General features: G+C 71.7%; 51 protein-coding genes, 1 pseudogene and 1 riboswitch (2 of these 53 only partly in view). Of the genes and pseudogenes, 41 read left to right on the top strand and 11 right to left on the bottom strand.

The features are described from left to right. The 18 genes from proS to ACTWP8_RS06365 form a co-directional block, all read left to right on the top strand. On the top strand, positions 1-1,378 hold the 3' portion of the coding sequence (gene proS, locus ACTWP8_RS06280) for a proline--tRNA ligase (RefSeq protein WP_443321129.1). The gene continues 38 nt to the left of window position 1, outside the view; 1,378 of the gene's 1,416 nt are visible here — the last part of the coding sequence; its start codon lies beyond the left edge, outside the window; its stop codon occupies positions 1,376-1,378. Positions 1,379-1,622: 244 nt separating this feature from the next. Continuing rightward, positions 1,623-2,213 carry a hypothetical protein gene (locus ACTWP8_RS06285; RefSeq protein WP_443317952.1) on the top strand — a complete coding sequence of 197 codons (591 nt, stop codon included), beginning with the start codon at positions 1,623-1,625 and terminating at the stop codon, positions 2,211-2,213. Between the two features lie 214 nt (positions 2,214-2,427). Then, the gene (rpsP, locus tag ACTWP8_RS06290) at positions 2,428-2,871 is read left to right on the top strand and encodes a 30S ribosomal protein S16 (protein WP_443317953.1); all 444 of its coding nucleotides are present in this window, start codon (positions 2,428-2,430) and stop codon (positions 2,869-2,871) included. A gap of 2 nt (positions 2,872-2,873) precedes the next feature. Further along, positions 2,874-3,113, top strand: coding sequence for an RNA-binding protein (locus ACTWP8_RS06295; protein ID WP_003973401.1), 240 nt, complete (start codon positions 2,874-2,876; stop codon positions 3,111-3,113). A 146-nt stretch (positions 3,114-3,259) separates the two neighbouring features. After that, positions 3,260-3,781, top strand: coding sequence for a ribosome maturation factor RimM (gene rimM / locus ACTWP8_RS06300; protein ID WP_443321130.1), 522 nt, complete (start codon positions 3,260-3,262; stop codon positions 3,779-3,781). Next, complete coding sequence (trmD, locus tag ACTWP8_RS06305) at positions 3,778-4,680, top strand: tRNA (guanosine(37)-N1)-methyltransferase TrmD (RefSeq protein WP_443321131.1); 903 nt, start codon at positions 3,778-3,780, stop codon at positions 4,678-4,680. The genes rimM and trmD overlap by 4 nt, the downstream gene beginning before the upstream one ends. Positions 4,681-4,811: 131 nt before the next feature. Further along, the gene (gene rplS / locus ACTWP8_RS06310; protein WP_443321132.1) at positions 4,812-5,162 is read left to right on the top strand and encodes a 50S ribosomal protein L19; all 351 of its coding nucleotides are present in this window, start codon (positions 4,812-4,814) and stop codon (positions 5,160-5,162) included. A gap of 45 nt (positions 5,163-5,207) precedes the next feature. After that, a complete protein-coding gene (lepB, locus tag ACTWP8_RS06315) occupies positions 5,208-6,041 on the top strand; it encodes a signal peptidase I (RefSeq protein ID WP_443321133.1) in 834 nt (277 codons plus the stop codon). Beyond that, positions 6,034-7,107 carry a signal peptidase I gene (gene lepB, locus ACTWP8_RS06320; protein WP_443321134.1) on the top strand — a complete coding sequence of 358 codons (1,074 nt, stop codon included), beginning with the start codon at positions 6,034-6,036 and terminating at the stop codon, positions 7,105-7,107. The genes lepB (ACTWP8_RS06315) and lepB (ACTWP8_RS06320) overlap by 8 nt, the downstream gene beginning before the upstream one ends. Beyond that, a complete protein-coding gene (lepB, locus tag ACTWP8_RS06325; protein WP_443321210.1) occupies positions 7,043-7,999 on the top strand; it encodes a signal peptidase I in 957 nt (318 codons plus the stop codon). Before lepB (ACTWP8_RS06320) ends, lepB (ACTWP8_RS06325) begins: the two co-directional genes overlap by 65 nt. 37 nt (positions 8,000-8,036) lie before the next feature. Next, on the top strand, positions 8,037-8,792 hold the full coding sequence (gene lepB / locus ACTWP8_RS06330) for a signal peptidase I (RefSeq protein ID WP_443321135.1): 756 nt from the start codon (positions 8,037-8,039) through the stop codon (positions 8,790-8,792). A 55-nt stretch (positions 8,793-8,847) separates the two neighbouring features. Next, positions 8,848-9,342, top strand: coding sequence for an NUDIX hydrolase (locus ACTWP8_RS06335; protein WP_443321136.1), 495 nt, complete (start codon positions 8,848-8,850; stop codon positions 9,340-9,342). A gap of 54 nt (positions 9,343-9,396) precedes the next feature. Next, on the top strand, positions 9,397-9,723 hold the full coding sequence (locus tag ACTWP8_RS06340) for a DUF2469 domain-containing protein (RefSeq protein ID WP_360846720.1): 327 nt from the start codon (positions 9,397-9,399) through the stop codon (positions 9,721-9,723). Between the two features lie 109 nt (positions 9,724-9,832). Next, positions 9,833-10,207, top strand: a complete 375-nt coding sequence (locus tag ACTWP8_RS06345; RefSeq protein ID WP_443321137.1) for a YraN family protein — start codon at positions 9,833-9,835, stop codon at positions 10,205-10,207. Next, a complete protein-coding gene (locus ACTWP8_RS06350) occupies positions 10,208-11,827 on the top strand; it encodes a YifB family Mg chelatase-like AAA ATPase (RefSeq protein ID WP_443321138.1) in 1,620 nt (539 codons plus the stop codon). Beyond that, complete coding sequence (dprA, locus tag ACTWP8_RS06355) at positions 11,824-13,185, top strand: DNA-processing protein DprA (protein ID WP_443321139.1); 1,362 nt, start codon at positions 11,824-11,826, stop codon at positions 13,183-13,185. The genes ACTWP8_RS06350 and dprA overlap by 4 nt, the downstream gene beginning before the upstream one ends. Positions 13,186-13,427: 242 nt before the next feature. After that, the gene (whiG, locus tag ACTWP8_RS06360; protein ID WP_443321140.1) at positions 13,428-14,264 is read left to right on the top strand and encodes an RNA polymerase sigma factor WhiG; all 837 of its coding nucleotides are present in this window, start codon (positions 13,428-13,430) and stop codon (positions 14,262-14,264) included. A gap of 159 nt (positions 14,265-14,423) precedes the next feature. Next, positions 14,424-14,963, top strand: a complete 540-nt coding sequence (locus tag ACTWP8_RS06365; protein ID WP_443321211.1) for a TetR/AcrR family transcriptional regulator — start codon at positions 14,424-14,426, stop codon at positions 14,961-14,963. 165 nt (positions 14,964-15,128) lie between these two features. Here the strand turns inward: ACTWP8_RS06365 and ACTWP8_RS06370 are convergent. After that, positions 15,129-15,671, bottom strand: a pseudogene (locus ACTWP8_RS06370) (peptidoglycan DD-metalloendopeptidase family protein); the annotation flags it as partial. 415 nt (positions 15,672-16,086) lie between these two features. On the opposite strand from ACTWP8_RS06370, the gene rpsB reads away from it, so the two are divergent. The 9 genes from rpsB to ACTWP8_RS06415 all read left to right on the top strand — a co-directional run bounded on the left by rpsB (position 16,087) and on the right by ACTWP8_RS06415 (position 25,987). Further along, positions 16,087-17,007: a 30S ribosomal protein S2 gene (gene rpsB, locus ACTWP8_RS06375; RefSeq protein WP_443321141.1), complete on the top strand. Its 921-nt coding sequence runs from the start codon at positions 16,087-16,089 to the stop codon at positions 17,005-17,007. 107 nt (positions 17,008-17,114) lie between these two features. Further along, positions 17,115-17,951, top strand: a complete 837-nt coding sequence (gene tsf, locus ACTWP8_RS06380; protein ID WP_443321142.1) for a translation elongation factor Ts — start codon at positions 17,115-17,117, stop codon at positions 17,949-17,951. A 180-nt stretch (positions 17,952-18,131) separates the two neighbouring features. Continuing rightward, the gene (pyrH, locus tag ACTWP8_RS06385; protein WP_443321143.1) at positions 18,132-18,926 is read left to right on the top strand and encodes a UMP kinase; all 795 of its coding nucleotides are present in this window, start codon (positions 18,132-18,134) and stop codon (positions 18,924-18,926) included. A 150-nt stretch (positions 18,927-19,076) separates the two neighbouring features. Then, entirely contained in the window at positions 19,077-19,634 is a 558-nt protein-coding gene (frr, locus tag ACTWP8_RS06390; RefSeq protein ID WP_443321144.1) for a ribosome recycling factor, read from the top strand. Further along, entirely contained in the window at positions 19,634-20,764 is a 1,131-nt protein-coding gene (locus tag ACTWP8_RS06395) for a phosphatidate cytidylyltransferase (RefSeq protein ID WP_443321145.1), read from the top strand. Before frr ends, ACTWP8_RS06395 begins: the two co-directional genes overlap by 1 nt. A 123-nt stretch (positions 20,765-20,887) precedes the next feature. Next, a complete protein-coding gene (rlmN, locus tag ACTWP8_RS06400; protein ID WP_443321146.1) occupies positions 20,888-22,057 on the top strand; it encodes a 23S rRNA (adenine(2503)-C(2))-methyltransferase RlmN in 1,170 nt (389 codons plus the stop codon). Positions 22,058-22,100: 43 nt separating this feature from the next. Continuing rightward, positions 22,101-22,210: riboswitch (TPP riboswitch) on the top strand. After that, positions 22,206-23,282, top strand: coding sequence for a thiamine ABC transporter substrate-binding protein (locus tag ACTWP8_RS06405; RefSeq protein WP_443321147.1), 1,077 nt, complete (start codon positions 22,206-22,208; stop codon positions 23,280-23,282). (Overlaps the previous riboswitch by 5 nt.) A 71-nt stretch (positions 23,283-23,353) precedes the next feature. Continuing rightward, positions 23,354-24,967, top strand: coding sequence for an ABC transporter permease (locus ACTWP8_RS06410; protein WP_443321212.1), 1,614 nt, complete (start codon positions 23,354-23,356; stop codon positions 24,965-24,967). Next, on the top strand, positions 24,968-25,987 hold the full coding sequence (locus ACTWP8_RS06415) for an ABC transporter ATP-binding protein (protein WP_443321148.1): 1,020 nt from the start codon (positions 24,968-24,970) through the stop codon (positions 25,985-25,987). A gap of 66 nt (positions 25,988-26,053) precedes the next feature. Here ACTWP8_RS06415 and ACTWP8_RS06420 read toward each other — a convergent pair whose 3' ends face one another. The 4 genes from ACTWP8_RS06420 to ACTWP8_RS06435 form a co-directional block, all read right to left on the bottom strand. Then, a complete protein-coding gene (locus ACTWP8_RS06420) occupies positions 26,054-27,265 on the bottom strand; it encodes a hypothetical protein (RefSeq protein WP_443321149.1) in 1,212 nt (403 codons plus the stop codon). Beyond that, complete coding sequence (locus ACTWP8_RS06425) at positions 27,247-27,975, bottom strand: ABC transporter ATP-binding protein (RefSeq protein WP_443317975.1); 729 nt, start codon at positions 27,973-27,975, stop codon at positions 27,247-27,249. The genes ACTWP8_RS06420 and ACTWP8_RS06425 overlap by 19 nt, the downstream gene beginning before the upstream one ends. 252 nt (positions 27,976-28,227) lie before the next feature. Beyond that, complete coding sequence (locus ACTWP8_RS06430) at positions 28,228-29,859, bottom strand: thiamine pyrophosphate-binding protein (protein WP_443321150.1); 1,632 nt, start codon at positions 29,857-29,859, stop codon at positions 28,228-28,230. Between the two features lie 252 nt (positions 29,860-30,111). Continuing rightward, on the bottom strand, positions 30,112-31,593 hold the full coding sequence (locus tag ACTWP8_RS06435) for a sodium:solute symporter (protein WP_443321151.1): 1,482 nt from the start codon (positions 31,591-31,593) through the stop codon (positions 30,112-30,114). Between the two features lie 158 nt (positions 31,594-31,751). Between ACTWP8_RS06435 and ACTWP8_RS06440 the strand changes: the two genes are divergently transcribed. Continuing rightward, positions 31,752-33,416: a PucR family transcriptional regulator gene (locus ACTWP8_RS06440; protein WP_443321152.1), complete on the top strand. Its 1,665-nt coding sequence runs from the start codon at positions 31,752-31,754 to the stop codon at positions 33,414-33,416. A 62-nt stretch (positions 33,417-33,478) separates the two neighbouring features. Here the strand turns inward: ACTWP8_RS06440 and ACTWP8_RS06445 are convergent, their stop codons facing one another. Next, a complete protein-coding gene (locus ACTWP8_RS06445) occupies positions 33,479-34,858 on the bottom strand; it encodes an aspartate aminotransferase family protein (protein WP_443319980.1) in 1,380 nt (459 codons plus the stop codon). A gap of 2 nt (positions 34,859-34,860) precedes the next feature. Further along, a complete protein-coding gene (locus ACTWP8_RS06450) occupies positions 34,861-35,334 on the bottom strand; it encodes an Lrp/AsnC family transcriptional regulator (protein WP_443319981.1) in 474 nt (157 codons plus the stop codon). Positions 35,335-35,513: 179 nt separating this feature from the next. Here ACTWP8_RS06450 and ACTWP8_RS06455 point away from each other — a divergent pair, with 179 nt between their 5' ends. Further along, the gene (locus tag ACTWP8_RS06455; RefSeq protein ID WP_443321153.1) at positions 35,514-36,953 is read left to right on the top strand and encodes a gamma-aminobutyraldehyde dehydrogenase; all 1,440 of its coding nucleotides are present in this window, start codon (positions 35,514-35,516) and stop codon (positions 36,951-36,953) included. Positions 36,954-37,117: 164 nt separating this feature from the next. Next, positions 37,118-37,714: a Uma2 family endonuclease gene (locus ACTWP8_RS06460; protein WP_443321154.1), complete on the top strand. Its 597-nt coding sequence runs from the start codon at positions 37,118-37,120 to the stop codon at positions 37,712-37,714. 2 nt (positions 37,715-37,716) lie between these two features. Here ACTWP8_RS06460 and ACTWP8_RS06465 read toward each other — a convergent pair whose 3' ends face one another. Both ACTWP8_RS06465 and ACTWP8_RS06470 read right to left on the bottom strand, forming a co-directional pair. Further along, positions 37,717-38,427 (bottom strand): glycerophosphodiester phosphodiesterase, encoded by a 711-nt coding sequence (locus tag ACTWP8_RS06465; RefSeq protein WP_443319984.1) that lies wholly within the window; start codon positions 38,425-38,427, stop codon positions 37,717-37,719. After that, the gene (locus tag ACTWP8_RS06470) at positions 38,415-39,437 is read right to left on the bottom strand and encodes an adenosine deaminase (protein ID WP_443321155.1); all 1,023 of its coding nucleotides are present in this window, start codon (positions 39,435-39,437) and stop codon (positions 38,415-38,417) included. The genes ACTWP8_RS06465 and ACTWP8_RS06470 overlap by 13 nt, the downstream gene beginning before the upstream one ends. A 203-nt stretch (positions 39,438-39,640) precedes the next feature. Between ACTWP8_RS06470 and ACTWP8_RS06475 the strand changes: the two genes are divergently transcribed. The 7 genes from ACTWP8_RS06475 (at position 39,641) to ACTWP8_RS06505 (ending at position 47,855) form a co-directional block, all read left to right on the top strand. After that, entirely contained in the window at positions 39,641-40,324 is a 684-nt protein-coding gene (locus ACTWP8_RS06475) for a DUF4190 domain-containing protein (RefSeq protein WP_443321156.1), read from the top strand. 280 nt (positions 40,325-40,604) lie between these two features. Then, the gene (locus tag ACTWP8_RS06480) at positions 40,605-42,119 is read left to right on the top strand and encodes a gamma-aminobutyraldehyde dehydrogenase (RefSeq protein ID WP_443321157.1); all 1,515 of its coding nucleotides are present in this window, start codon (positions 40,605-40,607) and stop codon (positions 42,117-42,119) included. Positions 42,120-42,207: 88 nt separating this feature from the next. Continuing rightward, entirely contained in the window at positions 42,208-43,455 is a 1,248-nt protein-coding gene (locus ACTWP8_RS06485; protein WP_443321158.1) for a polyamine ABC transporter substrate-binding protein, read from the top strand. A gap of 44 nt (positions 43,456-43,499) precedes the next feature. Next, entirely contained in the window at positions 43,500-44,663 is a 1,164-nt protein-coding gene (locus ACTWP8_RS06490) for an ABC transporter ATP-binding protein (protein ID WP_443321159.1), read from the top strand. Beyond that, positions 44,660-45,595, top strand: coding sequence for an ABC transporter permease (locus tag ACTWP8_RS06495; RefSeq protein ID WP_443321160.1), 936 nt, complete (start codon positions 44,660-44,662; stop codon positions 45,593-45,595). Before ACTWP8_RS06490 ends, ACTWP8_RS06495 begins: the two co-directional genes overlap by 4 nt. Continuing rightward, entirely contained in the window at positions 45,592-46,407 is an 816-nt protein-coding gene (locus ACTWP8_RS06500) for an ABC transporter permease (protein WP_443321161.1), read from the top strand. The genes ACTWP8_RS06495 and ACTWP8_RS06500 overlap by 4 nt, the downstream gene beginning before the upstream one ends. A 5-nt stretch (positions 46,408-46,412) precedes the next feature. Beyond that, entirely contained in the window at positions 46,413-47,855 is a 1,443-nt protein-coding gene (locus ACTWP8_RS06505) for an NAD(P)/FAD-dependent oxidoreductase (RefSeq protein ID WP_443321162.1), read from the top strand. Here the strand turns inward: ACTWP8_RS06505 and ACTWP8_RS06510 are convergent. Together ACTWP8_RS06510 and gabT are read right to left on the bottom strand one after the other, a co-directional pair. After that, the gene (locus ACTWP8_RS06510; RefSeq protein ID WP_443321163.1) at positions 47,815-48,501 is read right to left on the bottom strand and encodes a phosphatase PAP2 family protein; all 687 of its coding nucleotides are present in this window, start codon (positions 48,499-48,501) and stop codon (positions 47,815-47,817) included. The two genes, ACTWP8_RS06505 and ACTWP8_RS06510, sit on opposite strands and share 41 nt — an antisense overlap. Before the next feature lie 351 nt (positions 48,502-48,852). Beyond that, on the bottom strand, positions 48,853-50,217 hold the full coding sequence (gene gabT, locus ACTWP8_RS06515; protein WP_443319464.1) for a 4-aminobutyrate--2-oxoglutarate transaminase: 1,365 nt from the start codon (positions 50,215-50,217) through the stop codon (positions 48,853-48,855). A 262-nt stretch (positions 50,218-50,479) separates the two neighbouring features. On the opposite strand from gabT, the gene ACTWP8_RS06520 reads away from it, so the two are divergent. The 4 genes from ACTWP8_RS06520 to ACTWP8_RS06535 form a co-directional block, all read left to right on the top strand. Then, the gene (locus ACTWP8_RS06520; protein ID WP_443321164.1) at positions 50,480-52,807 is read left to right on the top strand and encodes an ATP/GTP-binding protein; all 2,328 of its coding nucleotides are present in this window, start codon (positions 50,480-50,482) and stop codon (positions 52,805-52,807) included. 88 nt (positions 52,808-52,895) lie between these two features. Further along, a complete protein-coding gene (locus tag ACTWP8_RS06525; protein ID WP_443321165.1) occupies positions 52,896-54,521 on the top strand; it encodes a PucR family transcriptional regulator in 1,626 nt (541 codons plus the stop codon). Positions 54,522-54,801: 280 nt separating this feature from the next. Continuing rightward, positions 54,802-56,247, top strand: coding sequence for an aldehyde dehydrogenase family protein (locus ACTWP8_RS06530; protein ID WP_443321166.1), 1,446 nt, complete (start codon positions 54,802-54,804; stop codon positions 56,245-56,247). A gap of 230 nt (positions 56,248-56,477) precedes the next feature. Next, on the top strand, positions 56,478-56,877 hold the beginning of the coding sequence (locus ACTWP8_RS06535) for an acyl-CoA dehydrogenase family protein (RefSeq protein WP_443321167.1). 1,538 nt of this gene lie beyond the right edge of the window; only the first 400 of its 1,938 coding nucleotides appear in the window; it begins with the start codon at positions 56,478-56,480; the stop codon falls past the right edge of the window.

The following is a 56,877-nucleotide window of genomic DNA, read 5'->3' on the forward strand; positions in this document are numbered from 1 at the left end:
CTTCCCGCGCTGGTACCAGGACTTGATCAACAAAGCCGAGCTGGCCGACAACGGCCCGGTGCGCGGCACCATGGTCATCCGACCGTACGGCTACGGCCTGTGGGAGCGGATGCAGCAGGAGATGGACGCGCGGATCAAGGCCGCGGGGGCCTCCAACGCCTACTTCCCCCTCTTCATCCCGCAGTCGTACCTGACCAAGGAGGCCGAGCACGTCGAGGGCTTCGCCCCCGAGCTCGCGGTGGTCACGCACGGCGGCGGCAAGGAGCTCGAGGAGCCGGTCGTCGTCCGGCCCACCTCCGAGACGATCATCAACGAATACTTCTCGAAGTGGGTGCAGAGCTACCGCGACCTGCCCCTGCTGATCAACCAGTGGGCGAACGTCGTCCGCTGGGAGATGCGGCCCCGGGTCTTCCTGCGCACCACCGAGTTCCTCTGGCAGGAGGGCCACACCGCCCACGCCACGTACGAGGACGCCCGCGACTACGCCGCGTACATCCACAAGGAGGTCTACGCGGACTTCATGGTGGACGTCCTCGGCATCGACGTGGTGCTGGGGCGCAAGACCCCCAAGGAACGGTTCGCCGGCGCGATCAACACCCTGACCCTCGAGGGCATGATGGGCGACGGCAAGGCGCTCCAGATGGGCACGAGCCATGAGCTCGGCCAGAACTTCGCCAAGGCCTTCAACACCCAGTACCTGTCCAGGGACGGCAAGCAGGAGCTGGTCTGGCAGACCTCCTGGGGCTCCTCGACGCGCATGGTCGGTGGCCTGATCATGTCTCACGGCGACGACAACGGCCTGCGCGTGCCGCCGCGCCTCGCACCCGTCCAGGCCGTGGTCCTGGCGATCAAGGGTGACGACGCGGTGATCGCCAAGGTCCGCGAGATCGGCGACCGGCTGGCTGCCGCAGGCGTCCGCGTCCACGTCGACGACCGCACCGACACGCCCTTCGGCCGCCGCGCCGTCGACTGGGAGCTCAAGGGCGTCCCGGTCCGGATCGAGGTCGGGCCCCGGGACATGGAGAACGGCACGGCGATGGTGGCCCGCCGTATCCCCGGGGGCAAGGAAGCGGTGCAGATCGAGGCCCTGGATGCGCTGCTCCCCAAGATCCTCGAGGACGACCAGGCGCTGCTGCTCCGGCAGTCGCGCGAGCGCCGCGAGTCCCGTACCTCCGACGTGACCACGGTCGGGGAGGCCGCGGAGGTCGCGGTTGCGGGCGGGTGGGCCCGGATCCCGTGGTCCGTGCTGGGCGAGGAGGGCGAGGCCAGGCTCGCCGAGCAGGCGGTCACGGTGCGCTGTCTCGTCGGCGAGGACGGGGCCGTCCCGGAGTCCGACGACGCCCCCGGTACCCTCGCGGTGGTCGCGCGCGCCTACTGAGCGCTGTGCCCGGGGCGGCCCTGCTGAAGGCTTCCTGGCTGATTCGCCCCGGCGTGCGGAGGTTCTCTACGCGCCGGGGCGTACGCGCGGGTACGTACCAACTTGGCGCGAGCTGCCCAGCTCCTCCGCAGATCTGCGCACCCGCCCTCGTCAGGACGCATGAGCGAAAACTGACTGGTACGTGCAAATTATTTGGGATGGCCCGGAATCGGAACACCAGGGCACTCAGAATCGTTCTTACGACGTGAGCACGACACCACCTGTTCTCGCCGCGGAACTGGCGCAGGCGTGGGCCGATATTCAACGGCACCACCCCGAGCTGCCGGATCTCGCCGCGCCCGAATCACTGATCGGAGAATCCTCGTCCGCCTGCGGCGCCGAGCTCTCCTTCGAACGGCTGCTCCACGAAGCCGTCCACGGCATTGCCGCAGCCCGCGGCATCCGCGACACCTCGCGGGCCGGCCGCTATCACAACCGCAGATTCCTCGCGATCGCCGAAGAGCTCGGTCTCGACCACTCCGACGAGCCGCATCCCAGCAGCGGCTTCTCCCTGGTCGTCCTCAGCCCCGAGGCGAAGAAGCGGTACCGGCCCACCATCGAGCGGCTGCAGCGCGCCCTGAAGGCGCACACGGCGGCCACGGCGGCGGACACCGCACGCAGCTTCCGGGGCCCGGCCGCCCGGCACGGCTCCTCCGGCGGTGGAGTGCGCGTCAAGGCCGTGTGCGACTGCGGGCGGAATGTGCGGGTCGTCCCGTCCGTGCTGGCCCAGGCGCCGATCGTCTGCGGCGGGTGCGGCAAGCCCTTCCGGATCCCCGAGACGGTCGCCGCCGCCTGACCGAGTGCCGTACGGCCCCGATGTGACATCGCGTCGTCACCGGGGGCGTACGGTGGTGCGCCCGCGGTGTGGCAGAATGGACCGCTGAGTACTCGGCAGCCGGTCCGGACCCCTCTCTCCCTCGGCTGACGCGTCCACCGAGCGCTCGGATCCCACCACCCCACGTGGAAGCCGTTGCGCTCAAACACGTCGTAGAGCAGGAGACACCACACCCGTGGCAGTCAAGATCAAGCTGAAGCGCCTGGGCAAGATCCGGTCGCCGCACTACCGCATCATCGTCGCCGACTCCCGCACCCGCCGTGACGGCCGGGCCATCGAGGAGATCGGTCTGTACCACCCGGTGCAGAACCCCTCGCGCATCGAGGTCGACACCGAGCGTGTCCAGTACTGGCTGGGTGTCGGCGCGCAGCCGACCGAGCCCGTTCTGGCCATCCTCAAGGTCACCGGCGACTGGCAGAAGTTCAAGGGCCTGCCGGCTCCGGAGCCGATGAAGGTCGCCGAGCCGAAGGCCGACAAGCGCGCCCTCTTCGAGGCCGCCGCCAAGGAGTCGGGCGAGGAGCCGAAGGGTGAGGCGATCACCCCGAAGGCGAAGAAGTCCGAGAAGAAGGCGGACGAGGCGGCTGCGACCGCTGAGTCCACCGAGTCGACCGAGGCCTGAGGATGCTCGAGGAAGCCCTCGAGCACCTGGTGAAGGGCATCGTCGACAATCCCGACGACGTGCAGGTCGCTTCGCGCAACCTGCGCCGGGGGCGCGTGCTGGAGGTCCGGGTCCACCCGGACGACCTCGGCAAGGTGATCGGCCGCAACGGCCGCACCGCGCGCGCTCTGCGGACCGTCGTCGGCGCCATCGGCGGCCGTGGCGTCCGGGTCGACCTCGTCGACGTGGACCACGTCCGCTGAAGCCAGCACAGCAGACCGGCACGGGCCGGGGAGGGGCTACGCCCTCCCCGGCCTTTTGCCGACGGCAGCCATCAATTGAGAAGCTCGACGGCGAGAACAACATCCGCGAGAGCGGCGGCGGTTCGGCCGCAAAGGGGAGCGCAACAGTGCAGCTGGTAGTCGCGCGGATCGGCCGCGCCCACGGCATCAAGGGCGAGGTCACGGTGGAGGTGCGCACCGACGAGCCGGAGCTGCGGCTCGCACCGGGTGCCGTCCTGGCCACGGACCCCGCATCGGCGGGTCCGCTGACCATCGAGACCGGCCGCGTCCACAGCGGCCGCCTGCTGCTGCGCTTCGAGGGCGTCCAGGACCGTACGGCTGCGGAGGCGCTGCGGAATACCCTGCTCATCGCGGATGTGGACCCGGAGGAGAGCCCCGAGGACCCCGAGGAGTTCTACGACCACCAGCTGATCGACCTCGACGTGGTGACCGCGGACGGCACCGAGGTCGGCCGGATCGCCGAGATCAGCCACCTCCCGTACCACGACCTGCTGGTCGTCGAGCGCCCGGACGGCAGCGAGGTCATGGTGCCGTTCGTCAGCGAGATCGTGCCGGAGATCGACCTGGAGGAGCAGCGGGCGGTCATCGACCCGCCGCCGGGCCTGCTCGACGAGGGTGAAACCGTATGAGGCTCGACGTCGTCACGATCTTCCCGGAGTACCTGGAACCGCTGAACGTCTCGCTGGTCGGCAAGGCGCGGCAGCGCGGGCAGCTCGACGTACACGTCCATGACCTGCGGAAGTGGACCCACGACCGGCACAACACGGTGGACGACACCCCGTACGGCGGCGGGCCCGGCATGGTCATGAAGCCCGAGCCGTGGGGCGAGGCGCTGGACTGGATCATCGAGTCCGGCTCCGGGACCGCGGCGGACGACGGCTCCGCCGCCGCGCGGCCCACCCTCGTCGTCCCCACCCCGAGCGGCCGCCCCTTCACCCAGGCCCTCGCCGTCGAGCTCTCCGAGCGCCCCTGGCTGATCTTCGCGCCCGCCCGCTACGAGGGCATCGACCGCCGGGTCCTCGACGAATACGGCGAGCGGCTCGAGGTCCACGAGGTCTCCATCGGCGACTACGTGCTGGCCGGCGGCGAGGCCGCGGTCCTTGTCATCACCGAGGCGGTCGCCCGGCTGCTGCCCGGCGTGCTCGGCAACGCCGCATCGCACGAGGACGACTCCTTCGCGCCGGGCCGGATGGAGAACCTCCTGGAGGGCCCCGTCTACACCAAGCCCCCGGAGTGGCGCGGCCGGGGCATTCCCGAGGTCCTGCTGAGCGGCCACCACGGCCGGATCGCGCGCTGGCGTCGCGACGAGGCGTTCCGCCGTACGGTCCTGAACCGCCCCGATCTGATCGAGCGGGCCGACCCCGCCGCGTTCGACAAGCACGACCGCAAGATCCTCGCTGAGCTGGGCTGGGACGTGAGCGAGTCGAAGCCCGTCGACAGCGGGCCAAAGCGCCGGGAGGCGAGCGAGCGGGACGGGGCGGGGCCGGACGGCAGATTTGGGCGGTCGGCCCAGGTCGTGGAAGAATAAGCCGCTGCTGTGTGCGTCCGGCGCGCGTCCCCTGCCACAGGGGGAACGACGCCCGCCCGACGGTGCGGCACCCGAACTCATCCCGACATACCGCTGATGACCTGTGGCATCAGCGAGGAAAGCAGACGATCATGTCTCACCTTCTCGACACCGTCGACGCCGCGTCGCTGCGCACCGACGTCCCCGCCTTCCGCCCCGGCGACACCGTGAACGTCCACGTGCGTGTCATCGAGGGCAACCGCTCCCGCATCCAGCAGTTCAAGGGCGTGGTCATCCGCCGCCAGGGCGCCGGTGTGCGCGAGACCTTCACGGTCCGCAAGGTGAGCTTCAGCGTCGGCGTCGAGCGCACCTTCCCGGTGCACAGCCCGATCTTCGAGAAGATCGAGCTCGTCACTCGCGGTGACGTGCGCCGTGCCAAGCTCTACTACCTGCGCGGGCTGCGCGGCAAGGCCGCGAAGATCAAGGAGAAGCGCGAGAGCTGAGCTCCTGCCGGGCGTCCGGGTCCGGCCGGATAGGCTCTGGACCCGATGGACACCGACGCACAGCTTTCGGAGCGCGACCGCTCTTCCGGCCCCGGCGAGGGGCGTGAACAGAGGTCGCGCTCCCTGCGTATTCCGGGGAGGGGATCGCGGGGGAAGGAAGCTCCAAAGGAAGCTCCGGGGAAGGAACTTCCGGCAAAGGAGGAGGAACGGCCGTCCTGGCTCCGGCGGCGCGGGCCATGGCGGCGCGCGGCTCTGCTGGCGGGGCTCTGCGCGGTTTTCCTCGGGCTGCTCAGCGCCTGTGTCGTCCAGCCCTTCCTGATCCCCAGCGGATCGATGGAGCCGACGCTGAGGGCCGGGGACCGGGTGCTGGTGAACAAGCTGGCGTACCGTTTCGGTGATGAGCCGCGGCGGGGCGATGTGGTGGTCTTCGACGGCACCGGGTCGTTCGACCGCGGCGGACCGACCGGGAACCCGGTGACAGGACTGCTGCGGAAGGGGGCTGCCGCAGTGGGACTGGCCGAGCCGGACGAGACCGAGTACGTCAAGCGCGTGGTCGGCATCGGCGGCGACCGGGTCACCTGCTGCGACGAGCGGGGGAGGATCACAGTGAACGGCCAGGCGGTCGACGAGGAGTATCTCTATCCGGGCGACGCTCCGTCCCAGGTGCCCTTCGACATCGTGGTGCCCGGAGGCAAGTTGTGGATGATGGGCGACCACCGCAGCGAGTCCCGGGACTCGCGCGACCATCTCGGGGAGCCGGGCGGGGGCATGGTCCCGGTGGAACGGGTCATCGGCCGAGCGGACTGGATCAGCTGGCCGTACGACCGCTGGGCCGAGCTGGAGCACAGTCGTACCCGACACGGGCACGGGCATGGGTAACCGCGGCCGGCCGCGGTACGGCGCGCACCGCCACGACACCCGGCTGCCCACGGGCACGCGCCCGACGACGGGGCGGGTGACGCCTGGGCGCGCCGAGCGACGCAAGGCCGCGAAGCGGATCAAGCGGCGCCGCCGCGGCAAAGCCGTGCGCGAGGTGCCGATCCTCATAGGTGTGGCGCTTTTCATAGCTCTGGTGCTCAAGACCTTTCTCGTCCAGGCCTTCGTCATTCCGTCCGGCTCGATGGAGCAGACGATCCGGATCGGCGACCGGGTGCTGGTGGACAAGCTCACTCCGTGGTTCGGGTCCGAGCCGCAGCGCGGGGATGTGGTGGTCTTCAAGGACCCGGGCGGCTGGCTGGAGAAGGAACAGACCACGACCACCGAGGACCCCGTGGTGGTCAAGCAGGTCAAGGAGTTCCTGACTTTCATCGGCCTGCTGCCGTCGGAGGACGAGCAGGACCTGATCAAGCGCGTCGTCGCGGTCGGCGGGGACACCGTCAAGTGCTGTGACACGGACGGGCGGGTCACCGTCAACGGCACACCGCTGAGCGAGCCGTATCTGCACCCGGGGAACGCCCCCTCCGAGATGAAGTTCAGCGTGAACGTGCCGCCCGGCCGGATCTTCGTCATGGGTGACCACCGGGACAACTCGGCCGACTCCCGCTTCCACTTGGACGAGCCGGGCAGTGGAACGGTCGCCGAGGACCTCGTGGTCGGCAGGGCCGTGGTGATCGCATGGCCGTTCGGCCACTGGCAGCGCCTCGAGGAACCCGGCACGTATGCCTCGGTGCCCGACGCGGGCGGTGCGACGACGGCCGCAGGCCCCGCTGCCTCTAGGCTGTCGTACGGGACCGGGGCCGACTGGTCCCGGCGATCCCCCGAAGTGCAAGTGACGACCTCTCTCCCGACCCCTGCGGAACTCCCGCTCGTTATGGGAGTGGTGGGCCTGCACCGTGCGTGGGGCAGGCGGCAGCGTGGAGTGAGGAGTGGATGTGGGGGATTTGGCGGTCGGCGCACGATCCGGTCACGAAGAGCCCGAAGGGCGGCCCGAAGAACAGCCCGATGAGCGGCCCGACGAGGGGTCAGGTGAGCGGCCGGACCAGCGGCCGGACGGGCTCGCTGAGTCACCCGCGGAGGAGGACAGGGGCCGCCGCGTGAAGCAGCAGAAGAAGCAACGCTCCTTCTGGAAGGAGCTGCCGATTCTCATCGGCATCGCGCTGCTGCTCGCCCTCCTGATCAAGACGTTCCTGGTGCAGGCGTTCTCGATCCCCTCGGACTCGATGCAGGACACGCTGCAGCGCGGCGACCGGGTGCTGGTGGACAAGCTGACCCCGTGGTTCGGCTCGAAGCCGGAGCGCGGCGAGGTCGTCGTCTTCCACGATCCGGGCGGCTGGCTGGGCGAGGCGCCGCAGTCCGACGCCGGGCCGGTGGCCGAGGCCATCCAGAACGTGCTGAGCTTCATCGGCCTCATGCCATCCTCCGAGGAGAAGGACCTGATCAAGCGGGTCATCGCGGTCGGCGGGGACACCGTCGAGTGCAAGGGCGGCAACCAGCCGGTGAAGGTCAACGGCAAGGCGCTGGACGAGCCGTACCTCCGCCCGGGGAGCTCGCCCTGCCTGGACAAGGCGTTCGGGCCCGTGAAGGTGCCCGAGGGCCGGATCTGGGTGATGGGCGACAACCGCCAGAACTCCCTGGACTCGCGCTACCACCAGAACCTGCCGGGCAAGGGCACGGTCTCGGAGGACGACGTGGTCGGGCGGGCGATCGTCGTGGCCTGGCCGCTGAGCCGCTGGTCCACGCTGCCCGTGCCGGGCACCTTCGAGCAGCCGGGTCTGGGCGAGCAGCTGGGGCTGAACGCGGCGGGTGCCGTGGCCCCCGGCGCTCTGGGTCTCGCCGGCGCGGTCCCGCTGGTGCTGTGGCGCCGGCGGCGGCTGACTGCCGGGGGTACCCCCGGGTAAGGTGCCGCCCAGACTCTGACGGACGCGAGGGGCTGGGATGGGCACTGCGGTACGTACCGGTGGTACGGGTGGCGGCAACGGCGGACTGGGCGGTGTGCTGTCCGGTCTCGCCGTCGCGGTCGGCTGCGTGCTCTTCCTCGGCGGCTTCGTCTGGGGCGCGATCCTCTATCAGCCCTACACCGTCCCGACCGACTCCATGGCGCCCACCGTGGACGCGGGGGACCGGGTGCTCGCGCAGCGCGTGGACGGCAGCGAGGTGCGGCGCGGGGACGTCGTGGTCTTCACGGACAAGGTCTGGGGCGATCTGCCGATGGTCAAGCGGGTCGTGGGTGTCGGCGGGGACGAGGTCGCCTGCTGCGACGAGCAGGGCCGGCTGACGGTGAACGGCAAGCCGGTCGAGGAGCCGTACGTGCGCGGCGGCGAGCCTGCTTCGCCGGACGGATTCGACAGCAGCGTGCCCAAGGGGAACCTGTTCCTGCTGGGGGACCACCGCAGCACCTCGCAGGACTCGCGGGTTCACCTGGCGGACAGCGACCACGGGTCCGTACCGCGAGGAGCCGTCAGCGGACGGGTGGAGGCGAAGGCGTGGCCCCTGGACGGGTTCGGGATGCTGGCGCAGCCCACGTCCTTCGGGGCCCTGCCTGGTGGCATCTCGGAGCCCGGCCCACTGCGGCTGATCTTTGTAGGAGTGGTGGCGGGAGCGGTGCTGATCCTCGGCGGGGCGGCGTACGGGCCGCTGGCGCGGCGCGCGGAGCAGCGGCGGAAAGAGCGGGCCCGTGTCCGGCACGCCTGATGCGCCTGACACATCCGATCTGTCTGGAACGCCTGATGCATCCGGAACGTCCTACGTGTTCGGCGAATCCGACGAGCGGAAGGTCGCGCGGGTCGTGCTGCTCGACCCCGCGGACCGGATCCTGCTGCTGCACGGCTTCGAGCCCGCGGACCCCACCTCGACCTGGTGGTTCACCCCGGGCGGCGGGGTCGAGGACGGGGAGACGCGTGAGCAGGCGGCGCACAGGGAGCTCGTGGAGGAGACGGGGATCACCGATGTCCGGCTGGGGCCCGTGCTGTGGCGGCGCAGTTGCTCGTTCCCGTTCGACGGGCGGCGCTGGGACCAGGACGAGTGGTACTACCTGGGCCGCACCGACCGGACGCGGACCGAGATGAGCGGGCAGACGGATCTGGAGCGGCGGAGCGTCACGGGCCTGCGGTGGTGGACGTACGAAGAGCTGTCCGCGACGCATGAGACGGTGTATCCGACCAGGCTCGCCGAGCTGCTGCGCAGGCTGCTCGACGAGGGTCCCCCGAGCACGCCTGTGGTCCTGGCGACAGAAGTCGTCTAGCGCCCACGCGTCTGACGCACAATAGGGGGACGCACGGCTGAAGGGGAACATGCCATGAGCGCCGAGGACCTCGAGAAGTACGAGACCGAGATGGAGCTGAAGCTCTACCGGGAGTACCGCGACGTCGTCGGCTTGTTCAAATATGTGATCGAGACGGAGCGGCGCTTCTACCTCACGAACGACTACGAGATGCAGGTGCACTCGGTCCAGGGTGAGGTGTTTTTCGAGGTCTCGATGGCCGACGCGTGGGTGTGGGACATGTACCGCCCGGCGCGCTTCGTCAAGCAGGTTCGCGTCCTCACATTCAAGGATGTGAACATCGAGGAGCTCAACAAGAATGACCTCGAGCTGCCATCCGGGGAGTCCGGCTTCAACGAATAACTCGATGGGGTGGCCGGGTTTTCCACAACCGACGAGTTATCCACTCTCGGCGGCCATGATCCACTGAGCGCCTCAGGATCCGTCACAGTCGGTGACGGAGGTGGGGCTCATGAACGCGCGGGGAGCGCTCGGCCGCTACGGGGAGGACCTGGCGGTCCGCAGGCTGGCCGAGGCCGGAATGAGAGTCCTGGAGCGCAATTGGCGCTGCCGGGCCGGTGAGATCGACATCGTCGCCCTGCACGGCGACGCGCTGGTGATGTGTGAGGTCAAGACCCGGAGGGCGGGGGCCTACGAGCATCCGATGGCGGCCGTCACACCGCGCAAGGCCGAGCGGCTGCGGCGGCTGGCCGAGCGCTGGCTCGCGGACCGCTGGCTGGAGCGGCACGGCGGGCCGCCGCCGGGCGGCGTGCGGATCGACCTCGTCGGGGTGCTGCTGCCCCATCGCGGGGCGCCGGTCGTGGAGCACGTGCGGGGGGTGGCGTGAATGGCGTTCGCCCGTACCTGCTCGGTCGCCCTGGTCGGCGTCGAGGGTGTGGTGGTCGAGGTCCAGGCGGACCTGGAGCCCGGTGTCGCGGCCTTCACGCTCGTCGGGCTCCCCGACAAGAGCCTGGTGGAGAGCCGGGACCGGGTCCGTGCCGCGGTGGTCAACTCGGGGGCGGGATGGCCCCAGAAGAAGCTCACGGTGGGGCTCAGCCCGGCGTCGGTGCCCAAGGGCGGCAGCGGTTTCGATCTCGCGGTGGCCTGTGCGGTGCTGGGGGCGGCCGAGCGGATCGATCCGCGGGAGATCGCGGACCTGATGATGATCGGCGAACTCGGCCTCGACGGGCGGGTGCGCCCCGTGCGGGGCGTGCTGCCCGCGGTGCTGGCGGCGGCCCAGGCGGGCTACCGCCAGGTCGTCGTTCCCGAGCGCACGGCAGCAGAGGCGTCGCTGGTCCCCGGGGTCTCGGTGCTCGGCGTCCGCAGCCTGCGCCAGTTGATCGCGGTCCTGTCCGACGAGCCCGTCCCCGAGGAGGACGAGCTCGCTGCGGACGGCAGACCCGATCCGATGCTTGCGGGGCTCACGGTGCCGGGAGCGGGGATGGGCACGGGCCTCCTCCCCGGTGGCGCGGAGAGCGGACAAGCGCCCGACATGGCGGACGTCGCGGGACAGCGCGCGGCGCGCCTGGCGTTGGAGGTCGCCGCGGCCGGAGGCCATCACGTCTACCTCAAGGGCCCGCCGGGGGCCGGAAAGACCATGCTGGCCGAACGGCTCCCCGGCATCCTGCCGCCGCTCTCCAGGGACGAGTCCCTGGAGGTCACCGCGGTGCACTCGGTGGCAGGGCTGCTCCCACCGGGCAAGCCCCTGGTGGAGTCGGTGCCCTACTGCGCCCCGCACCACTCGGCCACCATGCCGTCGCTCGTCGGCGGCGGGAACGGGCTGCCCCGGCCGGGGGCGGTGTCTCTGGCGCACCGCGGGGTGCTCTTCCTGGACGAGGCCCCGGAGTTCAGCGGCCGCGTCCTCGACGCGCTGCGCCAGCCGCTGGAGTCGGGCTACGTGGTGGTCGCCCGGAGCGCCGGGGTGGTGCGGCTGCCCGCTCGCTTCCTGCTGGTGCTCGCCGCGAACCCGTGTCCGTGTGGGCGGCACACGGTCCGTACGGGCTGCGAGTGTTCGCCGTCCCTGGTCCGCCGGTACCAGTCACGGCTCTCCGGGCCGCTGATGGACCGGGTGGATCTCCGGGTGGAGGTCGAGGCCGTGAGCCGGACGGAGCTGGTCGGCACGGCCGCGGGCGGCGAGACCACCGAGGCCGTGGCAGGGCGCGTACGGGCGGCTCGCGAGCGGGCGGCCGCGCGCCTGGCGGATACCCCCTGGCGGATCAACAGCGAGGTGCCCGGTCATGAACTGCGTACCCGATGGAGGCCGGCGCCGGGGGCGATGTGGGAGGCCGAGCACGACATGGAGCGCGGGCTGCTCACCGCCCGCGGGCTGGACCGCGTACTGCGCGTCGCGTGGACGGTCGCCGATCTCGCCGGGCGGAACCGCCCTGCGGCCGGGGATGTGACGCTCGCCCTTCAGCTGCGCACGGGCGTCAACCGCGGTGCGGTCACGGCGGGCGGTCCGCGATGAGCCGCCGCGACGGCGAGCCGCGGCTTGCCGGGACGGAGGCAGCGGTGGACGCCGGGGCCGCCGGGGACGAGCCTGCGATGGTCGCGGACGGGCCCGGGGTTGCCGGGGCGGAGCCCGGAGGGCCCGGAGTTGCGGGAGTCGAGCCCGGGGTAGCCGGGGACGGGCCCGGGGTGGCCGGGGACGAGCGCGGCGTGGCTGGGGACGAGCTCGGCGTGGACGAGGAGGAACGGCTGGCGCGGGCCGCGCTCTGCCGGGTCGTGGAGCCAGGAGACGTGGTGGCCGGTGGCTGGCTGCGGGAGCTCGGGGCCGTGGAGTTGATGCGGCTGTTCTGCGGGACGGGGAAGCCGCCGTCGAAGGTGAGCGTGGGGCGGATGGCCGGATACCGGATACGCGCGGCCCGGCTCGACCCCGCCGAGGACCTCGCCGCGGTCCAGGCCTTGGGCGGCCGGTTCGTGTGTCCCGGGGACGGCGCATGGCCGCGGCAGCTCGACGACCTCGGGGACGCCCGCCCGATCGGGCTCTGGGTGCGGGGGCGGCCCTCGTTGCGCAGGTGGGCGCTGCGCTCGGTCGCGGTCGTCGGTGCGCGGGCCTGCACGGACTACGGCGCCCACGTCGCCGCCACGCTCGGCGCCGGGCTCGCGGAGACCGGCTGGGTCGTGGTGTCCGGAGCCGCGTACGGGGTGGACGGCGCCGCCCATCGCGGGGCGCTCGCCGCGGAGGGCGCGACCATGGGCGTGCTCGCCTGCGGCGTGGACGTGGCCTATCCCCGCGGACACGCCGAGTTGATCGCCCGTATCGCGGAACGCGGGCTGCTGGTGGCGGAGTTGCCGCCAGGCGGGCATCCCACGCGCAGCCGGTTCGTGCTGCGCAACCGCGTCATCGCCGCGCTCACCCGGGGGACCGTGGTGGTCGAGGCGCAGTACCGCAGCGGCTCGCTCGTCACGGCGCGGCATGCGCAGAAGCTGGGCAGGGCCACCATGGGCGTGCCCGGCCCGGTCACCTCCGGCCTCTCGGCCGGTGTCCACGAGCTGCTCCGCGGCGAGGCCGTGCTCGTCACCGACGCGGCCGAAGTGAACGAACTCATCGGAAGCATCGGCGATCTGGCCCCCGAGCGGCGCGGACCGGTCGTCGCGAGGGACCTGTTGGATCCGGTCTCGGCGAAGGTGCTGGACGCGTTGCCCGCACGGGCCGTCAGGGACGCGCGGGGGCTGGCCCGGGACGCGGGCACCGGATATGAGGAGGCGTTGGCAAAACTGTACGAACTGCAGTCACTGGGGTTCGTCGAACGGCACGGCGAACGGTGGCAGTTGGCCCGGTATTCACGGGCCTTCGGTGGTGCCCCGCGAGGCGGTCCTTGACCTGCGGCGTTCGGGTGACAGGGTTGGGCCGATGACCGCAACAGCCGACTTTGTGTTCCGTTCACGGCCGAAACGCGTCTGCCGTGCCGTAACCCTGCGGTGCGGTATGCGGAACGTATCTGCCCCAGCGCGAACCCTCAGCCTTCGCACGTTGCGACAGGTCAGTCACGCTACGCTCACAAGCGTTCCGACCAAGACAGACGTCCTCACCCCGGTGACGGCAGAACGGCTCAAGGCGACGAATGCCCCAGCACACATCCGGGCCTGATCGCGCGGCAGTGCCACCCGCCGCCCGCGGCAGCGTGCGCCCCGCCGCACCCTCGTCGCTCGACGAACTGTGGCGGTCGTACAAGGCCACGGCTGACGGCCGACTGCGCGAGCAGCTGATCCTGCACTACTCGCCGCTGGTCAAGTACGTGGCGGGCCGGGTCAGCGTGGGCCTGCCGCCCAACGTCGAGCAGGCGGACTTCGTCTCCTCGGGAGTCTTCGGGCTCATCGACGCCATCGAGAAGTTCGATCCCGACCGTTCCATCAAATTCGAAACGTATGCGATCACCCGGATCCGCGGGGCGATGATCGACGAGTTGCGCGCGCTCGACTGGATCCCCCGCTCGGTCCGGCAGAAGGCCCGTGCGGTCGAGCGCGCCTACGCCACGCTGGAGGCGAAGCTGCGGCGCACCCCCACCGAGGCCGAAGTGGCCGAGGAGATGGACATCGGGCTCGATGAACTGCACAGCGTGTTCAGCCAGTTGTCGCTGGCCAACGTGGTCGCCCTGGAAGAGCTGCTGCACGTCGGCGGCGAGGGCGGCGACCGGCTCAGCCTCATGGACACGCTGGAGGACACGGCTGCCGACAACCCGGTGGAGGTCGCAGAGGACCGGGAGCTGCGGCGGTTGCTCGCCCGGGCCATCAACACCCTGCCGGAGCGCGAGAAGACCGTGGTCACCCTCTACTACTACGAAGGACTCACGCTCGCGGAGATCGGCCAGGTCCTGGGCGTCACCGAGAGCCGGGTCAGCCAGATCCACACGAAGTCCGTGCTCCAGCTCCGGGCGAAGCTGGCCGATGTCGGACGTTGAATGCGCCGATCCCGAAAATCCGCTGAATCGTCCCTTCGCCCTCACCGCCCTCGTCGCCCTGTCGTGATCTCGCCGTGCGCACTGCCACCGCAGGGCGGGCGTCCGTAGAGTGGTGGCGTGCCCAGGATTCGAGCGGCCTCCGTGGCCGAGCACCGGACCATGCAGCGCAACGCCCTGCTGGACGCTGCGCGCTCCCTGCTGTCCGAAGGCGGCACGGAGGCACTGACCTTCCCCGCCCTCGCCGAGCGCACCGGACTCGCGCGGTCCTCGGTCTATGAGTACTTCCGCTCGCGCGCTGCCGTCGTCGAGGAGCTGTGCGCCGTCGACTTCCCCGTCTGGGCCGCGGAAGTCGAGACCGCCATGGAGCGCGCCGGCACACCCGAGGACAAGATCGAGGCGTACGTGCGGCAGCAGCTGGCGCTCGTCGGGGACCGGCGGCACCGGGCCGTCGTCGCGATCTCGGCGGGCGAGCTGGACGCTGGAGCGCGCGAGAAGATCCGGGCCGCGCACGGCGGGCTCATCGCCATGATCGTCGAAGCCCTCGGTGCGCTCGGCCACGAGCAGCCGCGGCTCGCGGCGATGCTGCTGCAGGGTGTCGTGGACGCTGCGGTGCGTCGTATCGAGCTCGGTGCGGCCGAGGACCCGGAACAGATCACCGAGGCCGCGGTGGCGATGGCCCTGCGCGGCGTCCGGGGCTGACCGGCCGGCGGCCGAGGCCGGGCCCGCCCGAGGCGCCGGCACCCCGAAGACCGGGAGCAGGCGGGAAGGACCGCTGCGCAGCATCCACGCCGGAAGCAGTGACAGTGGATCGAGATAGCGGTTCCCGCGCAGCAGCCCCCAGTGCAGGCAGCCGGCCGGGCAGTGGAACGGGCCGTCGTCCAGCACACCGACCTGCTGTCCCGCCGCCACGCGGTCGCCCTTCCTGACGCTCGCCCGCACGGGCTCGTACGTGATGCGGAGCGGAGGCGCGCCTGTGCCGTCCAGTTCGATCGCCAGGACCCGGCGGCCCCCGACGCTCCCCGCGAAGGACACCCGGCCCGCGCCCGCGGCCCGTACGGCCCGGCCCGGCCGCGCCGCGAGATCCACCCCGCGATGCCCGGCGCCGTAGCGCGACGCGGGCGGCTCCCACCCCCGCGCCACCGCCGGGCGCAGCCCGCCCGGCGCACCTTCCACCGGCCACGCCCGCCCGCCCCGGGCGGAGGCCCCAGGCCGTCCGTCGTCCGCCGACGCGACAGGCATCACCCCGGTGGGCAAGGACAACAGCAGGAGCGAAAGAAGCGGCGAAAGAAGCAGCGAAAGAAGCGACGACAGAAGGGGAAGCAGAAGGAGAGAGCGGAGGGGCATGACGGCCCATGGCCGCGCACGGGCCCGCTCCACCCCCGCGCACACATCGTGATCGCGTCTCATGCCCCGACCATGACCTGTTCCGCCACCGCGCAGGGATCATGAGCGAAAGCTGTGGACTACCCGCCGGTTGTGGACAAGTGCGTCACCCGTGCGAGTGGGATCAGCGGTGGAGACGACCGGTCGCCCCAAGGCCCCTATGGGCCCGCCAGGAGGCCGCCGTGTGTCGCTCGGCGGCTCGGCGGTCCCGTACACTTCTGGTGGCGATCCGGGTCACCGGGTCGACTTCGCACGCCCCGCCGCCGGCGCTCCCGCGTCCCCTTGGGCACGTCCCATCGGGCCATCGGGCAGCTCCGCGGCCGCGTCCCTCGGTCCACGGCAGGCCTCGCAAGAGCGCCCTCCATGGCAGACGCGCCGGGGCGTCAGGCACGGCGGCCGCCCGGCCGGCGTGGAACCGAGCACCTCAAGGAGTACGGCCATGGCCGTCGTCACGATGCGGGAGCTGCTGGAGAGCGGCGTCCACTTCGGGCACCAGACCCGCCGTTGGAACCCGAAGATGAAGCGCTTCATCTTCACCGAGCGCAACGGCATCTACATCATCGACCTGCTCCAGTCGCTGTCGTACATCGACCGCGCCTACGAGTTCGTCAAGGAGACCGTCGCGCACGGCGGCTCCATCATGTTCGTCGGCACCAAGAAGCAGGCCCAGGAGGCCATCGCCGAGCAGGCGACCCGGGTCGGTATGCCGTACGTCAACCAGCGCTGGCTGGGCGGCATGCTCACCAACTTCTCGACCGTCTACAAGCGCCTGCAGCGCCTGAAGGAGCTCGAGCAGATCGACTTCGAGGACGTGGCCGCCTCCGGCCTCACCAAGAAGGAGCTCCTGGTCCTCTCCCGCGAGAAGGCCAAGCTGGAGAAGACCCTCGGCGGTATCCGCGAGATGCAGAAGGTGCCCAGCGCCGTCTGGATCGTGGACACCAAGAAGGAGCACATCGCCGTCGGTGAGGCGCGCAAGCTCAACATCCCGGTCGTCGCGATCCTCGACACCAACTGCGACCCGGACGAGGTCGACTACAAGATCCCGGGCAACGACGACGCGATCCGCTCCGTCACCCTGCTCACCCGCGTGATCGCCGACGCCGTCGCCGAGGGGCTCATCGCCCGCTCCGGCGCCGCCGAGGGCAAGGGCGAGAAGGCCGCGGGCGAGCCGCTCGCGGAGTGGGAGCGCGACCTGCTCGAGGGCGAGAAGAAGGCCGAGGAGCCGGCCGCCGCCGCGGCCGAGAAGCCCGCCGAGAAGCCTGCCGAGAAGCCGGCTGACCAGCCCGCCGAGAAGCCGGCCGAGGCCGCTGCCGACGCCCCGGCCGCGGACGCCCCGGCCGCGGACGCCGAGCAGGCCTGACGACACCGTCACGACCGACTCCGTCACGGCTGCCGACGGCGGGGGCCCGGTGCCCCCGCCGTCCACCCGTAGATCACATCGACTTTCCGAGAAGAGATTGACAGACCATGGCGAACTTCACCGCCGCTGACGTCAAGAAGCTCCGCGAGCTCACCGGCGCCGGCATGATGGACTGCAAGAAGGCGCTGGACGAGGCCGAGGGCAACGTCGACAAGGCCGTCGAGATTCTGCGCGTCAAGGGCCAGAAGGGCGTCGCCAAGCGCGAGGGCCGCAGCGCCGAGAACGGCGCCGTCGTCTCCCTCATCGCGGCCGACAAGACCTCCGGCGTGCTGGTCGAGCTGAAGTGCGAGACCGACTTCGTCGCCAAGGGCGACAAGTTCGTCTCCGTCGCCGAGGCCATCGCCGCCCACGTCGCCAAGACCTCCCCGGCCGACCTGGACGCCCTGCTCGCCTCCGAGATCGAGGCCGGCAAGACCGTCCAGGCGTACGTGGACGAGGCCAACGCGACCCTCGGCGAGAAGATCGTCCTCGACCGCTTCGCGCAGTTCTCCGGCGGCTTCGTCGCCTCCTACCTGCACCGCACCAGCCCTGACCTGCCCCCGCAGGTCGGCGTGCTGGTCGAGCTGGACAAGGAGAACGCGGACGTGGCCAAGGACGTCGCGCAGCACATCGCCGCGTTCGCGCCGAAGTTCCTCTCCCGCAAGGACATCCCGGCCGAGACCGTCGAGAACGAGCGCCGCGTCGCCGAGGCCACCGCTCGCGAGGAGGGTAAGCCCGAGGGCGCGCTTCCGAAGATCGTCGAGGGTCGGGTGAACGGCTTCTTCAAGGAGAACGTTCTCCTCGACCAGCCGTTCGCCAAGGACAACAAGAAGACCGTGCAGAAGATTCTGGACGAGTCCGGCGTTACGCTGAAGCGGTTCGTCCGCTTCCGTGTCGGCGTCTGAGTCCGTACAGCTCCGTACCGCTCCGTTCAGCGACGGAATACGCCCGACCCGCTAGGGTCGGGTGCAGTCGGCGGCCTGCGAGCCGGACGACCGCAGATGTGACGAGGAGGCCATTGCCGCAGAGGGCTCGACCAGATCCCACCGGCAATGGCCTTCTCGTATGTGCACGAGGAGATCTCCATGAATCAGGGCGCCGACCACGCTGATCACGCCGGCCCGGCCGGCAAGGCCGGCCACGGCCACTACGGGATGAAACGCCGCCGCTTCCTGCTGAAGCTGTCCGGTGAGGCATTCGCCGGCAACGGCGCGCTCGGCGTCGACCCCGACGTCGTGCACACCATGGCCAGGGAGATCGCCGCGGTCGTCCGGGACGGGTACGAGATCGCCGTCGTCATCGGCGGTGGCAACTTCTTCCGCGGCGCCGAGCTGCAGCAGCGCGGCATGGACCGGGCACGCTCCGACTACATGGGCATGCTCGGCACGGTCATGAACTGCCTCGCCCTCCAGGACTTCCTGGAGAAGGAGGGCATCGACTCCCGCGTCCAGACCGCCATCACCATGGGACAGGTCGCGGAGCCGTACATCCCGCTGCGGGCCGTACGGCACCTGGAGAAGGGGCGCGTCGTCATCTTCGGCGCAGGCATGGGCATGCCGTACTTCTCCACTGACACCACCGCCGCCCAGCGCGCCCTGGAGATCGACGCCGAGGCGCTGCTGATGGGCAAGAACGGCGTGGACGGGGTCTACGACTCCGATCCGAAGCGGAACCCCGACGCGGTGAAGTTCGACGCGCTGGAGTACGGCGAGGTGATCTCGCGCGGTCTGAAGGTCGCCGACGCCACCGCCATCACGCTGTGCATGGACAACAAGCTTCCGATCCTCGTCTTCGAGCTGCTCGCGGAGGGCAATATCGCGCGCGCGGTGAAGGGTGAGAAGATCGGCACGCTTGTCAGCGATCAGGGTACGCGGGCCTGACGACCGGCCCGTACGGCCGGGGAGACCCGGCAACTCCGGGCCGTACGAACAGCCCGGCACGGGGATGGACAACGGCCTGCCGGTCGGACACCGTGCAGGAGAAGCGCGCAGGGGCGAGGCTGTGCTCACTCACAAGACCAGGAGCAAGTGGTGATCGAAGAGACCCTCCTCGAAGCCGAGGAGAAGATGGAGAAGGCCGTCGTGGTCGCCAAGGAGGACTTCGCCGCGATTCGCACCGGGCGTGCGCACCCGGCGATGTTCAACAAGATCGTGGCGGACTACTACGGTGCGCTGACGCCGATCAACCAGCTGGCGTCGTTCTCGGTGCCCGAGCCGCGCATGGCGGTCGTGACACCGTTCGACAAGAGTGCGCTGCGCAACATCGAGCAGGCGATCCGCGACTCCGACCTGGGAGTCAACCCGACGAACGACGGCAACATCATCCGCGTGACGTTCCCGGAGCTGACCGAGGAGCGCCGCCGCGAGTACATCAAGGTCGCCAAGAGCAAGGGGGAGGACGCGAAGATCTCGATCCGCAGCGTCCGCCGCAAGGCCAAGGAGACCATCGACAAGTTCATCAAGGACGGCGAGGTCGGCGAGGACGAGGGGCGCCGCGCCGAGAAGGAGCTCGACGACACCACGGCGAAGTACGTGTCGCAGGTGGACGAGCTGCTCAAGCACAAGGAAGCCGAGCTGCTCGAGGTCTGATGAACGACTCTTCCTGGAGGGCCCGGCCCATGCCTCCGGCGGGTGGGGGCCCGGTTCCCCATGCCGATGGGGGCGCCCCCGGCGGAGCCCGGGGCGGCCGGGGGCCGGTCCCGCCGCCCACCGGCTTCTGGGGACCGCCCGACCAGGGGTCTGCCTCGGCGGGTCCCGCGCACGGGACGCCCGACCCGCAGCAGACTCGGCCCATGCCCACCGTGCCCGGCTCCGGCGGAAACCAGGACGACCGTGACCGGGGGGCCGCTCGGCACAGCGGCTCCCCGTCTCAGCCGTCGCAACCGCCGACACCGCCGCAGAAGAAGCGGGCCGGGCGCGATCTGCGGGCCGCGATAGGGGTCGGCCTCGGCCTCGGCGTGGTGATCATCGCGTCGCTCTTCATCGTGAAGGCCGTCTTCGTCGGGGTGATCGCCGCGGCGGTGGTCGTCGGGCTGTGGGAGCTGTCCTCCCGGCTGTCGGAGAAGAAGTACATCCGCATCCCGCTGGTGCCGCTCGCGGTCGGCGGCGCCGCCATGGTCGTCGCCGGGTATCTGCGCGGCGCGGAAGGCGCGTTCGTGACCATGGCCCTCACGGCGCTCGCCGCGCTCGTATGGCGCATGGCGGAGCCTCCCGAGGACTACCTGAGAGACGTCACGGCCGGGGTCTTCGCGGCCTTCTACGTGCCGTTCCTGGCCACCTTCGTGGCGCTGATGCTCGCCGCGGAGGACGGCGCCTGGCGGGTGCTCACCTTCCTCCTGCTCACGGTCGTCAGCGACACCGGCGCGTACGCCATCGGCTGGCGGTTCGGCAGGCACAAGCTCGCGCCGCGCATCAGCCCCGGCAAGACCCGCGAGGGGCTGGTCGGTGCGGTGGCCTTCGCTATGGCTGCGGGCGCGCTGTGCATGGAGTTCCTGATCGACGGCGGCAGATGGTGGCAGGGTCTGCTGCTCGGCCTCGCGGTCGCGGCCAGCGCGACCCTCGGCGACCTCGGCGAGTCCATGATCAAGCGGGACCTCGGGATCAAGGACATGGGCAGACTGCTGCCGGGCCACGGCGGGATCATGGACCGGCTCGACTCGCTGCTGCCGACGGCGCCGGTGGTGTGGCTGCTGCTGGTGATCTTCGTGGGCGGCGGCTGACGCGGCTCTGTGGCGCTGAACCGCCGCCGCCGTGGGGGTTCCTCAACGGCGGTTTCGGTCCGTAGGGTCCTCGCCGTCTCACTGGCACGGGGCCCTTCGCGCGTCTGCGACACTGGTTGAACCATGCCTGCACCCGGAGAACTCACTTTCGTCGCGCCGCGCGGGGCCAAGAAGCCCCCGCGGCACCTTGCCGATCTCACCCCCGCCGAGCGCCGTGAGGCCGTGGCCGCGCTCGGTGAGAAGCCGTTTCGCGCCGGTCAGGTGTCGCGTCACTACTTCGCCCGGTACGCCGACGACCCGGTGGCCTGGACCGACATTCCCGCCGCGGCGCGCGAGAAGCTGGCGGCGGGGCTGCTGCCGGACCTGATGTCCGTGGTGCGGCACATCTCCTGCGACGACGACACCACCCGCAAGACCCTCTGGCGGCTCTTCGACGGCACGCTCGTGGAGTCCGTCCTGATGCGCTACCCGGACCGGGTCACCATGTGCGTCTCCTCGCAGGCGGGCTGCGGCATGAACTGCCCGTTCTGCGCCACGGGACAGGCGGGCCTCGACCGCAACCTGTCGACCGCTGAGATCGTGCACCAGATCGTCGACGGGATGCGGGCACTCAGGGACGGCGAATTCGGGGGGTCTGGGCCCGCGGCGCAGCCGCAGCCGGCCGCAGTGTCCCCCGAAGGAAAACGCAGCCCGGGCGGGCCCGCGCGGCTGTCCAACATCGTCTTCATGGGCATGGGCGAGCCGCTCGCCAACTACAACCGGGTCGTCGGCGCCATCCGCCGCCTCACCGACCCCGAGCCCGACGGCCTCGGCCTCTCCCAGCGCGGGATCACCGTCTCCACCGTCGGCCTCGTCCCCGCGATGCTCCGCTTCGCCGACGAGGGCTTCAAGTGCCGGCTCGCGGTGTCCCTGCACGCGCCGGACGACGAGCTGCGCGACACCCTGGTCCCGGTCAACACCCGCTGGAAAGTACGCGAAGTGCTCGACGCGGCCTGGGAGTACGCGGAGAAGTCCGGCCGCCGGATCTCCATCGAGTACGCGCTGATCAGGGACATCAACGACCAGGCGTGGCGGGCCGACCTGCTCGGCCGGCTCCTCAAGGGCCACCGGGTGCACGTCAACCTCATCCCGCTCAACCCGACCCCCGGCTCCAAGTGGACGGCCTCCCGCCCCGAGGACGAGAAGGCGTTCGTCGCCGCCCTCGAGGCTCATGGCGTACCCGTGACCGTACGGGACACCCGGGGGCAGGAGATCGACGGAGCCTGCGGTCAGCTGGCGGCGAGCGAGCGCTGACGCGCCGATTCCGGGCACTGATACCGTGCATTCGTACAAATGAACACTCCGACAGGGGAGCGCACAGAGCGCTGAGAGTGCGGCACCGCGACGCCGCAGACCCTCGGACCTGATCCGGGTAATACCGGCGTAGGGAGTCAACGTAACTATGAACACCACCCTTCGGCGTGCCGTCGGCACCGCGCTTCTCGGCGTGCTCGGCGTCCCGGCGCTGGCCGCGTGCGGCGGCTCCGGCGACTCCGGAGCCCAGGGCTCGAAGCCGAAGACGGTCACCCTCGTCTCGCACGACTCCTTCGCGGCTTCGAAGGCCGTGCTGCGGGAGTTCACCAAGGAGACCGGCTTCAAGGTCGAGGTGCTGCGCGGGGGCGACGCAGGCGCGGCCGTGAACCAGGCCGTCCTGTCCAAGGACAACCCGCAGGGCGACGTCTTCTTCGGCGTCGACAACACCCTGCTGTCCCGCGCCCTCGACGCCGGGCTGTTCACGCCGTACGAGGCGAAGGACCTCGACAAGGTCCCGGAGGCGCTCCAGCTCGACAAGGACGAGCATCGCGTCACCCCCGTCGACTCCGGCGACATCTGCGTCAATTACGACCGGAAGTACTTCGCGGACAAGAAGCTCGCCCCGCCGCGGACCTTCGACGACCTGATCAAGCCCCGGTACAAGAACCTGCTGGTCACCGAGAACGCCGCCACTTCCTCGCCCGGTCTCGGGTTCCTGCTGGGCACCGCCGCCGAGCACGGCGACGACGGGTGGCAGGACTACTGGAAGAAGCTGAAGGCCAACGGCGTCGAGGTCGTCGACGGCTGGGAGCAGGCCTACTACGACCGGTTCTCCGGCGCGGGCAAGGGCGACAAGCCGCTCGTGGTCTCGTACGCCTCCAGCCCGCCCGCCGGCGTCCTCGAGCTGAAGTCCCAGCCGAAGGAGGCCCCGACCGGTGTCGCGACCGGCACCTGCTTCCGGCAGATCGAGTTCGCCGGGCTGCTGAACGGCGCGAAGAACGAGGAGGGCGGCAAGAAGCTGCTGGACTTCCTGCTGAGCAAGAGCTTCCAGGAGGACGTGCCGCTCCAGATGTTCGTCAACCCGGTGCGCCAGGACGCCGAGTTGCCCGAGGTGTTCACCAAGTACGGGGAGACGATCGACGATCCGGCCACGCTCGCGCCGGAGAAGATCGCGCAGAACCGTGAGCAGTGGGTCGAACAGTGGTCCTCGCTGGTCCTGAGGTAAGTACCGCCAAGGCGGCCCGAGCCCGGCCCCGCGCAGCCAGGGGCAGGGACACGGCGGTGCGGCTCGCCCTCATGGCCGTGCCCCTGGCCTTCTTCGGCGTCTTCTTCGGCTACCCGGTCGCCGCGATCGTGGGCCGGGGCGTCCGGGCAGGCGGGGAGTGGCAGCCCAGCCGGGCCGCCGAGGTGCTGTCCGACCCGGACGTCCTGCGCGTCCTGTGGTTCACCCTCTGGCAGGCGGCCGCCTCGACCGCGCTGACCCTCGTCATCGCGCTGCCTGCCGCGTACGTCTTCGCGCGCTTCGCCTTCCCCGGCAAGGAGTTGCTGCGGGCGGTCGTGGTCGTCCCCTTCGTCCTGCCGACCGTCGTCGTCGGCTCGGCCTTCCTCGCGCTGCTCGGGCGCGGCGGAATGCTGGCCGAGCTGTGGGGCTTCCGGCTCGACACCACGATCTGGGCGATCCTGCTCGCGCATGTCTTCTTCAACTACGCGGTGGTGGTCCGTACGGTCGGCGGGCTCTGGGCGCAGCTCGACCCGGGCCAGGAGGAGGCGGCGCGGGTGCTCGGCGCGAGCCGGTTCGCGGCCTGGCGCAGGGTGACGCTGCCCGCGCTCGCGCCCTCCGTGGCCGCCGCCGCGCTGATGGTCTTCCTCTTCACCTTCACCTCCTTCGGCGCCGTGCAGATCCTCGGCGGACCGCGCTACGCGACGCTGGAGGTCGAGATCTACCGGCAGACCGCGCAGCTGCTGGACCTGCCGACCGCAGCCGTCCTCACCCTCGTACAGTTCGCCGCGGTCGCCGCCATCCTCGCGCTGCACGCGTGGACGGTGCGGCGCCGGGAGACCGCCCTGAGTCTGGTCGACGCCCGTTCGACCGCCCGCCGACCGCGGGGGCCCGGCCAGTGGGCGCTGCTGGCGGGCGTGCTGGCGGTCGTCGCGCTGCTGATCCTGCTGCCCCTGGGCGTGCTGGTGGAGCGCTCGCTCGCCGGGCCCGGCGGGTACGGGTTCGCCTTCTACCGGGCGCTGCAGTCGGCGGCCGAGAGCGGCGGCACCTTCGTCGTGGCCCCGCTGGAGGCGGTCTGGAACTCGCTGCGGTACGCAGTGGTGGCGACGGCGATCGCGCTGGTGATCGGCGGACTCGCGGCCGCCGCGCTGACCCGCCGCGCGGGAAAGCTGGTCCGCGGTTTCGACGCGCTGCTGATGCTGCCGCTCGGGACGTCCGCCGTCACCGTCGGCTTCGGCTTTCTGATCACCCTGGACGAGCCGCCGCTCGACCTGCGGTCCTCCTGGCTTCTGGTGCCTCTGGCCCAGGCGTTGGTGGGGGTTCCGTTCGTCGTACGGACCATGCTGCCGGTGCTGCGAGCGGTGGACGAGCGGCTGCGCGAGGCGGCCGCGGTGCTCGGCGCCTCGCCGCTGCGCGCCTGGCGCGAGGTGGACCTGCCGCTCGTACGGCGGGCGCTGCTGGTGGCGGCGGGCTTCGCGTTCGCCGTCTCGCTCGGCGAGTTCGGCGCGACCGTCTTCATCGCGCGGCCCGACAACCCGACGCTGCCGGTGGCCGTGGCCCGCTTCCTGGGGCGGGCGGGGGAGCTCAACTACGGGCAGGCGATGGCGCTGAGCACGATTCTGATGCTGGTGTGTGCGGCCGCCCTGCTGGCGCTCGAGCGCATCCGCACCGACCGTTCTGGAGAGTTCTAGATGCCTCTGCTGCGACTGGACGGGGTGACCGTACGCTTCGGCGGGCGCGCGGCGCTCGACTCGGTGGACCTGGAGGTCGCCGAGCACGAGACGGTCTGTGTGCTCGGGCCGAGCGGCAGCGGCAAGTCCACCTTGCTGAGGGTCGTCGCCGGGCTGCAGCGGGCGGACGCGGGGCGGGTGCTGCTGGCGGGCCGTGACGTGGGCGGCGTGCCCGCGCACCGGCGCGGGGTGGGGCTGATGTTCCAGGACCATCAGCTCTTCCCGCAGCGGGACGTCGGCGGCAACGTGGCCTTCGGGCTGCGGATGCACGGGGTGGGGCGGGCCGAACAGCGGCGTACGGTCGCGGAGTTGCTGGATCTGGTCGGCCTGCCGGGGGCGCAGCGGCGGGCGGTCACCGCGCTGTCGGGCGGCGAGCAGCAGCGGGTCGCGCTGGCGCGGGCGCTCGCGCCCGAGCCGAAGCTGCTGATGCTCGATGAGCCGCTGGGGCAGCTCGACCGGAGTCTGCGGGAACGTCTTGTGGTCGAGCTGCGCGAGCTGTTCGGCCGGCTGGGGACGACGGTGCTGGCCGTCACCCACGACCAGGGGGAGGCTTTCGCGCTGGGCGACCGGGTGGTGGTGATGCGGGAGGGCCGGATCGAGCAGACCGGGACGCCGCTGGAGGTGTGGCAGCGGCCCGCTTCGGAGTTCGTGGCGCGCTTTCTCGGGTTCGACAACGTGGTACGGGCGACGGTGCGCGGTGGGGCGGCGGAGACGCCGTGGGGCAAGCTCCCGGTGCCGGCCGGGACCGGCGACGGCGCGTGCCGGCTGCTCGTACGGCCGGCGGGGGTGCGGCTCACCGCGGCGACGGACGGCCTGCCGTGCGCGGTGGCGGGCCGCACGTTCCGGGGCAATCACGTTGCGCTTCTCCTCCAGCCGGAGAAGGGGCCGCGGCTGGAGGCCGCGTGCGCTTTGCGGGATGCGCCGGAGCCGGGGGAGACCGTTGGAGCGACCTTCGCCGCGGAAGATGTCGTGGTGCTGTAACCGTCACCTGACGCCGGTTGTGGGCAGCCGTTCCGCTGGGGCGGAACGAGTGCCCACAACCGGCGGTCAGTGGGAGAGGGGGAGGGCGGCCAGTTCGGCTACCGCCCAGGAAATGGGGGCCAGGACGGCCACGATCACCGCGCCGCGCAGGGCCGCCGCGCGGCGCAGCAGCGCAGGCGAGGCGCCGATCCGCAGCAGCGCCGCCGTCGTGTCGCTGCGCGCGCCCTTGGTCTCCAGGGCGACCGTGAGGACCGTCGCCGTGGCGCAGGCCATCACCAGCGCGGCGCCGACCCCCGTCAGCGGGCCGAAGGGGCGGTCGCCCGTCGAGTCCAGCGCCGTCCCGTAGAGCTGCGTCGCGGCGAGCGCGCCCGAGGCGACCGCGCAGAGCACTCCCAGCGGCCGGCCGAGCCGCGTGGCCTCCTCCTGGAGGACGCGGCCGGACAGCAGCCGCAGCGCGCCCGGCCGCCCCGACGCCAGCAGCCTGCCGCACAGATGGGTGAGTCCCGGGGAGGCCAGGACGAGTCCGATCCCGATGAGCATCCAGCCGCCGACGACGCCCGGCGGGATCGTGTCGAGGCGGCCGGGCAGCGGCAGCAGACCGTCGGCGGAGGACGGCGCGGCGCGGCCCGCGTACGACCCGAGCGCGATCCCGGCCGCCGTCAGCGCGACGCCCCAGGGCAGGCCGGTCGAGACGGTCGTGCGGGCGGAATCGGGTTCGCCGGCCGCTGCCGCGGGCTGCTGGGGCTCCGGCGCCGCGCCCGGCCTCTGCTTGCGCGGCCGCAGCGCGATGGCGGAGGCCGCGCCCGCCAGCACCGGCACCACGAAGAGGAGCGTCAGCACTCCGGCGTAGGGCAGCGGCTGACCCGCGCCGAGCGTGTCCGCGACCCCGGCGGAGTACGGCACCCCGACGAGGTCGCCGCGCAGGCAGAGGAACGCGAAGAGCGCGAACACGCTGCCCAGCGTGCAGGACACGGCCGTCGACACGGCCGCGAGCAGCGCCAGCCCCACCGGTCCGAGACCGACCGAGGACAGGCCCGCCTGCGGGCGCGCCGCGGGGTCCGTACGGGCGACGGCGACGGCGAGTTGGACCGCCGCGGTGAGTGGCACGACGCACCACAGGAGCCGCGCGGCCGAACCGGACGCCTGCTCCGGGTGCCCGAGCGCGTGGCCGAGCGTGCACAGGAGCAGGAAGCCGACACCGGCGGAGGCCATCGCGACCATGAACCGGCGCAGCAGAACGAGGGGATGGGTGCCGCGGGCTAGACGGAGAGCGAGCACTCGGCCCTGCCCTCCTTGTCCGGGGTCGGGATGCTGCCGACACGGCGGCCGTCCAGCAGTGCGATCGTACGGTCCGCGAGCGCGGCCACCTCTTCCTCGTGCGTGGCGAGGACGACGGTGATGCCGTGCGAGCGCGCCGCCGTGGTCAGGGTGCGCAGTACGTGCGCGCGGTCGGCCCGGTGCAGCGGCGCCGAGGGGTCGTCGGCGAAGAGCACCGACGGCTCGGAGGTGAGCGCCCGCGCGATCGCGATGCGCTGCCGCTGCGCCTGGAGCATCGCGCCGGGCCGCTTGCGGGCGCAGTCGCCGACGTCGAGCCGCTCGAGCCAGTCCAGGGCGGCCGTCTTCGCGGTCCGGTGCGGGGTGCCGCGCAGCAGCAGCGGAAGGGCCGCGTTCTCCCAGCCGGTCAGCTCGGGCACCAGTTGCGGCTCGGTGTCGATCCAGCCGAAGCGGTCCCGGCGCAGCCGCTCGCGGCCCATGGGGCCGAGCGTGTGCACCGGGGCGCTGTTGAACCAGACCTCGCCGCTCTGCGGCGTCAACTGCCCTGCCAGGCACTGCAGCAGAGTCGTCTTGCCGCTGCCGCGGGGCCCGGTGACGGCGAGGATCTCGCCCTCCCGGACGCCGACGGAGACACCGGCGAGTGCGGGGGTCCCGCCGTGCGAATAGTGCAGTGAACGTGCCCAGAGCACGTCGTTGTCCGGCGGGGCCTCCATGGCGAACACCTCGGCTTAACTGCGACAGTCCGCTGCCCTGGCCGGTCCGCCGGCCGGGTGAACGGACATGAGCCCAATCGGTCACTTGGCACCGTAGGGACTCGGGCGCGTGGGAGGGGCCTCGAACGGCCCGGGTCGGCCCAGGTTCCTCCGAAAGGGCTCATATGAACCGATCGTGTTCACCCCATCCGGCCGAACGCTGCCGGGTCGGGGAGCAGGCGGACCGGGCGGGCGCGCGCCCGGTGCGGCGTATCAGGCCGGGTCCGCGAGGTGGGTCGGGGCGAACATCCGCAGCAGGGCAGGGAGGACGACGACCGAGGGGCCGGGGGCCGCGAGCGCGGCCGCCAGGTCGTCGCCCAGCCGCTCAGGCGCGGTGCGGACGGCGGGCACCCCGAAGGACTCGGCGAGCGCGACGAAGTCGGGCCGGGCCAGCTCGGTCGCGGTGGCCTCGCCGAACGCGTCGGTCATGTACTCGCGGAGGATGCCGTAGCCGCCGTCGTCGACGATCAGCCAGGTGACCGGGAGGCCGTACTGCCGGGCCGTGGCCAGCTCGGCGATCGAGTACATGGCGCCGCCGTCGCCCGAGACGGCCAGCACCGGCGTCGTACGGTCCGCAGCCGCGGCGCCGAGCGCGGCGGGGAAGCCGTAGCCGAGGCCGCCCGCGCCCTGGGCGGTGTGCATGGCGCCCGCGCGCGGGTCGAAGGCGGACCAGGCCCAGTAGGCCAGGATCGTCATGTCCCAGAAGCTGGGGGAGCCGTCCGGCAGCGCGCTGCGTACGGCGGTGAGGACCTGCTGCTCCAGCTCCAGGCCCTGGGCGGCGATACGGTCCCGCACCCGGGTCAGCAGCTCCGTCGCGGACTTGGCCGCGTCGCCCTCGGGGCGCTGTGCGACCTGTGCCGCGAGCGCGTGGAGGGCCGGGCGGGCGTCCGCGTGGATGCCGAGGGCCGGGTGGTTGGACTCCAGCTTACCGAGGTCCGCCTCGATCTGGACGACCCGGCCGCGCGGCCGGAAGGTGTGGTAGTTCGAGGAGAGTTCGCCGAGCCCTGAGCCGACGACGAGCAGGACGTCGGCGTCCTCGAGGAAGTCGGTGGTGTACCGGTCCTCGAGCCAGGACTGCACGGAGAGCCGGTGTTCCCAGGGGAAGGCGCCCTTGCCGCCGAAGGTCGTGGCGACCGGCGCGTCCAGCTTCTCGGCCAGCGCGCGCAGTTCGGCCTGCGCCCCGGCGCGTACGACCCCGCCGCCGGCGAGGATCACCGGCCGCTCGGCGCCGTCCAGGAGTGCCACGGCCTCCGCGATCAGCTCGGCGCGGGGCGCGAGGGTGCGCGGCTGGGCGGACAGTGAGACGACGGGCGGTACGGAGGTGGGTGCGAGGAGGACGTCCTGCGGGATCTCCAGCCAGACCGGGCCGCACGGCGCCTCGAGCGCGGACGCCCAGGCGGCGGCCAGGGCGGAGGGGATCTGCGAGGCCGTACGGACCGTGTGCACCGACTTCACGACGTCGCGGAACGACGCCTTCTGGTCGGTGAGTTCGTGCAGATAGCCGTGGCGGCCGCCGCCGAGCCCTGCGGTGGGCACCTGGCTGCTGATGCCGAGCACGGGTGCGGACGCGGCGGCCGCCTCCTGCAGCGCCGCGAGCGTCATCAGCGCGCCGGGCCCGGTCGACACGAGCAGTGGCGCGACCTGGCCGGTGACCCGGGCGTACGCGTCGGCGGCGAAGCCCGCGTTGTTCTCCACCCGCAGGCCGACGTACTCGAGCGGGGAGCGGCGCAGCGCGTCGAAGGTGCCGAGCGCGTGCTGCCCCGGCAGGCCGAAGACGGTGCTCGCGCCGAGCGCGGCGAGGGACTCGACGACGAGGTCGCCGCCGTTTCGCTGCGCTGTGCTCATGGGGGGTCCTCCTGTTGGTGTACGTCGTGCGGGTGCGGGTCCGCCCACCCGCGGGCGCGGCGCACAGAGCCGGTGGCCGGGGCGCCCGCGCGGCGGCGCCCGCACGGGGAGAGCGGGCGCCGCGCGCCATCGCCCCCGCGGCGGCGGGGGCTGGTCCCTGCCGGGGCCGGGCGGCGGGGGCACGCGCCGGCGTGGCAGGGGAGGCCGCGTGCGGCGCCCGTACGGGGGGGAGCGGGCGCCGCACGCGGGGATTCATGCCCCGGCCGTGGCCGGGGCGGCGGCCTGTGCCGCCGGGGCCTCGGCGGGTGACTCGCCCGCGAGGCGGGCGCGCCAGGCGGCGAGGACCGCCGCGTCCGTCGGCTTCGTGGCGAGGCTGACCACCACGTAGGCCGCGAGCGAGGCCAGCAGACCGTAGTAGACGGGCTCGTTGGCGAGGATGCCCTTCCAGGCCATGAGCGCGACGACCGTCACGCCGCCCACGCCGACCGAGGCGAGCGCGCCCGTGGCCGTACCGCGCTTCCACAGCAGCCCGCCGAGGATCGGCACGAGCAGGCCGCCGACGAGCAGGTTGTACGCGACGGTCAGCGCCTCGACGACGTTGTTGAGGGCGATCGCGATACAGATCACCGCTGCGCCCATGATCAGGATGAAGACGCGGTTGCCCTTCACCTCGTCATGCGACCCCTCGCCGCCGCCCGGCGTCACCTTGCCGCGCAGCCGCGACCAGATGTCGTTGTTGGCGACGGTCGCGCAGGCGATCAGCGCGCCCGAGGAGGTCGACATGACCGCCGACAGGGCCGCCGCCAGCACCAGGCCCTTCACGCCGATCGGCAGCGCGTCCCGCACCACCGTCGCGAACGCGTCGTCGGGGCTGCCCAGCTTCGGGTAGAGGACCTTGGCCGCGGTGCCGATGACCGCGCCCGCCACCGCGTACGCCAGGCAGTAGACGCCCGCGGCGGTGCCGCCCAGCTTGGCGACCTTGTCGCTGCGGGCGGTGAACACCCGCTGCCAGATGTCCTGCCCGATGAGCATGCCGAAGGAGTAGATCAGGACGTACGTGAAGACGGTCTGCCCGCCGATGCTCATCGGCGAGAAGTAGCCGCCCGGCAGCTCGTCGGCCATCTGCGAGAAGCCGCCCGCCTTGACCACCGCGATCGGCAGCAGGAGCAGCAGCACGCCGATCGTCTTGACCACGAACTGCACCATGTCGGTGAGGGTGATCGACCACATGCCGCCGAGGGTCGAGTACGCGACCACGATCGTGCCGCCCAGGATGATCGCCACGACTCTGTCGAGGCCGAAGATGACGTCGAAGATGGTGGCGTAGGCGATGGTCGAGGTGACCGCGAGCATCAGCGTGTACGCCCACATCACGACGCCCGAGATGAGTCCGGAGGAGCCGCCGTAGCGCAGGTCCAGCATCTGGCTGACGGTGTAGACCTTCAGCCGCGCGATGCGGGCCGAGAAGAAGATGCTCAGAGCGAGGAGTCCGAGGCCGATGGTGACGACCATCCAGGCGCCGGAGAGCCCGTACTGGTAGCCGAGGCCGACGCCGCCGATGGTCGAGGCGCCGCCCAGGACGATGGCGGCCATCGTGCCCGAGTACATCGCCGGGCCCAGCCGGCGCCCGGCGACCAGGAAGTCGCTCTTGGACTTGGCGCGGCGCATGCCCCACCAGCCCATGGCGAGCATGCCCACCAGATAGACGACGATCACTGCGTAGTCGACGGCCATGGGCTCTCCTCGGTTGCGACGGGGGTCCTTCAGGGAGGGGACTCCTGGAGGCGGGATTCCTGGGGTGTGACCCTAGGTGTCGCCGACGTGGCCGAGAAGTGTACGTTTCCAACACCAGGGCGTCCTGGAACGTACGAACCATCCATGGGAGTCCGGTCATGACCGAGCTCGTGCCGCCCACTGTTCCCGTCCCGCTGTCGGTCCTGCTGGAGCAGCAGGAGCTGGGCCTTCGCCAGGTCGCGGGCCCGCGTGAGGACCGGCCCGTGTACGCCGTGCACACCAGCGAGATGGAGGACCCGGTCCCGTATCTGCTGGGTGGCGAGATGCTGCTCAGCGCCGGGGTGCACTGCCCGCGCAGCGAGGGCACCGGCACGTACTGGGACCGCTACGTGGCCAGGACCGTCGAGGCGGGCGCGGCGGCGCTCGGCTTCGGCATCGCGCCCGTGCACGACGCGGTGCCGCGGGCGCTGGTGGAGGCCTGCGAGCAGCACGGGCTGCCGCTCGTCGAGGTGCCGCGGGAGACCACCTTCACGGCCGTGGCCCGGGCCATGTGGCAGGCGGCGGCCGCGCGGCGCCACCACGAGCTGCGCCGGATGACCGAGGCGCAGCAGGCCCTGGCCGGCGCCGCCGCCCGGTCGCATCCGGTCCCTGCCGTGCTGCGGCAGCTGGCGCAGCACCTGAGCGGCTGGGCGGTGCTCCTCGGGCCCGACGGAGCGGAGCTGTCCGCGGCCGGTACGCGGCCCGAGGCGGCCGTCCGCACGGCCCTGACCGCGCTGGCGGCGCGGCTCCGCCCGGGCCCGTCCTCGGCGGCGGACACCGTGGGCGGTCCGGAGGGGGAGCTGCTGCACCTGAGCGCGTACGGCCTGCCGGGCCCGGCGCCCTCGGGCGGGCGCCTCGCGCTGGGCGTGTGCGCCGCGCGCCGGGACGCGGTCGACGGCGCGATCGCGGGGGTCGCGGTGGTCCTGCTGTCGCTGCTGACCGGGCCGCGTACGGCGGGCGCGGGTGCCGGGCGCTCGGCGGCTCTGGTCCGGCTGATGCTCGGGGCGGAACCGGAGTCGGTGGCGCCGCTGCTCGTGGCCTCCGGCCAGGGGGCGGCGGGGGAGAGCGGCGCGCGGCCGGACGCAGCGGCCTCCCGGCGCGAGGCGGGGCGCCGGGGCGAAGGCTCGTCCGCCGCACGTCGGCCCGGGGCCGTCCACGCGCGCGGGGCCGGGGACCAGCCGGTAGTGCGTGGCCCGGCCGAAAGCCCGGCTCCGACGGGAGGGATGTGGACCGTCGTGCGCGGTCGGCGGCGGGGCCGGGCCAGGGCCGGTGAGGCGATGTGGGCGGCCGAGCTCGCCGCCGGGCTGGGGACGACGCTGATCGATGTGGACGGGGACGAGTTGCGGGCGCTCGTGCCCGGCGGCGGTCCGATGGCGGCGCAGACGGGGTGGACGCTGGGGGCGGGGCCGCCGGTGCCGGCGGGTGAACTGGCGCGCGGCGACGCCGAGGCGGACCGCGCGCTGCGCCGCGCGCTGGCCGAGCGCGTGCCTCTCGTACAGCACCGGGGCGGTGCCGCCGGCGGGGTGGCTTCGCTCGTCCGGCCGGCCGAGGCGCGTGCGCTCGCCCGCACCCGGCTGGCGCCGCTCGACGGGGCACCTGCGCTGGCCGAGACGCTGCGCACCTGGTTGTCGCTGCACGGCAGTTGGGACCGTACGGCCGTGGCGCTGGGCGTCCACCGCAACACCGTGCGGCAGCGGATCGCGCGAGCGGCGGAGCTGCTCGACACGGACCTGGGCGACCCGGATGTCCGTATGGACCTCTGGTTCGCCCTGAAGTGGCTCTGACTGATCCGCCGAGGCTCTGACTGATCCGCCGGTGCGGCGGATCAGTCAGCGCGGGACCGGCGTCAGATCCTGGTCCAGGCCTCGGTGAGGACCTGGCGGACGATCTGCTCGATCTCGTCGAACGTCGACTGGTCGGAGATCAGCGGCGGCGACAGCTGGATGACCGGGTCGCCGCGGTCGTCGGCCCGGCAGTACAGCCCGTACTCGAAGAGCTTCTTCGAGACGAAGCCGTAGAGCACGCGCTCCGACTCCTCGGCCGTGAAGGACTCCTTCGTCGCCTTGTCCTTGACCAGCTCGATCCCGTAGAAGAAGCCGTTGCCGCGGACGTCGCCGACGATCGGCAGGTCGTGCAGCTTCTGCAGGGTCGACAGGAACGCCGACTCGTTGTCCAGCACGTGCTGGTTCAGGCCCTCGCGCTCGAAGAGGTCGAGGTTGGCCAGCGCCACCGCCGAGGAGACCGGGTGGCCACCGAAGGTGTAGCCGTGCAGGAAGGTGTTGTCGCCCCGGTAGAACGGCTCGGCGATCCGGTCGGAGATGACGGCCGCGCCGATCGGCGAATAGCCCGAGGTCATGCCCTTGGCGCAGGTGATGATGTCCGGCACGTAGCCGAACTTGTCGCAGGCGAAGATCGTGCCGAGCCGGCCGAAGGCGCAGATGACCTCGTCGGAGACCAGCAGCACGTCGTACCGGTCGCAGATCTCGCGAACCCGCTGGAAGTATCCGGGCGGCGGCGGGAAGCAGCCGCCTGCGTTCTGCACCGGCTCGAGGAAGACCGCGGCGACGGTGTCCGGGCCCTCGAAGAGGATCTGCTGCTCGATCTGGTCGGCGGCCCAGCGGCCGAAGGCCTCGGGGTCGTCGCCGTGGATCGGGGCGCGGTAGATGTTGGTGTTCGGCACCTTGTACGCGCCGGGGACCAGCGGCTCGAAGGGGGCCTTCAGCGCGGGCAGGCCGGTGATGGACAGGGCGCCCTGCGGGGTGCCGTGGTAGGCGACGGCCCGCGAGATCACCTTGTACTTGGTGTGGTTGCCGGTGAGCTTGTGGTACTGCTTCGCCAGCTTCCACGCGGTCTCGACGGCCTCGCCGCCGCCGGTGGTGAAGAAGACCTTGTTCAGGTCCCCGGGAGCGTAGTGCGCCAGGCGCTCGGCCAGCTCGACCGCCTTCGGGTGGGCGTAGGACCAGACCGGGAAGAAGGCCAGCTCGGAGGCCTGCTTGGCGGCGACCTCCGCCAGCTCCTGGCGGCCGTGTCCCGCCTGCACCACGAACAGGCCCGCGAGGCCGTCGAGGTACTTCCTGCCGGTGTCGTCGTAGATGTACGTGCCCTCGCCGCGGACGATGGTCGGGACGGGCGCGTTCTCGTACGACGACATGCGGGTGAAGTGCATCCACAGGTGGTCGTACGCCGTCTTGGCTGTGCTGGTCGGAGAAGCGGCGTCGGCGCTCATGGCTATCGGGTTCCCCAGGTGTAAGTCTGCTTCTTGAGCTTCAGGTAGACGAAGCTCTCGGTGGAGCGCACGCCGGGAAGCGTGCGGATCCGCTTGTTGATCATTTCGAGAAGGTGATCGTCGTCCTCGCAGACGACCTCCACGATGAGGTCGAACGAGCCCGCGGTGACGACGACGTACTCGACCTCGCTCATGTCGGTCAGCGCGTCCGCGACCGGGTCGAGGTCGCCCTCGACGTTGATGCCGACCATCGCCTGGCGCATGAAGCCGACGGTGAGCGGGTCGGTGACGGCGACGATCTGCATCACGCCCTGGTCGAGGAGCTTCTGCACGCGCTGCCTGACCGCGGCCTCGGAAAGGCCCACGGCCTTGCCGATCGCCGCGTAAGGACGCCGTCCGTCCTCCTGGAGCTGTTCGATGATCGCCAGGGAAACGGAGTCGATCGTCGCGTTGCCGTTCTTGTCTCGTGTGGCCACGAGCGACACTGTGCATGAGGACTCGACTGTCTGGCAAGCCCAGATCGATGAAATTCGTTGTTGCAGTCCTCAGGTATCACTGATTTCGTAGTCACCGGGTGGCGGGTATGTCGAAAGCGTCACCACACTGGCTAGGCTGGGTGTCTCACCCATCGGACATCTGACAGGAGGGGTGGCACGTGACCACCGAGCTGCGTCGTCTGCGCAACTACATCGACGGGGAGTTCCGGGACGCCGCCGACGGGCGGACCACCGAGGTGGTCAATCCGGCCACGGGCGAGGTGTACGCCACCGCGCCGCTGTCCGCAGCCCCGGACGTCGACGCCGCCATGGAGGCCGCCGCGGCCGCCTTCCCGGCCTGGCGCGACCTCGTACCGGCCGAGCGGCAGAAGGCCCTGCTGAAGATCGCGGACGCGGTCGAGGCGCGGGCCGAGGAGCTCATCGCCGCCGAGAGCGAGAACACCGGCAAGCCGATCGGGCTGACCCGGTCCGAGGAGATCCCGCCCATGGTGGACCAGATCCGCTTCTTCGCGGGTGCCGCCCGGCTGCTCGAGGGCCGCTCGGCCGGCGAGTACATGGACGGTCTGACCTCGATCATCCGGCGCGAGCCGGTCGGCGTCTGCGCCCAGGTCGCGCCGTGGAACTACCCGATGATGATGGCCGTCTGGAAGTTCGCCCCGGCGCTCGCCGCGGGCAACACGGTCGTCCTCAAGCCGTCCGACACCACCCCGGCGTCCACGGTGCTCCTCGCCGAGATCATCGGCTCCGTCGTTCCCAGGGGCGTCTTCAACGTCGTCTGCGGCGACCGCGACACCGGCCGCCTGATGGTCGAGCACGAGATCCCGGCGATGGCCTCCATCACCGGCTCCGTACGGGCCGGCATGCAGGTCGCCGAGAGCGCCTCCAAGGACCTCAAGCGGGTCCACCTGGAGCTCGGCGGCAAGGCCCCGGTCGTCGTCTTCGAGGACACCGACATCGCCAAGGCGGTCGAGGACATCTCGGTCGCGGGCTTCTTCAACGCCGGCCAGGACTGTACGGCCGCAACCCGCGTCCTCGTCCACGAGTCCATCCACGACGAGTTCGTGGCAGCGCTGGCCAAGGCCGCCGCCGACACCAAGACCGGGCAACCGGACGACGAGGACGTCCTGTTCGGCCCGCTCAACAACGCCAACCAGCTGGCCCAGGTCACCGGCTTCATCGACCGCCTCCCCTCGCACGCCAAGGTCCAGGCGGGCGGCCACCGGGTCGGCGAGAAGGGCTTCTTCTACGCCCCGACCGTCGTCTCCGGCCTCAACCAGGACGACGAGATCATCCAGAAGGAGGTCTTCGGCCCGGTCATCACCGTCCAGAAGTTCAGCGACGAGGACCAGGCCGTCGCGTACGCCAACGGCGTCGAGTACGCGCTCGCCTCGTCGGTGTGGACCAAGGACCACGGCCGCGCCATGCGGATGTCCAAGAAGCTCGACTTCGGCTGCGTGTGGATCAACACCCACATTCCGCTGGTCGCCGAGATGCCGCACGGCGGCTTCAAGAAGTCCGGCTACGGCAAGGACCTGTCGGCGTACGGGTTCGAGGACTACACGCGCATCAAGCACGTGATGACGTCCCTGAACAGCTGATCGCGGATACGAGCGGATACGAGTGGTGGCGCGCCCCGGCAGGACGGCGGGGTGCGCCGCCGCCGTTCCGGGACCGGTCATGGGGGAACGCGTGACCGAGTGCCGTGCGTATCGTTGTACGACGCGGCTGCGCGCCTGTGCGCGCTGTGGGGAGGAGCGGCACGATGACCATCGAGCTGATCGACAGGATCGAGGTCGAGATGGCCGAAAGCGGCGAGCCCAGCCTGGACAAGATGTTCGAGCAGCTCGAGCGGATGCCAGTCCCCGAAGGCTTCAAGGCCGAGATCGTCGAGGGGATCGCCTACAGGGCGCCGCAGCGTACGACGCACTGGGACATTATTCGCAGGGTGCTGCGACAGCTGGAGGATCGCTTCGGGGAAGACGCCAAGATCACCTCGGACGTACGCATCGACTTCCCCGGCTACCTCAACGGCTTCTGCCCGGACTTGACGAAATTGGCCGAGGGGGCGGAGCCGGACGAGGATGGCCAATGGTCGTATCGCGATGTCGAGTTCGTGCTGGAGGTCGTCTCCCGAGGGACGCGCGCCAATGCCTACGGCACGAAGAAGGCCACGTACGCCACGGCGGGCGTCCCCGTCTACCTGATCGCTGATCCTTACCAGGGGCAGTGCCAGATCTTCACGGAGCCGAAGGACGACGACTACCGCACCAAGCGGACCGTCGAATTCGGCGAGCCGATCGATCTCATGGGCACGGTCGTCGATGTGGTCCTCTCGACCGAGAAGTTCCCCCGGGGCTGACGTCACCCGCCCAGCACCCGTCGCAGGCAGTCGATACGGTTGGTGGTGATCGAGTCGACGCCGCGGCGCAGCAGGCGCGACATCGAGCGGCGGGTGTCCGGGGTCCAGGCGGAGACCAGGAGGCCGTCGGCGTGGATGCGGGCGACCAGGTCCTCGCTCAGCAGGCCGAAGCGGTAGTTGAGCCAGCGCGGGCGGACGGCCGCCAGCAGGGCCGGGCGCGGCGGGGCGAGCGTGGTCCAGGTGAGGGCGATCTCCGCGTCCGGGTCCTGCGCGCGTACGGCCAGCATGGCTTTCGCGCCGCCGCAGTAGTACGCGCGGTCGGCGAAGCCGGAGCCGCGCAGCTCCGCCACCGCCGCGGGCACGGCCGCCGGATCGGGGACGTCGATCAGAGGCCGGGCCGCGGACCCCTCGCAGACCGCCGCGAGTCCCTCGCGGAGTGTGGGAACACCGCCGCCCGTCAGCTCCCGCAGCTCCCGCGCGGTGACTCCGGCGAGCGGCCGCTCCACCCCCCACAGCCGCTCGAGCGTCGCGTCGTGCAGCAGTACGGGCACCCCGTCGCGGGTGAGCCGTACGTCGATCTCCACCGCGTCCGCGCCCTGCCGCAGCGCGGAGCGCAGCGACGGCAGGGTGTTCTCGCGGACGCGGTACGGGTCGCCGCGGTGGGCGACGGCCACCGCGGCCGCGGGCGCGGCGGCCCGGGCTACTGCAGCCATGAGGCGGTGTATCCGTCGATCTCCGCGGCCAGCTTGGACTTGCCGGCCTCGTCGAGGAAGGACACCTCGACGGCGTTCTTGGCGAGCGCGGCGATGCCCCGCTCGTCGAGGTCCAGGAGGCGGGCCGCGACGCCGTATTCGGTGTTGAGGTCGGTGCCGAACATCGGCGGGTCGTCGCTGTTGACGGTGACCAGCACACCGGCCGCCACCATCTCCTTGATGGGGTGCTCGTCGAGGTTCGCCACGGCCCGCGTCGCGATGTTGGAGGTCGGGCAGACCTCGAGCGGGATGCGGTGCTCGGCGAGGTGGGCCAGCAGCCGCGGATCCTGGGTGGCGCTCGTGCCGTGCCCGATGCGCTCGGCGCGCAGGTGCGTCAGCGCGTCCCAGATCGTCTGCGGCCCGGTCGTCTCGCCCGCGTGCGGGACGCTGCGCAGCCCGGCGGCGATGGCGCGGTCGAAGTACGGCTTGAACTGCGGCCGCGGGACGCCGGCTTCCGGTCCGCCGAGGCCGAAGGAGACCAGCCCTTCGGGCTTCAGGTCGACGGCGATCCGCGTGGTCTCCTCGGCCGCTTCGAGCCCCGCCTCCCCGGGAATGTCGAAGCACCAGCGCAAGATCACGCCGAGTTCGGTCTCCGCCGCCTTGCGGGCGTCCTCGATGGCCTCGACGAAGGCCGCGTCGGGGATGCCGCGGCGGGTCGAGCTGAACGGGGTGACCGTCAACTCGGCGTACCGGATGCTCTGCTGGGACATGTCGTGGGCGATCTCGTACGTGAGCAGCCGTACGTCGTCGGGGTTGCGGATCAGGTCCACGACGGACAGGTACACCTCGACGAAGTGGGCGAAGTCCCGGAACGTGAAGTAGTCGACCAGCGCCTCGGGGTCGGTGGGGACCTTGGAGTCGGGGTGCCGGGCGGCGAGTTCGGCGACGATGCGGGGGGAGGCGGAGCCGACGTGGTGGACGTGGAGTTCCGCCTTGGGCAGCCCGGCGATGAAGGTGTGGAGATCGGCCATCGGTCCTCCTGGGGACGAGTCGCTGCTTCCGGGCAGGGATCATCGTAGGCAGGAACCGGTGCGCGCCCGGTACGGGGCGGGGGCACGGAGCCTCGGGCCGGACGTGCGGCCCGGACCGGGCACGGTCCAGGTATGGCCCGGTGCACCCCGGACGCCCTCCGTGCGCAGGCCGTAGCATTGCCGGACGTCCGTAGGGGAGGAACATGTCCGACAACACCGCGAAGCCCGGGCAGCCCGGGCCGCGCGACCCGTGGGCTCCGCCGGAGCAGCAGGTGCCACTGGACAAGCCCCGCCAGGGCATACCGCCGGTGGCGGAGCAGCCGACGATCACCGCCATGCCGTCCCCGGGCGGCCACCAGCAGCAGGTCCCGCCGCAGGGCGGCTCCGGCGCGGTGCCGCCGCCCCCGATCGCGCCCACGGGCCCCGGCTCGTACTCGTACCCGCCCGCGTACGGCGCCGACCCGTACGGCACCACGGGCTACGGCAGCGGCAGCCCGTACGCCGGCTACCCGGCCTATCCGGGCTACTCCGGCGGCGGCTACGGCTCCGGCTGGCACCCCGGGCCCCCGGCGCCGAGCAACGGGATGGGCGTCGCGGGCCTGGTGCTCGGCATCATCGGCGCCGTTCTCTTCTTCACCAACGTGCTCGCGATGATCCTCGGCGTGCTCGCGATCATCTTCGGCGCGCTCGGCCGCGGGAAGGCTACGCGGGGCGAGGCGACCAACGGCGGCCAGGCCCTGGCCGGGCTGATCCTCGGCATCGTGGCGGTCGTCGCCGGAGCGCTGACGCTGGTCGTGATCATCAACAACGCCCAGGAAGAGAACCTCGACAGCTCGTCCGACGGCTCCGTCTCCACCTCACTCGTGGTCGAGCGCGCCGGCGGCTAGCGCGCAGCCCAGTCATGGGGGTCCGGGGGGTGCAGCCCCCGGACCCCCATCTGCATGCACGAAGCACGCGCTCACACGCGCCTCGCACCCGCCACCGGCACTCCGTACGCCGAACAGCACCCCCGCCCGACACATTGACCGACCGATTCCGTCGCGTAATCAAAAGGCAACAACGGAATCCCTTGTTGGTCGCCCCCTCCTCTGTCAGGATCAGCCTTCAATCGAAGCTGGAACTACGCCGGCCTCCGCCGCAGGGGGCGGGCCGGCGGAGGAGAGCGACATGAGCAATCCCTTCCCGGCAGAGGACCTCTTCGCAGACGGGGCCCAGTACATCGAGGGGCAGTTGCGCCCCGGAACATCGGGGCGCAGGCACGCGGTCGTCGACCCCGCCACGGGCGAGCGGGTCTACGAGTACGAGCTGGCCGGGACCGCCGACGTCGACGCGGCCGTCGGGGCGGCCGCGCGGGCCTTCCCGGAGTGGGCGGGCGCGACACCTGGTGAGCGCTCCGACGCCCTGCACCGCTTCGCCGCCGTGCTCGCCGAGCGCGCCGAGGACCTCGCCCGCGCCGAGTCGCTCCAGTGCGGCAAGCCCATCAAGCTCACGACCGAGTTCGACGTGCCCGGCTCGGTCGACAACACGGCCTTCTTCGCGGGCGCCGCCCGCCACCTCGAGGGCAGGTCGGCGGGGGAGTACAGCGGCGACCACACCTCGTACATCCGCCGCGAGCCCATCGGCGTCGTCGGCTCCATCGCCCCCTGGAACTACCCGCTCCAGATGGCTGCCTGGAAGGTTCTCCCGGCCATCGCCGCGGGCAACACCATCGTCCTCAAGCCCGCCGAACTCACCCCGCTGACCTCCCTGCTGTTCGCCCAGGCCGCCACCGAGGCGGGCATCCCCGACGGTGTCGTCAACATCGTCAGCGGCGCGGGCAAGGACGCGGGCGAGCACCTCGTCGGACACGGCGCCGTCGCCATGACCTCCTTCACCGGCTCCACCGCGGTCGGCAAGCGCGTCGCCGAGATCGCCACCGGCACCGTCAAGCGCCTCCACCTCGAGCTCGGCGGCAAGGCCCCCTTCGTCGTCTTCGACGACGCCGACCTCGAGGCCGCCGTGCACGGCGCGGTCGCCGGCGCCCTGATCAACACCGGCCAGGACTGCACCGCCGCCACGCGCGCGTACGTCCAGCGGCCCCTCTACGACGCCTTCGTCTCCGGGGTCGCCGACCTGATGGCCACCGTCCGGCTCGGCGACCCCGCCGACCCGGCGACCGACCTCGGACCGCTCATCTCGCACGTCCAGCGCGACCGCGTCGCGGGCTTCGTCGAACGGGCCCGCTCCTACGCCACCGTCGTCACCGGCGGCGAGGCACCGCAGGGCGAGCTCGCCCAGGGCGCGTACTACCGCCCGACCCTGGTCACCGGCGCGGCCCAGGACAGCGAGATCGTCCAGTCCGAGATCTTCGGCCCGGTCCTGGTCGTGCTGCCCTTCGACAGCGACGACGAAGGTCTGGCGCTCGCCAACGACACCCCGTACGGGCTCGCCGCCTCGGCCTGGAGCCGCGACGTGTACCGCACCGGGCGGGCGACCCGCGAGATCAAGGCCGGCTGCGTGTGGGTCAACGACCACATCCCGATCATCAGCGAGATGCCGCACGGCGGATACCAGGCCTCCGGCTTCGGCAAGGACATGTCGGCGTACTCCTTCGACGAGTACACGCAGGTCAAGCATGTGATGTACGACAACACGGCGGTGGTCAGGAAGGACTGGCACCGCACCGTCTTCGGCGACCGCTGACCGGCGCCCCTCCGCCGGCCCACCGGCGCTCCCGCCACCCGACCGGCACCCTCACCGCTGACCGACACCCTTGAAAGGGCACAGCGCAATGGAGCAGTACGAGCCAGAGACCCTGTCCGCGCCGCAGCTCGCCGCCATCCGGCGCAGCATGACCAGCGGTCGCGGCGCCCTCAGCCGCCGGTCGCTGCTGCGCGCCGCCGGCGGCGGGGCGCTGGCCCTCGGCGGGGCCGCGGCGCTCAGCGCCTGCGGCATTCCGCCCGCGACCCGGGCAGGGGAGACCGGGACGTCCGATGACTACTCCGACAAGGAGAAGAAGCTCAACTTCTCCAACTGGACGGAGTACATCGACGTCAGCGACGACAACAAGCGCCGGCCGTCGCTGGAGGAGTTCGAGCGCCGCACCGGCATCACCGTCAAGTACACCGAGGACATCAACGACAACGTCGAGTTCTTCGGCAAGATCAAGCCGCAGCTCGCCGCGGGCCAGGACACCGGGCGCGACCTGATCTGCGTGACCGACTGGCTCGCGGGCCGCATGATCCGGCTCGGCTGGGTGCAGAAGCTCGACCAGTCCAACGTGCCCCACGCCTACGCCAACCTCGCCGAGGGATTCCGCAACCCCGACTGGGACCCGGTCCGTGCCCACTCCTACGCCTGGACCGGCATCCCCGCGGTCGTCGCGTACAACGAGAAGGCGACCGAGGGCCGCAAGGTCACCTCCGTCACCCAGCTCCTCGAGGACCCCCGGCTGAGGGGCAGGGTCGGCCTGCTGACCGAAATGCGCGACACCATCGGCCTGACGCTCCTCGACATGGACAAGGAGCCCGAGGACTTCCAGGACGACGACTTCGACGCCGCCATCGCCCGCATCCAGAAGGCCGTCGACCGCAAGCAGATCCGCCGCTTCACCGGCAACGACTACGTCGACGACCTCGACAAGGGCGACATCGCGGCCTGTATCGCCTGGGCGGGCGACCTGGTGCAGCTTCAGGCCGACAACCCGGCGATCAAATTCGCCCTCCCGGACGCCGGTTTCATGATGTCCACGGACAACCTGCTGATCCCCAACAAGGCACGGCACAAGAAGAACGCCGAGCGGTTCATCGACTACGTCTACGAGCCCAAGGTCGCCGCGCAGATAGCCGCCTACATCAGCTACGTGTGCCCGGTCGACGGCGTCCGCGAGGAGCTGGCGAAGATCGACAAGGATCTCGCCGCCAACCCCCTGATCCTCCCGGACGAGAAGTTCACGGAGAAGGCCCACACCTTCCGCCTCCTCTCCTCGAAGGAAGAGACGGCGTACGAGGAGAAGTTCGCCAAGCTCATCGGCGCCTGACGGCCACCGGTCCCCGCCCGCCCCCGAACCACTGGACTGCCCCCATGACAGAGACCGCCCCGAACAGCAGCAGCGGCGGAGACGTCCGCCTCGCCGGGATCAGCAAGACGTACGGGTCCTTCACCGCCGTCCACCCGCTCGACCTCGCCATACCCGCGGGCTCCTTCTTCGCCCTCCTCGGCGCCTCCGGCTGCGGCAAGACCACGACCCTGCGCATGATCGCGGGCCTGGAGGAGCCCACCACCGGCAGCGTCGAGCTGGCGGGCAAGGACGTCACCGCCCTGCCCCCGTACAAGCGCCCGGTCAACACCGTCTTCCAGAACTACGCGCTCTTCCCGCACCTCGACATCTACGAGAACGTCGCCTTCGGGCTGCGCCGCCGCGGCGTCAAGTCCGTGAAGAAGCAGGTCGAGGAGATGCTGGAGCTGGTCGAGCTCGGGCCCATGGCCCGCCGCAAGCCGCACCAGCTCTCCGGCGGCCAGCAGCAGCGCGTCGCCGTCGCCCGCGCGCTCATCAACCACCCCCAGGTGCTGCTGCTCGACGAGCCGCTGGGCGCCCTCGACCTCAAGCTGCGCCGCCAGATGCAGCTCGAGCTGAAGCGGATCCAGACCGAGGTCGGGACCACGTTCGTCCACGTCACCCACGACCAGGAGGAGGCCATGACCATGGCCGACACGGTCGCGGTGATGAACGCGGGGCGGGTCGAGCAACTCGGCGCCCCCGCCGACCTCTACGAGAACCCGAGCACCACCTTCGTCGCCAACTTCCTCGGCACCTCCAACCTCATCGAGGCCGAGGTCGCCGAGGCGGGCGGCGACGACCTGCTGCTCAGGGCCGGCGACGGCAAGCTCCGGCTGCCCGCCGCCCGGTGTTCCACCCAGACCCGCACCGGCGGGAAGATCCTCGCCGGCGTCCGCCCCGAGAAGGTGTCCCTGGTCCACGCCGACGAGGCCGGGTCCATCGCCGACGGGCGGAACCGGCTCACCGGCCGCATCACGGACGCGAGCTTCATCGGCGTGTCCACGCAGTACGTGGTCCAGAGCCCGGCTGCCGGAGAACTGGCCGTCTACGAGCAGAACATCGAGCGGGACGGACGGCTGGTGCCCGGCGCCGAGGTCGTCCTGCACTGGAACCCCGCCCACACCTTCGGCCTCGACGCTGCCCAGGATGCCGATGCGGGCACCGAGCTGGTCGAGGAGGGCGCATGACAGCCACCCAGGCGGCCGAAGCGCCCCCCGCACCCTCCTCCCCGCCCCCCGGGGAACGGCAGCCCGCCTCCCGCAAGCGCCTGGTCCCCTACTGGCTGCTGCTGCCCGGCATCGTCTGGCTGCTGGTCTTCTTCGTCGCGCCGATGGTCTACCAGGCCTCGACCTCCGTGCAGACCGGCAGTCTGGAGACCGGCTACCAGGTCACCTGGCACTTCGCGACCTACTGGGACGCGCTCACCGAGTACTACCCGCAGTTCCTGAAGTCGGTGCTCTACTCCGGCACCGCCACGCTGCTGTGCCTGCTGGTCGGGTACCCGCTCGCGTACACCATCGCCTTCCGGGCGGGCCGCTGGCGCAACCTGGTGCTGATCATGGTCATCGCGCCGTTCTTCACCAGCTTCCTGATCCGTACGCTCGCGTGGAAGACGATCCTCGCCGACGGCGGCCCGGTCGTCGGAGCGCTCAACACCCTGCACATCCTGGATGTGACCTCCTGGCTCGGCGTCACGGACGGGCACCGGGTGCTTGCCACGCCGCTCGCGGTGATCTGCGGCCTCACCTACAACTTCCTGCCGTTCATGATCCTTCCGCTCTACACCTCGCTGGAGCGGATCGACGGCCGGCTGCACGAGGCCGCCGGTGACCTCTACGCCCGCCCCTTCACGGCATTGCGGAAGGTGACCCTCCCGCTGTCCATGCCGGGCGTCGTCGCGGGCACCTTGCTCACCTTCATCCCGGCGACCGGCGACTACATCAACGCCGAACTGCTGGGCTCCACGGACGAGAAGATGGTCGGCAACGTCATCCAGTCGCAGTTCCTGCGCGTCCTCGACTACCCGACGGCCGCCGCGCTCTCCTTCATCCTCATGGCGGCGATCCTCGCGATGGTCACCGTCTACATCCGCAAGTCCGGGACGGAGGACCTCGTATGAATGCGTCCGCGCGACGGAGTCGCATATTCCGCTGGGGCCGCCGTAACCTCGTGGTGATCGCGGGCGTGCTCACGCTCGCCTATCTGATCGTGCCGAACGTCATCGTCATGGTCTTCTCCTTCAACAAGCCCAACGGGCGGTTCAACTACGCGTGGCAGCGGTTCTCCGCCGACGCCTGGACCGACCCGTGCGGCGTCGCCGACCTCTGCGGCTCGCTCGCGCTGAGCCTGCAGATCGCGCTCTGGGCGACCGTCGGCGCGACCGTGCTCGGCACGATGATCGCCTTCGCGCTCGCCCGCTACCGCTTCCGGGCGCGCGGCGCCGTCAACAGCCTGATCTTCCTGCCGATGGCCATGCCCGAGGTCGTCATGGCGGCTTCGCTGGGCACGCTCTTCCTCAACCTGGGCGCGGAGTTCGGCTTCTGGACGATCCTCATCGCCCACATCATGTTCTGCCTCAGCTTCGTCGTCACGGCGGTCAAGGCCAGGGTGATGAGCATGGACCCGCGGCTCGAACAGGCCGCGCAGGACCTCTACGCGGGCCCGGTGCAGACCTTCCTCCGGGTCACCCTGCCGATCGCCGCGCCCGGCATCGCCGCGGGAGCGCTGCTCGCCTTCGCGCTCTCCTTCGACGACTTCATCATCACCAACTTCAACGCGGGCTCGACGGTCACCTTCCCCATGTTCGTGTGGGGTTCGGCGCAGCGCGGCACGCCCGTCCAGATCAATGTCATCGGCACGGCGATGTTCGCGGTCGCCATCCTGTGCGTACTCGCCGGGCAGCTGCTCGGCGGCCGCCGCAAGAGGAGCTGAGAATCATGGCCACCGGAGCCATGCACCTCTCTTCCGGGGGCAACACCCCCGGACCCCCTGCCGCATCATCACTGGCCGACGCCCAGCCCGTCCCGTACTGGCTGGACGACCCTGCCAAACCGCGCGCCCGGCCCGCCCTCGTCGGCGACGAGCAGTGCGACCTGCTCGTCGTCGGCGGCGGGTACTCGGGACTGTGGACCGCGCTCCTCGCCAAGGAGCGCGACCCCGGCCGGGACGTCGTCCTCATCGAGGCGAAGGAGGCCGGGTGGGCGGCCTCCGGCCGCAACGGCGGCTTCTGCGCGGCCTCCCTCACCCACGGTTTCGCCAACGGCCTGGCCCGCTGGCCCGAGGAACTGCCGAAGCTGGAGGCGCTCGGCCACCGCAACCTGGACGCGATCGAGTCCGCCGTCGCCCGTTACGGCATCGACTGCGCCTACGAGCGCACCGGCGAGATCGACCTCGCCACCGAGCCGTATCAGGTCGCCGAGGTGCGCGAGAGCTCCGAGAAGGCGGCCGGACTGGGCATCGAGCTCACCTTCCTGGACCGCGACGCCGTCCGGGCCGAGGTCGATTCACCGACCTTCCTGGCCGGCGTCTGGGACCGGACCGGTGTGGCGCTGCTCAACCCCGCCCGCCTCGCCTGGGGCCTCAAGCGCGCCTGCCTCGAGCTCGGCGTACGGCTCTACGAGCACACGCCCGCCACCGAACTCGCCCCGCACGGCCCGGGCATGGGCGTCCGCACCCCGTACGGCAGGGTGCGCGCCCGCCAGGTGGCGCTCGGCACCAACGCCTTCCCGTCCCTGGTGCGCCGCGTGCGCCCGTACGTGGTGCCCGTCTACGACTACGCGCTGATGACCGAGCCGCTGGGCGACGAGCAGCTGGCCTCGATCGGCTGGCGGAACCGCCAGGGCCTGAGCGACAGCGCCAACCACTTCCACTACTTCCGGCTGACGGCCGACAACCGCATCCTGTGGGGCGGCTACGACGTCATCTACCACTACGGCGGCCGGATCACCGAGGACTACAACCAGCGCCCCGAGACGTATCTCAAGCTCGCCGGCCACTTCTTCCGCTGCTTCCCGCAGCTGGAGGGCGTGCGCTTCACGCACACCTGGGGCGGGGTCATCGACACCTGCTCCCGCTTCTCACCGTTCTTCGGCACGGCCCACCGCGGCCGCGTCGCGTACGCCGTCGGCTATACGGGCCTGGGCGTCGGCGCCACCCGCTTCGGCGCGGACGTGATGCTCGATCTGCTGAGCGGCGAGCGCACCGAGCGCACGGAGACGGACATGGTCCGTACGAAGCCGCTGCCCTTCCCGCCCGAGCCGGTGCGCTGGGCGGGCATCGGCATCACCCAGTGGTCGCTGGCCCGCGCGGACGCGGGCGGCGGGCGGCGCAACCTCTGGCTCAGAGCGATGGACCGGATCGGCCTCGGATTCGACTCATAGGGGGCCGGGGGGCCGGCCCGCGAACCGGGCTGCCGACCGGGCCGGCCAGGGCGCAGAGCAGTGCACCGAAGAGGAGCCAGCTGGCTACGACGTCCAGAGGCCAGTGGTAGGCGCGGAGCACCAGGCCGGTGCCCACCGCGAGGTTGAGCAGGACGGCCGCGGCCCCGAGCAGGCGCCGTGCGAGGGCCCGGCGCAGCGCGGGTGTCAGCAGCAGCGCCGCCGTGCCGTATGCGACGGCGGCCGTCGCCGCGTGGCCCGAGGGGTACCAGCCGTAGTCCTCCGCGGGACCGAGCGGACCGGGACGGCCGATCCAGATCTTGAGCGGGACGACGACCGCCGGGACGGCCGCCATGGCGAGCGCGGCGAGCAGGGACGGCAGCCACCAGCGCCGTACGCCGTCGCGGCCACCGCGCACGCCCCGCCACAGAGAGACGCAGACGGCTGCCCCCAGCACCGGCAGTGCGACCTGCGTGTTGCCCAGGTCGGCGGCCCGCTCGGCGACGAGGACCCAGCCGTGGGGGCGGAAGATGCTCCGGCCCGCCCGCTCGTCGAGCGCGCGCAGCGGACCGCCCGTCACCACCTGCCAGGTGAGCAGACCGAAGAGCACCGCGCACAGCGCGGGAAGGACGACGCGGACGTGCGGCACCGGAAAACGCGACCGCCCTGGAACGGGGGGGAGGGTTCCAGGGCGGTCGTCACGACCGGTGTGCCGCGCGCCCCGGGGGGTATGGGGCGGGCGGCCGTCCGACCGGTGAGGAGTTCCGGAGCCGGAAGCCCCGGTGGTGTGCGCGAGGGCACAGCCGGGCCGGGGCTGGGGATGCGCCGACTCGACATCGCCCGCAGTCCCCTGCGAGCGGGGTGTTTCTCTCATCTGCAGGAACCGTACGCCAGGCGGGGCGGGCCCGACAGACGGATAGCCCGTCCGCCATCGGCCCCCCACACATTCTTCACGCCGCCTCACAGACGGCCCAGTGGATCACTCCGGGCCCGCGCCGGATCACAGCCCGGCGAGCGCGCCCTCGAGGATGTCCAGGCCTTCGTTCAGCAGGTCCTCGCCGATGACCAGCGGCGGCAGGAAGCGCAGCACGTTCCCGTACGTACCGCAGGTGAGGACCAGCAGGCCCTCCTGGTGGCAGGCCTTCGCCAGCGCCGCCGTCGCCTCCGGGTTCGGGTCCTTCGAGCCGGACTTCACCAGCTCGATCGCGATCATCGCGCCCCGCCCGCGGACGTCACCGATGCTGAATCGATCGTTGTGGGCGTACTTCTCCTGCATCGCGGACAGGCGGCCCTTCATGACCTCCTCGATGCGCTTGGCCTTCGCGTTGAGGTCCAGCTCGCGCATCGTCTCGATGGCGCCGAGCGCGGCGGCGCAGGCCACCGGGTTGCCGCCGTAGGTGCCGCCGAGGCCGCCCACGTGCGCCGCGTCCATGATCTCGGCGCGGCCGGTGACGGCGGCGAGCGGCAGGCCGCCCGCGATGCCCTTGGCGGTGGTGATCAGGTCCGGGACGACCCCCTCGTCCTCGCAGGCGAACCACTGGCCGGTGCGGCAGAAGCCGGACTGGATCTCGTCCGCGACGAAGACGATGCCGTTGTCGCTCGCGAACTTCGCGAGCGCCGGGAGGAAGCCCTTCGCGGGCTCGATGAAGCCGCCCTCGCCGAGCACCGGCTCGATCACGATCGCCGCGACGTTCTCGGCGCCGATCTGCTTGGAGATCATGTCGATGGCCTGGGCCGAGGCCTCCTGGGCGCAGTTCTCCGGGCCGGTCAGCCAGCGGTACGGGTACGCCAGCGGCACGCGGTAGACCTCGGGCGCGAACGGGCCGAAGGAGTGCTTGTACGGCATGTTCTTGGCGGTCAGCGCCATCGTGAGGTTCGTCCGGCCGTGGTAGCCGTGGTCGAACACGACGACCGCCTGGCGCCTGGTGTACGCGCGGGCGATCTTCACCGCGTTCTCCACCGCCTCCGCGCCGGAGTTGAACAGCGCGGACTTCTTCGCGTGGTCGCCCGGCGTGAGCCTGGCCAGCTCCTCGCAGACCTCCACGTAGCCCTCGTACGGGGCCACCATGAAACAGGTGTGGGTGAAGTCGGCGAGCTGGGCGGACGCGCGGCGTACGACGGCCTCGGCGGAGTTGCCGACCGAGGTCACGGCGATGCCGGAGCCGAAGTCGATGAGGGAGTTGCCGTCCACGTCCTCGAGGACGCCGCCGCCCGCGCGCGCGGCGAAGACCGGCAGCACGGACCCGACGCCGCCGGCGACCGCGGCGCTCCTGCGGGCCTGCAGCTCCTGGGACTTCGGCCCGGGGATCGCGGTGACGACGCGGCGCTCCTGCGGGAGCGAGGGGCCTCCGGCGGTTGCGGTCATGAGGATCTCCTGTGGTCCGTGCGGATGAATGGGGCGTTACGTGGCCCGATGTGGTCCTACCCACGCAGGCTAGGCCCGGGGCAGGCCCCTGGGCATGCTCCGATAGGTAGCGCTGGGCGTGTCACGTTGTCCGCGGCGGACATAGGCAGGGCGCGGCGGGGGATGGCGGCCGGGGCGGGCGGACCGGTGAACTCCCCTGACAGGGGCACTAGATTGAGCGGGGCATTGGCGAGGACCGGGCGGTCAGGGGGCAGCGGAGCAGATGGACACCGAGGGCACGTACGACCCGCGCGGCACGCGCTCCGACCCGCATGTGCCGCGGCCCGCCGGGCCGCCGCGCGCCGAAGGTGTCCCGCCGCGCCCCGACGCGCCGCCGCCGGTTCCGGCCGGGCAGCAGGGCCGGGACTTCCTCGCGTGGCTGCGCACCCCACGGGCCGAGGCCGCGCCCGGCATCTGGGCGTACGGGCACCGGCCCAGGCCGCCCGAGGAGCCGGACCGCATCCCCGGGCGCCAGCTGATCAGCGGTGCGCTGATCGCGTTCCTCTGCGGCTGGCTGGTGTGGTCGCTGCTCTGGAACAGATACCTCGAGGGATGGTGGATCTTCGTCGACGACTGGTGGCTGCTGCCGCTGCTGCTGGTCGTGCCCGACACCTGGCGGAACACCGGGAGCGACTACTACGAGCTGTTCGTCGCGGCGACCTACCTCTACGACGCGCTCGTCCTGAGCCTGATCGCCGTGGGCTTCGGACGAGTCGGCAACTGGCGGGCGGTCTGGCGGCGGTTCGGCATCCCGCTGTGGCCGCTGTTCGTGCTGCTCCCCGGCGTATGGCGCGAGATGCCGCGCAGCACGTGGTGGCTCGAGTGGGCCTCGAACCTCTACTACGTTCTCCTCGTGGCCGCTGTCGTCACGGTCGTCGGGCGGGCCGGCACCTGGCCGGGGCTCTGGCGGCGGCAGACAGGACCGGCGCAGGCTCCGGCGCCGGGCGCCGACCCCGCCGAGTGGCCCGAGCTGCGGGCCGCCGGCGCCTCCGCGGTGGCGGACAAGCTCGCGGACGAGGCCAGGGCCGGCCGGATGAACGACGTCGATCACGCCCGTATCGGCCGCGCCTGGCAGTCCGTGCGGGCCCAGCCTTCGCGCCTCGCCGCCTTCACCGACACCGTGCAGCGCCATGGCGCCGCCGCCTGCGCGCACCCCTCCGGCGTGCGCGACCTGGCCGTCCGCATCGGCCGCCACGACCTGCGGGTCCGCCAGGTGCGCATCGGCGCCGCGGCCGACGACCAGCGCAATCCGTACCAGCACCGGGGCGCGGGATGCGCGCTCGACCCCGGGCTGCTGGGCACCTCACTCCTCGCGGTCGGGCCGCCCGGCTCGGGAAAGACCGCTCACCTCGTCCGGCCCGTCCTGGAGTCGCTGTGCCTGCAGGCCCTGGCAGGGCAGGCCGCGGTCGTCGCCGTCGGGGCTGCGGGGGCCGGGCTCGCGCCCGACGACGCGTTCGACGTCGTGATCCGGCTCGGCAGGCCGGACTCTGCCTACGACCTGGACCTCTACGGCGGCACCACGGACCCCGACGCGGCCGCGGGCATGCTCGCGGAAGCCCTGGTCGGCGACCTGGCCGCCACGCTGCCCGGCGGGGACAGCCGCAGGGCCGCCACCGCGCTCGGCCAGCTCCTCGGTCCGTACCGGGCCGTCCACGGACGCTTCCCGTCCGTACCGGAGCTGCGCGAGCTGCTGGACGGCTCGTCCGCCGCGCTCGGTGCGCTCCGGGCCGCGCTCGAGGAGTCGGGCGACGCCACGCAGCTGCGCGAACTCGACGCGCGCGAACGGCAGTCGGGGCGCGCGGGCGACGTCGGGGCGCTGCTCGCCGACCGGATCGCGCTCCTCGACCGGCCCGCCTTCGCGGACTTCTTCGACCCCACGGGTGCCGCGGACGCCGCGGGTGCCACAGGTGCGAGCCGCCCCTTCTCGCTGCGCGCCCTCGAACACCCGCTGCGGGTCCGTATCGACCTGCCCGAGCGCGGTCACGCGGAGGCCTCGCGGCTGCTGGCCCGCCTCGTGCTCGCCCAGTTCACCGAGTGCGCCACGGCCCGTACGGACCGCTCGCTCTTCGCCTGCCTCCTGCTCGACGACGCCACGCACACCGTCACCGCGGAGGCGCTGCGCGGCATCCAGCGGCTGCGCTCCGCCAACGCAGGGGCGGTGCTGACGCTCCGGACGCTCGAGGACGTTCCGGAGGCGCTGCGTACGCCGCTGCTCGGCGCGGTCGGCTGCCGTATGGCTTTCGCGGGCGTGACGACGTGGGACGGTGCCCGGTTCGCGGAGGTGTGGGGCAAGGACTGGGTGGAGACCCGGGACGTCACCAACCGGCAGATCATCGCGGACGAGCCGCTCACACGCGTGGTGCACGCCGTGCGCAGGCTCGTCACGGGCCGCGCCGTAACAGCCGAGTCGGTGACCGTACGGACAGTGGAGCGGGAGCGCTGGACCGCTTCCGAGCTGGCCCACTCCGTCCCCGCCGGGCACGCGGTGATCTCGCTGACCACGGTCCGCGGCGAGCACGCCCCTCCGGTGCTGGTGGATCTGCGCTCCTGACCAGCGCGGATGCCCGGGATTCGTCCGCTGAGGCAGAATTGGGCCATGCCGTTCATACGGGACGGCGAAGTCCTCGCTTGAAGGTGCCATGCCCCCTACCCTCGCGTCCCTCGTCCAGCACTCCGCGCTCAAGCTCGGCGTCCGCGCGGGCGAGGACCGGCTGGACACCGCCGTCCGCTGGGCGCACCCCAGCGAACTCGACGACCCCGTCCCGTACATGGAGGGCGGCGAACTGCTGCTCACCACCGCCATGAAGCTCGACGCCGAGGACGCGGACGCGATGCGCCGGTACGTACGGAGGCTGGCGGACGCGGGCGTCGTCGGGCTCGGCTTCGCCGTCGGCGTCAACTACGAGGACATCCCGCAGGCGCTGGTCGACGCGGCGGCGGAGGCGGGCTTCCCGCTGCTCGAGGTCCCGCGAAGGACCCCCTTCATCGCGATCAGCAAGGCCGTCTCGGCGGCCATAGCCGCCGACCAGTACCGGGCCGTCACGGCGGGCTTCGACGCCCAGCGGGAGCTGACCCGCGCCGCGCTGAGCGCCGAGGGCCCCACCGCGCTCCTGGACCGGCTGGCCGCGCACGTCGACGGGTGGGCGGCGCTCTACGACGCGTCCGGAGCGGTGGTCGCGGCGGCGCCCGAGTGGGCGGCCCGCCGCGCGGCCCGGCTCACCGCCGACGTGGCCCGGCTGCGCGAACGGCCCGCCCCGGCGAGCGCGGTCGTGGGCGCGGCCGACGACCGCGAGGACCGGGTCGAGCTGCAGTCCCTGGGCACCGGCCGCCGGGCCCGCGGCGTCCTCGCCGTCGGCACCGGCGCCCCGCTGGGCACCGCCGAGCGCTACGCCGTGCACTCCGCGATCGCCCTGCTCACGCTGACCACGGAGCGCTCGCGCTCGCTGCACGAGGCGGAACAGCGGCTCGGCGCGGCGGTGCTGCGGATGCTGCTGGCGGGCGAGCCGGACCACGCGCGGGCGGTGGCGGGCGGGCTGTACGGCGGGCTGCTGGACGCACCCTTCCGCGTACTCGTCGCCGAGACGGCGCCGGGCGCCGCTGTGGACGAGGCCGCGGCGGGGGGCGGGGCGGCCGACCCGCTCGGCGCGCTCGCCGACGCCCTGGAAGCGGCCGCGGCCCGCGGCGGCGAGTCGGTACTGGCCGTACCCGACGGCGACCGCCTGATCGTCCTGTCCCCCGACGGCGGGGCAGCGGTCGCCGCCTGCACGGAGTACGCGGAGGCGCTGGAGGAGCGGCGCGGTGCGGCGGCCGGGCGGCACGAGTCGGCAGCGGGCTCGAACGGGGGCGCGGAGCCGGTCGTCGGCCTCTCCGCCCCGGCGGGCCCGAGCGCCGCCGCGAGCGCCTACCGCCAGGCGCGACAGGCCCTCTCCGTGGCCCGCCGCCGCGGCCGCGCCCTCGTCGAGCACGAGCAGGTCGCCGCCGGATCCGTTCTCCCGCTCCTCGCCGACGACGCCGTACGGGCCTTCGCGGACGGGATGCTCCGCGCGCTGCATGAGCACGACGCGACGGGCCGCGGCGACCTGGTCGCCTCCCTGCGTGCCTGGCTCTCCCGCCACGGCCAGTGGGATGCGGCCGCCGCGGACCTCGGCGTCCATCGCCACACGCTGCGCTACCGCATGCGCCGCGTCGAGGAGATCCTCGGCCGCTCCCTGGACGACCCGGACGTCCGCATGGAACTCTGGCTGGCCCTCAAAGCCACGGACTAGACCAACACCTCCCGCCGCAACGGCGATCAACCACCGCGGCGGAGCCCGGCCGAACCCGCCGCAATCGGACGGCAGCCGTTGCGGCGGGGTTCTGCCGCATGCCGGGTGCGGGCCGGTTGTGCCCCCGGCAGAACGAATGTCCACAACCGGCGGAAAGATTGCCACCGCGGCCAGCGGAAAGCCCGCACCACTCCACCCCGGACAAACGAAATCCCCCGCCCCCGCCCCTACCGTGGTGGCAGAGACGAACCCCACCACTTCGGAAGGGCCGGGATCCGCTGTGACCACACATCACGCCTTCTGGCTCGCCGGCCGCGAGGCGACCGGCGACGACACGTTCGACGTCACCTCCCCCTGGGACGGCAGCCTCGTCGGCACCGTCAGCGTTCCCACCGAGGCCCAGGTCGAGGAGGCCGTGGCCGCCGCGGACGCCGTGCGCGACGAGTTCGCCGCGACGCCCGCCCACGTACGGGCCGCCGCCCTCGACCACGTCTCGCGCCGCCTCGTCGAGCGCACCGAGGAGATCGCCCGGCTCATCTCGGCCGAGAACGGCAAGCCCCTCAAGTGGGCGCGCGGCGAACTCGGCCGCGCCGTCTCCGTCTTCCGCTTCGCGGCCGAGGAGGCCCGCCGCTTCAACGGCGGTGACGCGCAGCGCCTGGACACCGACGCCGGCGGCGTCGGGCGGCTCGCCTTCACCCGCCGCTTCCCGCGCGGCACCGTGCTCGGCATCGCGCCGTTCAACTTCCCGCTCAACCTCTGTGCCCACAAGCTCGCCCCGGCGATCGCGGTCGGCGCGCCGATCATCCTCAAGCCCGCCCCCGCGACCCCGCTGTCCGGCCTGATCCTCGGCGAGCTGCTCGACGAGACCGACTTGCCGGCCGGTGCCTGGAGCATCCTTCCGGTGCCCAACGACCGTATGCCCGCCCTCGTCCAGGACGAGCGGCTGCCGGTCATCTCCTTCACCGGCTCCGACAAGGTCGGCTACGCGATCATGGAGTCGGTGCCGCGCAAGCACTGCACGCTGGAGCTCGGCGGCAACGGCGCGGCGGTCGTCCTGCCCGACTTCTCCTCCGAGGCCGACCTCGACTGGGCCGCGACCCGCATCGCGACCTTCTCCAACTACCAGGGCGGCCAGTCCTGCATCTCCGTGCAGCGGGTCGTCGCGGACGCCTCGGTCTACGACCGTCTCGTCCCCAAAGTGGTCGCAGCCGTCGAGGCGCAGGTCACCGGCGACCCGTCGGACGGCGCGACCGACGTCGGCCCGCTGGTCAGCGAGGACGCGGCCAAGCGCGTCGAGTCCTGGGTCGACGAGGCCGTGCAGGCGGGCGCGCAGCTGCTCACCGGCGGCAAGCGGGACGGCGCCTCGTACGCCCCGACCGTGCTCGCCGACGTCCCGGCCGACGTCACGATCGCCTGTGAGGAGGTTTTCGGCCCGGTTCTGACACTGCAGAAGGTGGACGGCGAGGCCGCGGCCTTCGCGGCGGTCAACGACTCCAAATACGGCCTCCAGGCTGGCGTTTTCACGCACGACCTGCAGACCGCCTTCCGCGCCCACCGCGCGCTCGAGGTCGGCGGCGTCATCATCGGCGACGTCCCGTCCTACCGCGCGGACCAGATGCCGTACGGCGGCGTCAAGCAGTCCGGTGTGGGCCGCGAGGGCGTGCGGTTCGCGATGGACGACTACACATACGAGCGGGTCATGGTGCTGACGGGCATCGACCTCTGAGTCCGCAGAGTCTCAGCTGAGCCTTCAGGGCCTCTCAGGAGAACCCCGGCTCCCGGCGGCCGGAAAGCGACGACACGCGACCCGTATCGCGTTACTCCGTTCGTATCCGTCCTGTGAGAGGGCTGGTACACCGCCCGCGGATTGGGTACATACGGTCGAGTAGTACCTACAGGTAGCAAGTCGACCGGTAGAGGTAGAGTCCCCGACTCCGCGGCGAGGTGAGCACCGCCATGACCGCAATATCCACCAGGCCCACGGTCTCCGAGCGTGAAGCGCGGCAGGTCGCCGAGGCGGCCCGCGAGCAGGACTGGCGCAAGCCGAGCTTCGCCAAGGAACTGTTCCTGGGCCGGTTCCGGCTCGATCTGATCCATCCGCACCCCATGCCCGACGCCGAGGGCGTACGGCGCGGCGAGGAGTTCCTCGACAAGCTGCGCGACTTCTGCGAGACGAGGATCGACAGCGCCCGTATCGAGCGCGAGGCCCAGATCCCGGACGAGGTCATCAACGGCCTCAAGGAGCTCGGCGCCCTGGGCATGAAGATCGACACGAAGTACGGCGGCCTCGGCCTCACGCAGGTGTACTACAACCGGGCCCTGGCCCTGGTCGGCTCCGCCAGCCCCGCCATCGGCG

The sequence above is a fragment of the Streptomyces sp. 7N604 genome (assembly GCF_052245475.1).
Classification (GTDB): Bacteria; Actinomycetota; Actinomycetes; order Streptomycetales; family Streptomycetaceae; genus Streptomyces.

Excerpts from the sequence above, each read along its gene's own strand:
- ACTWP8_RS06295 (WP_003973401.1), top strand. The coding sequence starts at position 2,874 with ATGCTCGAGGAAGCCCTCGAGCACCTGGTGAAGGGCATCGTCGACAAT.
- trmD (WP_443321131.1), top strand. The coding sequence starts at position 3,778 with ATGAGGCTCGACGTCGTCACGATCTTCCCGGAGTACCTGGAACCGCTG.
- rplS (WP_443321132.1), top strand. The coding sequence starts at position 4,812 with ATGTCTCACCTTCTCGACACCGTCGACGCCGCGTCGCTGCGCACCGAC.
- lepB (WP_443321133.1), top strand. The coding sequence starts at position 5,208 with ATGGACACCGACGCACAGCTTTCGGAGCGCGACCGCTCTTCCGGCCCC.
- lepB (WP_443321134.1), top strand. The coding sequence starts at position 6,034 with ATGGGTAACCGCGGCCGGCCGCGGTACGGCGCGCACCGCCACGACACC.
- lepB (WP_443321135.1), top strand. The coding sequence starts at position 8,037 with ATGGGCACTGCGGTACGTACCGGTGGTACGGGTGGCGGCAACGGCGGA.
- ACTWP8_RS06340 (WP_360846720.1), top strand. The coding sequence starts at position 9,397 with ATGAGCGCCGAGGACCTCGAGAAGTACGAGACCGAGATGGAGCTGAAG.
- ACTWP8_RS06345 (WP_443321137.1), top strand. The coding sequence starts at position 9,833 with ATGAACGCGCGGGGAGCGCTCGGCCGCTACGGGGAGGACCTGGCGGTC.
- ACTWP8_RS06350 (WP_443321138.1), top strand. The coding sequence starts at position 10,208 with ATGGCGTTCGCCCGTACCTGCTCGGTCGCCCTGGTCGGCGTCGAGGGT.
- dprA (WP_443321139.1), top strand. The coding sequence starts at position 11,824 with ATGAGCCGCCGCGACGGCGAGCCGCGGCTTGCCGGGACGGAGGCAGCG.
- whiG (WP_443321140.1), top strand. The coding sequence starts at position 13,428 with ATGCCCCAGCACACATCCGGGCCTGATCGCGCGGCAGTGCCACCCGCC.
- ACTWP8_RS06365 (WP_443321211.1), top strand. The coding sequence starts at position 14,424 with ATGCAGCGCAACGCCCTGCTGGACGCTGCGCGCTCCCTGCTGTCCGAA.
- rpsB (WP_443321141.1), top strand. The coding sequence starts at position 16,087 with ATGGCCGTCGTCACGATGCGGGAGCTGCTGGAGAGCGGCGTCCACTTC.
- tsf (WP_443321142.1), top strand. The coding sequence starts at position 17,115 with ATGGCGAACTTCACCGCCGCTGACGTCAAGAAGCTCCGCGAGCTCACC.
- pyrH (WP_443321143.1), top strand. The coding sequence starts at position 18,132 with ATGAATCAGGGCGCCGACCACGCTGATCACGCCGGCCCGGCCGGCAAG.
- ACTWP8_RS06395 (WP_443321145.1), top strand. The coding sequence starts at position 19,634 with ATGAACGACTCTTCCTGGAGGGCCCGGCCCATGCCTCCGGCGGGTGGG.
- rlmN (WP_443321146.1), top strand. The coding sequence starts at position 20,888 with ATGCCTGCACCCGGAGAACTCACTTTCGTCGCGCCGCGCGGGGCCAAG.
- ACTWP8_RS06405 (WP_443321147.1), top strand. The coding sequence starts at position 22,206 with ATGAACACCACCCTTCGGCGTGCCGTCGGCACCGCGCTTCTCGGCGTG.
- ACTWP8_RS06410 (WP_443321212.1), top strand. The coding sequence starts at position 23,354 with ATGGCCGTGCCCCTGGCCTTCTTCGGCGTCTTCTTCGGCTACCCGGTC.
- ACTWP8_RS06415 (WP_443321148.1), top strand. The coding sequence starts at position 24,968 with ATGCCTCTGCTGCGACTGGACGGGGTGACCGTACGCTTCGGCGGGCGC.
- ACTWP8_RS06425 (WP_443317975.1), bottom strand. The coding sequence starts at position 27,975 with ATGGAGGCCCCGCCGGACAACGACGTGCTCTGGGCACGTTCACTGCAC.
- ACTWP8_RS06430 (WP_443321150.1), bottom strand. The coding sequence starts at position 29,859 with ATGAGCACAGCGCAGCGAAACGGCGGCGACCTCGTCGTCGAGTCCCTC.
- ACTWP8_RS06435 (WP_443321151.1), bottom strand. The coding sequence starts at position 31,593 with ATGGCCGTCGACTACGCAGTGATCGTCGTCTATCTGGTGGGCATGCTC.
- ACTWP8_RS06440 (WP_443321152.1), top strand. The coding sequence starts at position 31,752 with ATGACCGAGCTCGTGCCGCCCACTGTTCCCGTCCCGCTGTCGGTCCTG.
- ACTWP8_RS06445 (WP_443319980.1), bottom strand. The coding sequence starts at position 34,858 with ATGAGCGCCGACGCCGCTTCTCCGACCAGCACAGCCAAGACGGCGTAC.
- ACTWP8_RS06460 (WP_443321154.1), top strand. The coding sequence starts at position 37,118 with ATGACCATCGAGCTGATCGACAGGATCGAGGTCGAGATGGCCGAAAGC.
- ACTWP8_RS06465 (WP_443319984.1), bottom strand. The coding sequence starts at position 38,427 with ATGGCTGCAGTAGCCCGGGCCGCCGCGCCCGCGGCCGCGGTGGCCGTC.
- ACTWP8_RS06470 (WP_443321155.1), bottom strand. The coding sequence starts at position 39,437 with ATGGCCGATCTCCACACCTTCATCGCCGGGCTGCCCAAGGCGGAACTC.
- ACTWP8_RS06475 (WP_443321156.1), top strand. The coding sequence starts at position 39,641 with ATGTCCGACAACACCGCGAAGCCCGGGCAGCCCGGGCCGCGCGACCCG.
- ACTWP8_RS06480 (WP_443321157.1), top strand. The coding sequence starts at position 40,605 with ATGAGCAATCCCTTCCCGGCAGAGGACCTCTTCGCAGACGGGGCCCAG.
- ACTWP8_RS06485 (WP_443321158.1), top strand. The coding sequence starts at position 42,208 with ATGGAGCAGTACGAGCCAGAGACCCTGTCCGCGCCGCAGCTCGCCGCC.
- ACTWP8_RS06490 (WP_443321159.1), top strand. The coding sequence starts at position 43,500 with ATGACAGAGACCGCCCCGAACAGCAGCAGCGGCGGAGACGTCCGCCTC.
- ACTWP8_RS06495 (WP_443321160.1), top strand. The coding sequence starts at position 44,660 with ATGACAGCCACCCAGGCGGCCGAAGCGCCCCCCGCACCCTCCTCCCCG.
- ACTWP8_RS06500 (WP_443321161.1), top strand. The coding sequence starts at position 45,592 with ATGAATGCGTCCGCGCGACGGAGTCGCATATTCCGCTGGGGCCGCCGT.
- ACTWP8_RS06505 (WP_443321162.1), top strand. The coding sequence starts at position 46,413 with ATGGCCACCGGAGCCATGCACCTCTCTTCCGGGGGCAACACCCCCGGA.
- gabT (WP_443319464.1), bottom strand. The coding sequence starts at position 50,217 with ATGACCGCAACCGCCGGAGGCCCCTCGCTCCCGCAGGAGCGCCGCGTC.
- ACTWP8_RS06520 (WP_443321164.1), top strand. The coding sequence starts at position 50,480 with ATGGACACCGAGGGCACGTACGACCCGCGCGGCACGCGCTCCGACCCG.
- ACTWP8_RS06525 (WP_443321165.1), top strand. The coding sequence starts at position 52,896 with ATGCCCCCTACCCTCGCGTCCCTCGTCCAGCACTCCGCGCTCAAGCTC.